Consider the following 57,671-nt stretch of genomic DNA (forward strand, 5'->3'; position numbering starts at 1 on the left):
CCACCACCACCGAAACCCGATCGGTGGTGGGATCTCCGGCAGTGGCCCGGACAGGCGTCGGTGGCGGTCGCGCTCGGCGGGGCGGCCCACCCCGGTTTTCGCCTGGACCAGACGCAGCACCGCCCCCCCCGGCGGCGCGCCCCCCCCTACCCGACCCACACGAACCACACCCGGTAGAACCCTCCACCGCTTCCCAACCATTGAAATATCGAGGAAAGGTTAGAACCATGACGACCACGAGCTGGTACGACGTCACCGATGGCGGACTGGAAACCTTGCAGCGCAGCCTGATTTCCCTGGAATCCGACACCAAGAACCAGCGCAGCTACAACCCCATGATCATCCCGGGACTCTTGCAGACCCACGACTACGCCCAGGCGATCCTGACCAAGTGCTCGGCCGTCTTGGAGTTCCCCGACGACAGCGAAGCGACCGCGATCGCACGCATGGAACGCCAGAACGTGCTCGACCAGCCCGGCCACGAATTCCACATGCTCATCGGCGAATCCGCCCTGCGACTCACGGTCGGCAGTTCCGAGGTAATGGCCGCCCAGATCCGGCAACTGGCCGACGCATTGACCGCCCGCGAGCACGTCCGGATCGGCATCATCCCCCTCAACGCCGAATTCGTCGCCCCGGCAATCAACTTCGTACTCAACGACACGACCAGCGCCGACAGCGAGGGAATCACCGGCCCGATCGAGAACACCGAAGCCGCCGAAATCGAGCTAGTCGAAAGAACTTTCAACCTGCTCGCCACCACGGCCCTCTACGGCGAGGAAGCCCACGCCATCCTGGCCCGGGCGTTGGCCGGCCATACCGAGTCCGGCAGCTGATCCAGCCGACCGGCCGCGAGGCCCCGCATCAACTCGACGCCGCATCCCTCAGCACGGCGGACGGGAGCTTGGTCGGGGACTCGCGTCGCAAACACACCCAACGATCTTGCCCGGCTCACGGACCGGCGACTGCACGTGGCTCTCACCGTCAACCGTATCTCCACCACCACTCGATGCCGATCGACGAGCACCACAACAAGTTGAACACCAAGTACTTCGCCGCATGCGTCTGACACATCGCCATCGATCCGGTGGCACAGCGGTTCGTCAACGTCGAAACATACTGCCTGGCAGCGTAATTGAAAGTAGAGGCACCCGCATGACCACCGATTCGCCCGACCTGAGCCCAGTCGTCGTCACCGGCGCGGCCGGATTCATCGGTTCCCACCTGACCGATGTACTTCTCGCTCGAGGGACCGAGGTGATCGCGATCGACCGCCGGTCGGTGCACAACGATCCTTTCGCTGCCCGCAATCTCGCCGACGCTCTCACCGATCCCAACCTGGCTTTGCACCAAGCTGACCTGGCCACCGACGAGCTTGACGAATTGATCTCCGGTGCCCGCATCGTGTTCCACCTGGCTGCGGTGCCAGGCGTTCGTGATTCGTGGGAAGAGCGGTTCCCCGACTACGCAGCCTCCAATGTCGTCGCTACCCAGCGCCTACTCGCCGCTTGCGAACGCACTCAAATCCCACGGCTGGTACTGGCATCGTCGTCAAGCGTCTATGGGCAGACGTCGGGTCCGAGCAGGGAAAGCGACCCGACCTATCCGATGTCGCCTTACGGCGCGACGAAGCTCGCCGCCGAGCACCTATGCATGGCGCACGCGGCGCGACCCGATACCAGCACGAGCGTGGTCGCGTTGCGTTACTTCACCGTCTATGGCCCACGTCAACGATCCGATATGGCGATTTCGCGGGTGTTGGCGGCGGTGCTGTCGGGGGTTCCGGTGCCGCTGTACGGCGACGGGCAACAGTCGCGGGAATTTACCTACGTCGACGACATCGTGGCCGCGACCCTCGCCGCGGCAGCGATGCCGGAAGACGTCGACGCCGAGATCGTCAATGTCGGTGGTGGTTCCAGCGTGTCGATGCTCGAACTGATCGCCATGGTCGGGCAGATCACCGGCCGCAAAGTCCCTCTCGCCATGGAAGCGCCCCGGGCCGGTGACGTGGAAGCGACCCGCGCCGACCTCACGCTGGCGCACACCTTGCTCGACTACTCACCGCGCGTCGAGCTGCGTGAAGGGATTGCGCGCCAGCTGGACTGGATGGTCAGACAACCTTCTCCGCAACCGATCTCCGAGCCCGCCGTCGGTGAGGTGGTGACGCGATGATCGTGCTCACGGCCGACAACGCCAACACCCTGTTCACGTCTGCGTGCCGGGCGATCACTGATTTCGGTGAGCCGGTCAGCCCTCGTGGCATGGCCACCACCGAAATCCTCGGTGCGCACCTGCGATTGACCCAGCCGCGTCGCCGGTTCGTGGACGTGCCGCCGTTGCGGCTGCTGAATCCGGCCTTCGCGGTAGCCGAGGCGCTGTGGATTCTGTCCGGTTCTGACGACGACTGGATCTTCCAGTACAACCGGGCTTTGACCCGCTACGCCGACGACGGGATCCTGCGCGGCGCGTACGGGCCGCGAATGCGCCGGTGGAACGGCATCGACCAACTCGACCGGACCCGGCAGCTGCTCCAACGCGACCCCGACTCCCGCCAGGCGGTCATCCAGCTCTACGACCCGCAACGCGACACTCGCGGGCACCGCGATGTCCCCTGCACCCTGGGCTACCGGTTCTACCTGCGGCGAGGGCGCCTGCACATGCACACCACCATGCGCAGCCAAGATATGTGGCTCGGGTTTCCCTACGACATCTTCACCAACACGTTGATCCAGGAGCTACTGGCCGGGTGGCTCGGTGCCGAGTTGGGCGAATACCACCACCACATCGACTCACTACACCTCTACGCCGAACACGCCAGCGCCGCTGAACAACTCGCCCACGATCCCGACCCCTCCCCGGTCATGCCCGAGGTCGCGATCCCGTGGAACATCGCCGACCAAGTGCTGCGCCACACAATCACCGAGCCCCCCACTCACGGCCTGACCGGGGCATGGTCGGCATTCGCCGACATCCTGGCCAGCTACCGAGCCTGGACCACCGGCCACCGCGACCACGCCCGAACCCTGCTCACCCATACCGACAGTGACCTCGCGCGTGCCCTGGAGCGCTGGTACGACCACCTCGCATCCATCCAGGTGCAGCAAGGAGCCCACGCATCATGACCCCCGGCCCTCGCGCGGTCCTCGGATTCTGCTCCTGGACACACGATTCCGCCGCCGCGCTGATCCTCAACGGCCACCTCGTCGGGTTCGCCGAAGAAGAACGCCTCACCGGCAGCAAACACACCAAGGACTACCCCGCCCAGGTCGTGGACTGGCTGCTCGAGGAAAGCGATCTCGTCCCAGAGCTGATCGATACCGTCGCCTACAACTTCCGCGCCCCCGGCTACCTCGCCGCCACCAGGCAGCTGCGTCGCCAACTCACAGACCCGAAGACCCGGGGCAGAGCGCTGCCGCGCGCCGCGAGCTTCGCAAGGGTCGCGGCCCGAACACACACCCGCACAAGGCGATTGGATCGACTTTTTCCACACGCGTCGAGCTCATCGATCCTGCATCACCGAGCACACGGGTTGTATGCGTTCGCATCCTCGGGCTACGACGACGCCGCTGTCTTGGTAGTCGACAGCCTCGGCGAGATCCAAACCACCACCATCGCTCACGCCCACCGCACTCCCGGCGGCGGATGCACCTACGACATCATCGACGCCATCGACGATCCGGCCTCTCTCGGATACGCCTACGGTGCGGTCACCGAACACCTCGGCTGGCGTCGCGGTGACGAGGAAGGCACCGTCATGGCCTTGGCCGCCCTCGGTGACCCCGACCGATTCCAGGAGCTGATGAGCGACGCTATCCAGATCACCGACACCGGGTTCACCCTGAACCCCGAGTTTTTCCTGGTGCGGGTCCTTTCGCGCCGCTTCGCGCGGGTCAGCACTGAGTTCATCACCCGCAGCTGCCCGCCTCGTGGCGACGGTCCAATCGAACAGGTCCACCGCGACTTGGCCGCAGCCCTGCAAGAACGCATCGAACAGGTCATGGTGCACTTGGCCGTGCGAGCTCGCGCACTGACCGATGCACGGCTGCTGGTCGTCTCGGGCGGCGTGGCGGCCAACTGTGTGGCGATCGGCAAGATCGTCGAATCCGGGCTGTTCGACGAAGTCCACGTGCCACCAGCACCCGGCGACTCCGGCACCGCCATCGGTGCCGCCACCGCAGCGTATCTGGACCGCACCGGGAAACTGGCCACCGGAATCCAGGACCGCTGCTATCTCGGGCCTGCCTTCGGCGATGTCGTGCTGTCGAAGAATCCCCGGCCCGGGTTGACCGCGATCAAACCCACGCATCCGGCCCAGTATCTGGCCGGGGCGCTCGCCGCGGGTGCCGTCGTCGGAGTATTCCGCGGGCCGTTAGAGGCTGGACCTCGTGCTCTGGGCAACCGGTCGATCCTGGCCTCGCCGGCCAACCCCGAGGTCGTCAAGCAACTCAACGACACCGTGAAGTTCCGGGAGCCGTTCCGGCCGTTCGCGCCGGTCACGCTCACCGCTACCGCGTCGGACTACTTCACTCTGCCCCAACCTGCGCCGTACATGTCGATCGCCTCATCGGTCACCGAACTCGCGCGCGAACAGATCCCGGCGATCGTGCACGCCAACGGCACCGCCCGCGTACAAACCCTCACCGAGGGACAGAACCCCTTCCTGACAGAAGTCATCACCGAGTTCGCCAAGATCACCGGCATTCCGGTCCTGATCAACACCTCACTCAACATCAAAGGCAAACCGATCTGCGGCACCCCCGACATGGCCCTGGACTGCCTGCTCGCCAGCGGCCTCGACGCGGTCATGCTCGAAGACTGGTGGGTGAGCAAATGAGAATCGGCTACAGCTTCTGGGGCTTCCTCGGCCCCGGGGTCACCGATACCCCGGACGGAGGTCGCAGCCACCGCCGAACCCTCATCGACGGGTTGCGCGCTCTCGGTCACGACATCGTGTTCCTCCAACCCGACCGCGACAGGATCGAAGCCGGAACCGACCTCACCCACACCTACACCTGGGATGCCGGTCTTCCCGAGCTCGACGCGCTGTTTCTGGAGTGGCGGTGGCCGATCCCCCGGCGAAACACCACACCTTGCGGTACTCGTGGTCATACCTGCGATCTACACCGACAACACCAACTGCTCGACCACTACACCCTCCGGCGCGGCCTGCCCACGATCCTGTGGGACAAAGACCTGCAACTACCTGCCGGTCATCCGCTACGCCACACACCCCAGGTCACCGTATGCGAGGCGGCACTGCATCCCACCGATGGCGCGGTCAGCTTGCTGTTCCCCGTCGCTGATACCGCGCTCGACACCGCAGACCCGGACTCCCTGGCGCGGCGGGCTCGACCGTTGAGCCTGGCCTACGTCGGCAACCAATACGACCGCGACGACACCTTCGACACCTACTTCGCCACCCCGGCAAGTGAACGCCAGGACTGCCTCGTCGCGGGCAAATGGGCCGATACCCGCAGATGGCCGCACGTGCGGTTCGTCGGCCGGGTCCCGTTCCACCAGGTCGCCCAGATCCACGGCGAGGCCCTGGCCACGGTGCTGCTGTTGCCCGATCGCTACGCCGCAGCCGGGCAAATGACCCAGCGCCTGCCCGAAGCCGTCTTTGCCGGATGTCTGCCGCTGACCCCGGCCTACATTCGCAGCGCACCCCAGTTTTCTCCCACCCAGCTGCACGTCACCAGCGCGGGCCACATCACCACCGAGCTGGCGGCACTGCGGCGTATAGCCGGAACTCCGGCACACGCCGACCTCCTGGCACAGTGCCTGGCCAAGCTCGACATCTTCCGGCTTTCCCGCCAGCTCGACACCGTCGAAAGAGTCCTCTCTCGAATCGGGGTGCAGTCGTGACCGGGCAGCCTCCCGAACCGCCCATGTCGGGGCGGGTAAGGTCGCCGGGCGTGGACCAGCGAATCGTGATCATCGGATGCGGCGGCAGCGGCAAGACTCACCTCGCCAACCAGCTCGCCGCCCTACTCGGGCTCCCGCTGACCCACCTCGACGCCGTCTACTACGACGCCGACTGGAAACCCCTACCAGCCGAAGAATTCCAGGCCATCCAACAGCGACTCGTCGCCGGACCACGCTGGCTGATCGAAGGCAACTACGCGGGCACCTTGCCGATTCGACTCGCCGCGGCCGACACCGTCATATTCCTCGACCTGCCCGCGATCACCTGCATCACCGGCGTGCTGCAACGACGCTGGCGCTACCGGGGCGGTCAACACCGCGACGGCGTCTACGACCGCATCACCTGGGGATTCCTGCGCTACATCTGGGGCTACCGCGCCCAAATGCGCCCCCGCGTGCGCGACCTCATCGCAGAACACGGCAACCACGTCGAACTGGTCACGCTGACCAGCCGCCGCCAAGCCACGCGCTACCTCGCCCGCCTGCGCGCGCAATCTTCCACCACCCGCTGACACCGAAATAGTTCGGAGGCGAACCGTCCATGACCTCCATCCCCTTCACCGACCCCGACACCGTCGCGAGCCTCTACACCGACGCCGGGCGCACCCAACAACGCACCAACGCGCTGCTCACCGCCAAAACCGGCGGCGACAACGCCACCGCCACCATCGTCGACCTCGTCGCGCACCACGCACCGAAGAATCCGGCAGTGTGCGAAATCGGTTGCGGTAGAGGAACAGTTACCCTCGCGCTCGCCGAAGCGCTCTCACCTTCCCGTCACACCGTCGTCGATATCTCCCCGGCATTCCTGGCCACTGTGGCCAAGCGCGCCGCCGACACCGGATTCGCAGTGGAGACGGTGCGCGGCGACTTCCACCACTTACCACTGCCGGACACCAGTTTCGACGTCCTCGTCGCGGCGTTCTGCCTTTACCACTCCACACGGCCCGCTGATGTCGTCGCCGAGGTCGCGCGCTGCCTCGCATCGGACGGCCGGGCGATCCTGGCCACCAAATCAGTCGACAGCTACCACGAGATCGACCAGCTCATGGTCGACACCGGCCTCGACCCGCAGGCGAGCAGCCGGCCGAGTCTGTACGAAACCTTCCACAGCACCAACGCCTCGGACGTTGTCGCAACCGGACTCGAGGTCACCGAGGTCATCCACCGCGACCACACGTTCCGGTTCACCGACTTCGACCACCTCGCCTCCTACGCCGTCACCATCCCCAAATACCAACTACCCCAATGGCTGGGACCTAATCCGGACGACCTCGCAGCCGAGCTGAGACGGCGAACTTGCGATCGGCCACTTACGGCCACCTCGACCGTCACCTACATCGCCGCAAGCAGCCAACCATGAGCGCGACAACCTACGTCAAACACTACGCATCCCTACACCTCGCCAAAACTGCTCGCGCACACCATGATTGGCTGCTTCGACTCGACGCCCCGGTCCGCGTTCCACAGTTGTACGAAGTCACGGGCACACGAATGATTCTCGAACATCTGGAGGGACACCATCCGCGTCCCGATGACCTGCCCAGGGTGGCCGCCGCCCTCGGCGGTCTCCACGCTGTCGCCAACGTCCGATACCTGCACACGGGGCGGCTCGACCGACCATTCGAGGCGACACCGACGCTGACAATCGCCGACTTCGCGTCGCCGCGCGTAGCCGCCCTCCCACAGTGCTTCGAGTTCAAGGGACGACCGTGCGCCCTCTACAAAGACAGCAACATCCGCAACTTCATCCTCACCAACACTCACGTCGGCATCATCGATTTCGACGATTTGACCTTGGCGCCCTTCGGCTACGACCTCGCCAAACTCGTCGTCAGCACAGCCATGACGCACGGGCACATGACCCGCGACCTGATCGAGAACGCGCTAGACCGCTACAACAGCGAGACACGCAATATCGCCAATGCCTACTGCGACATGCGCCAACTTCAGGTCTACACCGAGATCCACCACCGTCTCACCAGCCGCTACCTCGGCCGCCACGGCTACGTCCACCGATGGCCAGAGTTCCGGCCTTGGCTCTGATGATCCCTATCCTCGGCGCCTACCCGGGTCTGCTCCAGACCGTCCTATTCGGGAACGAGGCGCTCCACTGCCCGCGACCGTCTGGGGCGCCGTCATAACTGATACCCGCCGCCTGGTCCGCATCTCGTCACGGATGTGAGCAGCCTCTCCCCTGAAACCCAGTTGCTGACAACCCAAGTGCGGGGTGTGCTGCGACGGCCTATCAGGGTCCGAGTAGCGTCAATACCGCAACTCGGAGCCGATTCCTCGCCAGGCAGTCTGCTCCGTAATTCTGTTGCGTCAGTGGCTGATTGACTCGGGATACGACAATATGATCGGTTGAGGTGGGGATGTACGTCTCGCAGATAACATTGAGCAACTTTCGCTCTTGCCGTGGGACTACGGTAACGCTGCAGCCGGACCTCACTGTGTTGGCCGGGGAGAACAACGCCGGAAAGTCAACGGTCGTCGACGCACTACGCACCCTCACCACCCCGCTGGACAACGGCGGAGCCCTCTGGCCCACCGACAATGACGTAGCGACCGGAGAACCCCAGTTGCGGATGAGTCTGACCCTCGCAGACATCGCCGCAGAGCAAGCCGGTACCTACCTCAACGGCCGTTTCGAAACCGAAGGTCCTGAACAGGTTCAGGCCCGATGGGGCTTCGAGTATCAGCGGGCCGTCGAAGGCGAACGCCGCGGTGTCGGCACCTGGCTCCAAGGTGCCGACATTCCGTGCACCGAGCCGATGTTCCGCAACGGGGTACGACACGTCTATCTCAAGCCGCTGCGCGACGCGGCTCGCGAGCTGGGAGGCGCATCCGCAGGAAGGATTCGCACTATCCTCGCGGGTCTGCTCGGCGGTCCTGAAGCGCTGAAGGACTTCCTCGACAACGCCCACGACGTCCTCAACAAGATCGTCGACGATAAGGTGATTCGCGGTCTCCAAACAGAGATCAATCAGCCTCTCGCCGACCTGACCATGGGTGCTCACCGGCAACAGAGCGAGTTCCGCATCACCGACGCCACCCTCGCCTCGATCGCCCGTGTACTTCAGATGATGATGGGCGACGCTGGGCATCCGCTCAGTTCCCTCGACTCCTCAGGGCTCGGCTACGCCAACGCCCTCTACATCGCGACCGTGCTCGCCGAACTGCGCGCGGTCAAGACGACGGATTTGACCCTGCTCCTGGTGGAGGAACCCGAGGCTCACCTGCACCCCCAACTGCAGATTCTGCTGCTGCGTCATTTGCGCGAACGCGCGCTCGCCTCCCGTGCGGTCGAACCGGCCGCCGAGGGCGCGCGGCCAGACCCAACCGCACCAGCAGGGCACCTCCAGGTCATAGTTACCACTCACTCCCCCGTTCTGTCAGCATCGGTGAGCGTCCGTGACGTCGTCGTCATGAGCCGCACCCAGCACAAGCCGACCGGCGGCTGGCAGGCCAATGCGGTCCCCGTCGCCCAACTCGGCCTACAAGACAAGCAAATCCGAAAAATCGATCGACTGCTCGATGTCACCCGCAACGCGATATTCTATTCACCGCGCGCGCTTCTCGTCGAAGGCCTGTCCGAGGCGCTTCTCCTGCCTGCCTTGGCAACTCGGCTGTACACACTTCCCCCGGGTAGTGACAAAACGAAAATTGCCGAGGCCAAGCAGAAACTGGAACGATTCCACGGCACCACGACCCTACTGGTCGACAGCGTCGGCTTCGAGACCTACCTCCAACTGTTGGTTACGTCGGTAAACGGGGCGTGCATAGCCCAGCGTCTGGCACTGATCACCGATACCGACAAAAACGAGGATGAAGGGGAATCCAAGCGGATCGCGCGATATCGAGACCTGGCCGAAGCCAACCCACCTGGGCTACTCGGAATCTTCGCTGGAGCTCAGTCGCTCGAACCACAACTTTGGTCCGACGATAACGAGTCGGTGCTGCGCGAGGCATTCCTCGACCTGCACGACAACTCCGAGCACCGCTGGCAGGCAGTTCTGGACTCGCCCAACCGATCTCGCGCCTTCTGGGGGCTGTTCGATCCCGCCAAGAACGTTGACGACGAGGGAGGAACACCGACCGGCAAGACCGCGGTCTCAAAACCGGCATTCGCCCAAGCCCTCGCCGACATCCTCACAACACAACCCAAGCGGACCTTCCAGTGCCCCGACTACCTGGCGCAGGCACTCGAATTCATCACCCGCACCACTGAATCGGAAACCGCCAATGAGTGACGATCTCGCGGTGGCAGTCGCTCAACAGCAGCAGGCGATCTACACCCGGGCTCCGTTGTTCGTCCAGGCGTGCCCTGGGGCGGGGAAGACCCACGTGATCGTGTCCCGCCACATCGAGCACCCCGCCTCCACCCTGCGTGGCGGCCGAGCGTTGATCTCCTTCACACGCAATGCACGGGACCAGATGAACGCGCGCTGTGTCGCGGCCGGACATCCCGAACTCACCCGATTTCCCCACTTCATCGGCACACTGGACGCTTTCATCTGGCAGTTCATGGTCTTCCCCTATCTGCCCGAACCTCAAATCGCTCGACGCATCGAGTCCTGGCGTCATCTGCCGAATGCGGAAGCCAAAATTGGCAACCGTGCGGTACCGCTCGCGGCCTTCAACTTCAGGTTGAACTCCTCCACACTGACCGAATTCGTCGCCGTCCCCGGCACCCAAACCGCCGCCGGACGAACCATCGCCGACTCTCCGTACGCTCCGTCACAATGGATCACCGCCGCGATCCGGTGCCGAGACCACTGGCTCGAACGCGGCTACTTCACCGGCCACGAGGTTCGACGGCAAGCACACCGCAACCTTCGGCGCTCTTCACTGCACGTGCTCGAAACACTGCACTCGCGATTCTCCGAAATCGTCATCGACGAAGCCCAAGACTGCTCGGTGGCCGACTTAGAGCTCTTCGAAGAGATGCGCCGCCATGGGATCCCTCTGGTGGTTGTCGCCGACCCCGACCAGTCCATCTACGGCTGGAACGGCGCCGACGTCGCGCGGCTGCTGCGGCTCCGCGACGATCTCGACACCACGATAATGCTCAGCGGAAACCGCCGCAGCACACCACCGATCTGCGCCCTCGCGGCCACAATCCGAACCGGCGCCCGCCCACCCGATGTATCCGTCATCCGCACCGCAGGCGCACCAATCCACCTGGTGCCCACCAAGTTCGGGAACGTCGGCAAGATCAGCCACACCCACACCGGCGAACCCATGCTCGACTTGACCGTCCGTCTGGCCACCGTTTTCAGCGACACCACCGATCCCGACCCCACCGTCATGCTGTTGGCCCGCAAACACACGCAACTCCCACCTGCGGTACGGCGCGGTGAAAACGACTCCAACCCCATTACCCGGCTCGCCCGGGCACACCAGACCCTTCATTTCGGAGTCGCAGAACCCTTCGAACTCGACGCCGCGTGCCGACAAGCCGAACACGTCCTACTCCATCACTGGTACCCCAAGCATTCCGGAAGCATCCCTGAGATCTGTCGGGAAAACGACCTTTCGCCCGCCACCCTGCGGCGGCACGCATACGCACTACTTGCCCACCTCCCAGCACCGACCAAGAACTGGGCCGCACAGGTCAATGCCTGCCTAAAAACCTGGTGGCGACCACTGACCGCTCACCCAACCGGCCCCGCCCGCACACTTGGCGGGAACGTCACTGCGGCAACCAGTTCCAAAAGTCCCGACGCGCGCGCCACCCTCACCACCGTGCACCAGGCCAAAGGCACCGAAGCCGACGCGGTCTGCGTCCTTATGGAGGACACCTCGGTGCTGCGAGCCTGGATCTCCGGCACTGCAACCACCACCAGCGAGCTCGAGGAACTACGCACCTTCTACGTCGCCGTCACCCGTGCACGCAGCCTCCTGGTCCTCTCACTCCCCGAAGACACGATCGACACCATCCACGACTTCCTCGCCCAACGGCACGTACACGCCAAAGTGGTCGAATCCTGAAACATCCGGACCAACCCGGAACCACGCCAGGACGCCACCCGTGCTGCTGGGCGGCCACGAAACCCTTCCCCTGCACCACGCGAGCGCCGAGCCTACGCCGCATCGGTGGTCTATTGCTTGACGCGCCACTCCTGCGTCCCGGCTCGCAAGCGGTCTGCCTCAGCGAGTTGGGCCGTAGCTCGCGGCGTTTGCCCGCCAGGGTGCGCGGACAGCGCGCGGCCCCCGGTTGGGTGTGCTGCGCTGGAGCGTTGCGATAGCGCTGTTCCGCCCCGCGCTGGGCCGGCCTACAGTTCTTTCGATCGAATACTCACGGGGGAAGCATGAATATCGACGGCCAGGCGGAGTTCGAACACACCGGAAACACCTACCTGCGTATCCGCGACTGCCTTCAGGTGATGAGCAAGCAGTCCTACGTCGAAAAGGACTGGTACGAACGGGTATTGGGCAAGGACCTCGAGAACTCGAGCACTGTATTCGACATCTTGATCGCGCAGGGCTATCTGGAGCCGCAAGGCCCAGTCCCCGTTGATGTCTGGAATCGCGAAACTCGCCGTCACGACAGGATCATCCTGCCCAGCTACCATCCGACGAGCAAGGCATACGCGTTGGCCAATGCCAGCGCGGCGAAACCCGTGCACCGTGCCACCGCAGACAAGGCACTGGCGGGCTTCCTGGAAAGAGTGGAGCAGGCCGCAACAGATCCGATGAACTTGTATGTAGTTGACCGTGCGGTGCTGTTCGGTTCGATGTTGGATCCGCAACGGCAACGTGTGAGCGATGTCGACTTGGCGGTGAAGCTCGTGCCGAATGAACCGGTCTACGAGTCCGCGGGCGGTCATCAGCTGGCGGGTTCGGTCCTCCTTGCCGAGCTGAACGGTAGTCGACACTCCTCCGGATACCGAGGAGAGATCGGGGTAACGAAGTTCCTCAAGAGCCGGTCTCCGGTGTTGAGTCTGGCCGCCATGTCCGAAGATGGCGCGCTGGCCGGGCTGCCGCCGGAGACCACCGCGCATCGAGTCGTCTACGAACGCTCACGAGAGCAATAGCGACCCGACCACGCAACGACGAAATACTGTCTGCGGGGCGCGCCCCGCAGACAGCCGCGTGGGCACCGGCCGCCGACGCCGCTGAGAGGCCCCGACCGGGGTCGGGTCGCATATGGTGCTGCCATGTGTTGATCGCTTGCAGCCACCCGAAACCGGTTCCGGTCCATGGCTTTACGCGATCGTCGGAGGTCCATAGCTTTTCGATCTGGCCTCGCTCGGTCTCGGCCCGGGTGCGCGCAGACTTGCTGGCGTCCTCGTCGGGCATAGGCGCGAAATCGTCCAGCAGTTGCCACAGCTGGTCCCGGCTCACCGACAGATCACATAGTTTCGCGATGTCGGCGGCGGCTCAGCTTCCAGATCCGGCCCGATCGCTCGAGTGCGACAGGCCGATGCGTTGACATCGAGTGGCGACAACGGAAACATTGCCGATCATCGGGGCGGGCGCTCGGTTCGCCGGGACCGTCGAGGGGGAACAAGCGTGTTCATGTCACAACGGGAGGGCGAGCACCGGAGGGTGACATCGCTCGCCGCAGGAATCGCCATCGTGGCGTCTGCGGTGATGACCAGCTGCGGCAGCCCCGGCGCCGAATCGTCTGTGGCTGGCGGCTCATCGGCTGCGACCACCACTGCGCCGCGCGCGAGTTTCGATCCGCCCAAGGCATTCGGCCCGCAGGCTGTCGCGAAAGTCGCCATCCCAGATCCGCAGTACTGGTCGAGGGAATGCACGCTCGCCGACAGCGACCTACGGTGCACGTCGCGGCGCGGCTGGATGAGCGCTTTGGATCCAGTATCAGGTCAATCTGTCTGGAAGATCACGACGACGCTCACACCGGTCGAAGTCAAACCCTCGCCCAATTACGGAGTTGTTTCCGCGCCGGTTACGCAGGGAACCACGGCTGTCGGTGCGTTCGCTGGCGTCGTCGCGGCGGTCGGGACAGCTCCCGCCCAGGACGCGATCGAAGTCGTCGCCGTCGATACCACTACCGGCAAACTGTCGTGGAACGCGGTGCTCAACATCGGTGCCGCACCACGCGATGGGCGTCGGACGATGTCTGAGATCCCCGCGGTCAAGGTCATCGGGGTCACTGACACCTCGGTCGTGGTCAGCGCCTCCCACGGGTGGAGACAGCGATCGACTTGGGTGCTCGATCGAGCCTCACATCAGGTGAAGTGGCAGAACAACGACTTCCTCGCGAAATTCGTCGGTGGCGACACTGTCGTCGGTGAAGCCCCGGGTACCCCGGACAGGCTGGGATCTGTCGGCGTCGCGAGGAAAGGACTCGCACTCGCCGACGGACGCGATCGCTGGACAACCGAGATGGGCGGCGACGATACCGCCTACCTCGCGCCAAATGCCCCCAATGCGGTCTTCGTGGAGAGTTATAAGAAATTCGCGATCCTTGATCCCATGACCGGAACAGCGATGTACTCGATCGACGATCCCGACGCCAACGGCACAGGTACCGGTCTGGGTATGACCACCACATGGAACTGCTACTACGACAGCCGCCAGACGGTAGCGTGCCAGAACAAGTCTCAGGTCGCAGGGTTCGACCTGAGTAACCCCACCACCCCAACATGGGGGTTTCGGGCCGACAGCAATCGCGTCCCACCTACGATCACCGCCGCCTACCACGGCGTGCTTTACGGGCTCAATACGAGCAACCAGCCCGTCATGCTCGACGCCACGACCGGAAAAGACCTCCCCGACAACCCTGGAATCGCACCAGCGATGGTGAACCGGTTCACCGGCATCGTCTCGACTCCGGTGCCGCGCGGTATCAACGAGACCAACGGGATCGTGTACCGGGCTACGTCGTAGTCCGAAGATCCTCGAAGGTTGGCACTTTTCGGCTGACGCGAGCCCGAAGAAGGCAGATAGCTCATGTGGACACGCATGTCGATCCTCTTTAGCAACTCGCTGCCCAACTCGGCTGGGCACCCGCTCCGACCATCCCGCGCGCTGGGCTGTCGTGCAACCTGGCCATCGCCTTGATGCCGTGGCTTCGGCGCCAAGGACTCCAACGCCGCAGCGTTCGAGTTGTTCACAATGCGCCCTGGCGAGACGGCGTAGTACTTGACGTTCCGGGTCGTCGTGTCGGTCACTGTCGCGCTGCGGGTGCGTTGGGCCGAGGTCCAGGTCATGGATCTGGTCGAGTGGTTCTGCTTGTGAGGCGGGTAGATCGGCCACCAGGCGCGGGCGTGCCGACGGGCTACTCACGGATCGATCCCGGGGTAGTTGGCTTGCGGGTCGCTGAACACCGGCGCGGTGATGTCGGCGTCGTAGTCGGTGTCAGCGGACTGTGATCGGGTGGCGTCGACTGCGGCGCCGATATGTGCGCCGGGTGCGTCGGAGAACAGACCGGACACACCGACATGGCGGTCGCTGAGGGTGTCGAGTATCGACATAGGGTCGGGTACGGCGAATGTCGGGTCCGGTTTGATACCGGCCGCGGTCAAGGCGATCGATTGCGCGGTGTAGCTGGTCATATCCGTATTCGCAATCGCGCGCCAGTGTTGGGAGAGTTCCGCTTCGGTCAGTCCGGCCGCCGACGTCGAGGCCTGCCTCGCCCATTGCTGGTGCGGCCAGCGCTGTCGGGCTTCGTCGGTGTCGACGCCGAGCAGGACACCGATCTGGGCGGACCGGCGCCACAGCGTGGTCAGGGTTGCGTCCACGGTCGCGGCGGTGTCGCCGTCTCGCCCGGTGACGCGGGTGTAGGCGGCGTGGATTCCAGTGAACCGAGCAAGCCGGTCGATATCGGCGCCCAGCCCGACCACCAATGCCTCGCGGTCGATCGGGGCGGCGCGGCGGAGGAACAGGTTGGTGTTCCAGCGGATTCCTTTGGTGCCGCGTTCGCGGGCCTGATCGACCCACTCGGCCGGGACCCCGCCCGCGACGGCCGCCGCGGCGAGTTCGCCGTGCAGCACCGTGCGCTCTTGGATGTCCTGTGTCCAGGCCGGTGTTGGTTCGATACCGCTGGCACGCTGGGTGTTCAGCAATTTTTGGGAGTCTGCGGCCTGATTCTGTAAGGCCCGGAGTACGCGCTTTTGGACTGTGGTCGCGTTCGCCATACTCATCTCGACCCACCTCCAGCACCGAACGTCCGAAAGTCAGGACCGAAGCCGAGGTAGTGGACCGGGATGGTCGAACCAGGAGCGCTGAACCAGTTCGCCGGAACCCGCTCACCCTCCAGTCCAGGGGCGTCGATGTGGGTGTCGGGTGTGCACCGATGCAGCGGGCCATTGGCGGCGTCGAGGATGTAGCGGAATTGCGGGTCGATGTGGCGGACGAACAGCGCGCTCATCGCCATCTTGTCCTCGGCTTTGACCGCGGCTTCGAAACACGCGTGCAGTCCTGCGAATCGGATCGCGACCCCTTGGTGGCGCCACCATTGCCGACACCAGGTGTATTGGCCTTCGCGGTTGTTGGCGGCGACCTTCACCGACGTCACCGGCAACAACCATCTTTCGACGAATTCGCTGTAGTGGTCGAACTTCTTGACCGGTTTCCCGTCGCCGTCGATGGGAGTGGTTGGGGTACCGAACCAGCCGTACGGGACGCGGTCGAAGGGCAACGAGGGTGTGGTCTGGTGGTGGGTGCGGGTGCAGCGGTGCAAGGGCCCGTTCGCGGCGTCGAGGATGAAGTTGACGTGCTGGTCCAGGTGCGAGAGCAGGAAGGTGTTCAGGCTCGACCCGGCTTTGGCGCGGCGCATGGCCTCGAACGCGGTGTGTACGTGTGCGATTCGGACCGCGACCGGGCGGTGGTCCCACCACCGTGGGCACCAGGTGAAGGTGTTCTCCCGGTTCGCTTGTGCCAACCGGACACTGATCGTGGGCAGCATCCAGGCGTGGGCGAAGTCGGTGAAATGACCGAACTGCGGCGGCATCGACCCCGCGGTGTTCGCCGGTGTTGTGGTCAGGCTGTTCACGACTGCTCCTCCCCCACAACCGAACCGGCTGGCTTGATCAGCGAGACTCGGCCCCCACCGAACCGTTGCATCGACGCCTGGATCAGTGGTGCGTGCTCGGTGTCCCACCAGCAGACCTTGCGGACAACGACAGGGCCGTGGCCGGGCAGTCGGACCAGGGCGCGGTCTTTCGGCAAGGCCGCGAGCATCGCGATGTCGAGGATCGGTTCCGCCCGCCACGAAAGACTGCGCTGGATACCGGCGGCGGTAGAGGTGCGCGAGCGATCAGAGACGTCGTGCTGTCCGGCCATCGACGACCAATGTTCGAGGTAGTCCCTGGACGCGATCGACCCGCCGAAGACTTCGATCGACTGGGCCATCATCGTCTTCAAACCATTGACACCCCACAGGTTTTCGCCCTGTTCGAGGACTTGCAGGATGGTCATCAGGATGATCCCGCACCCGGCCGCGTAGGTGTAATACGACGGCAGTTCGGAGATCCGCGCACAGTTGGCCGCTTCGTCGAGAACACACAACAGCGGGGTCTCCAGCCGCCCGTCCGCACGCGCTCGGGCCGCGGTGAGTGCGGCTTCGAGCACTTGCCCGACCAGCGCCGCGGTCAGCGGGGTAGCGCCGTCAGGCCCGGTCATCGACAACGGGTACAACGTGTCGTTGGAGACGACGAACGCGGTGGGGTCGAATTCCGGCAGCAGGTGCGTTCGGCCTTGGTCGGTCGCTTCGAGGAGGATCCCGTTGCGGACCGACAACCGATGCCCGGCCCGCTTCGATGTCGCCGGTGGGGTGTGGGCGGTGGTTTCGCTGACGTGGAACTGTTTTCGGATCGGGGGTGTGACCATCGTCGCGTAGCCCGAGTCCGACAACACGTTCAAATACCGTCTCGCCATGTCGTAGAGGCCGTCGCGTTGTCTGGCGTAGAGGCCTTGGCATTCGAGGATCCGTGCCGCGGGTCGGTCGTGGCCGTAGTGACGCAGGATCAGCGCCGGGGTCGGATCCTGGTCTCTGCCCAGCCATTCCGCCACATGATGCAGGTCCCCGCCGGCGCAAGCCGCGGCGAAGATGCACAGCGCGAACAACTCCTGCGCGCCACCGTCGAAATAGGCGTCGGTTTTCGCGTTCGCCATCTCGGTGGCCGAGCCCGAGGACCCGGACACGAAGAACCCTGCCAACTTCCGTGCCGCCGGCAACCCGATCACCTGGCTGAACAGGTTCACGTAGAACCCGCACACCACCTCCCCGGTCACCGCTTGCAAGTCACACACCCACACCCGGCCGACTCGTTCACGCCCATACACGGTGTGCCGGTAGAGGTCTGGCTTGTTGCTGGTCGCCAGGACCGGCCCCCAGGCCGACATGACCGCGGGGATCGCCCACGCCACGGTCTTGCCGGTGCGCTGCCCGGCCGTCACGGTGACACCGAGTTCGGCGGGGACGTGCAGGGCGATGTCGCCGATGACCGTGCGCCCCAACAGCGGTCCCGGATTCGCTCGAACTTCTGGCGGTGCATCGGCGAGTAGTCGTTGGTTGTCGGCGAGGTTGTCGGCGGCGCGGGCGATGCGGATCTTGCGGGGGCGCTGCATGGTTCGCGCGGCGACATCGACTTCCCGGTCGGTGCCGAGAATCTGAACACCCCGCACAGTCAGCGCGGCGCCCGCACACAGCGCGACCACCGCGATCGGGGTCGATTGCCACGGCCATCGTGTATCGCCGGCGATGACCGCGAGCAGGGCGACGAACGGGTTCCACGATATCGGCTGCCCGGCCCACCAGCTGCCGAGTTTCAACGCGCCCCACAGCGCGAGCACCACCGCGAGCAGCGCCAACAGGATGAGGAGCATGCTGGCTTCCTCGCCCATGCCGGACTTGGTGCGACGGCGGGTTTCTCTGGGAGAAAACATGATTCACCGAGTCCTTTCAGAGTTGGGGGTCGATGGCGGCTTCGTGCCGCGGAGAGTCGATGACGCCGGTGAGTTCGGGACTGGCCCACTCGGCGGCGAAATCGGTTTCGGGGAGCGCGGCCTCGACCGCGCCCGCGATCACCGCCCCGCCCGGATCCGGCGGAGCCGTGTTGGCCGCGGAGCTCCGGTGGGCGATGGTCTCCCCACCCACGGCCAGCGCCAACGCAGGCGCCTGGTCCGGTACGACGCCGCGGCCGGTACGCAGCGCATCGAGTTCGGCCATCGCGCTATCGCGCTCGGACAGAACGTGATCGAGCTGCGCCAACCGGGGCGCCCCAGGCTGTTGGGACCAGAACTGCCCCGCCAGCCCTGCTTGGTAGGCGCCGGTGATCTCGTCGGGGTCAGCGCCCGCGGAGAGGGCGGCGCGGTTGGCCTCGCGCGCCCCGTCCATCAGCCGCTCCATCTGGTCGATCAGGACTTGCCCGCCCTCGGAGGTTCCGTCGAATTCGGTAGCCAGCCGGATGTGTTGAGCGGTCAGGTCTTGGAGTCGGCGCACGGCCGCGATCTGGGTCGGGAGCTGGTCAAGCGTGGCGGTGAAGGCGTGGTCGAAAGGTGCGTTGCGCTGCTCGGCGGGCAACAGCGCGGTGATCGCGTCGTCGCCGGTGTCGAGATCACTCACTGCTTCCTCGACGGAGAGCAACTCATCGGAGCTGTTGATGATCGCGTCGATCTCGGCCAGGCCCAGCTCTTCACTGGATCGTCCACCCAGTGCGCGATCAGCCGCGTTACCCGAGCGTGTCCCCTCGGGACCGGGGTCAGGGACCACGCTCAGGTGGCGGGGCCGCCAGCGGGCACCGTCCTGGAATGATTGGTCGTTGACCGGCTCGAGATGCCCGGTCAGTTCCGCGGCTTGGCGTTGGGTGCGGACGGCGTTCGGGTCGATGCCGGAGCCGCCTTCGATGAACGATTGCTGGAGGCGACCGAATTCGGCGCGGGCGGCTTCGGGGTTGGCAGTCCAGGACTGCACCGCGGTGTCGAGTTGTTGCCACAGCTGCTGATGTTGTGGCGTGCCGCCCTGTTGCCATTGGCGGGCGATGGTGTGGGCGCGAGCATTGAGTTCAACGATCTGAGTAGGGGTTTCGCCGTAGGCGGCGATCTCGCGTGTTTGGTGGTAGGTAGCGAAGTCGGCGCGCAGTTGTGCTTCGACGCGGTCAACGGCTTCGCGGTAGTAGTCGGGGTTGGTAAAGCTCGTGCCTCGGGTCTCCCAGCTCATCGCGGGCCCCCGGAGAAGCGATCACGGTGCAGCGGTGTGGGTTTCGAGGCAGAAGGTGGTCTTGTCCGGATGTGGATGGGCATCGTGCTTCCTCGGATCGAGAAAACGTCACACCCTGTTCGGGTGTGGTGAGGTCCCAGCGGTTCAGGTTCGGTAGCTTCGGTCCAGTTCCCCCTAGCCGCAGCGCCGACAGGCACAGATTGGTGGTTGCGGCCCTATGGCTCTGGTCCGCGGTCGGTGCTGATCTCTCTGACTTGTCCGGGTGCCGGGTCGTGGTCGGGCTCCCAGGTCCACGCCTGGTCATCGCCCAGGGCCGCGTCGACCACGGCAGTGATCGCGGCGCTCTCGGCAGCAAGATCGGTTGATGCGGAGTTACGGATGGCGGTGTCGACGACCTGGACCCGCAACGCACTGGTCGCGTCGGCGAGCATCTTGCGCGGTGTCGGCGGCGCCACCATGGCGGTGTCGGTGGGGTTGCCGGTCTCGGGATCTCGCGGAACATACGGTGGCACCGCCAGCGCCGGGTCAGCACGGGCGTAGCCGTTCCACTGCTGGGCGAGGGTTTGATCGTCGTGGGCGGCGAAGGTGACCGCGTGTACGCGGCGGATCCCTTCCACGCTCGACCCCCACAGACTGTCGCCTTCGGGCGCTGTCAGTTGCGCCGCGGCCGCCAGCACGGTGATGCGCGTGTGCAGCGCGGTCATGTTGTCAGCGAACTGCGCCGCCGCGATCGGGTCTCGGTCGAGCGTCCATCGTCCGGTGGTGATCCGGTGCACCCGTGAGGCTTCCAGGCTGGCCATGCGTTCCAGATTCCACAGATCGACCTCGAGCATGTCGAGGTAGAACTCCTGCGCTTCGTTGGCGCGGGCGGGATGCTGGCGCACCACGTGACGCGAGGGTGAGCTCGCGCCACGGTGGCCAAGTTCGCGGGCATCGACCACCCAACCCGGGTCGACACCTTCCAGCATTGCCTCGAACTCAGCATGATCTCCTTCGACGCCCAGCGTTTCGATTCGCTCCTGCCACACCAGCTGGCTGTCTCCGGAGACGCCGTCGTCGAACATTGCCGGTCCGGCGTCGGTCACCTCGCGGAGCTGGGCAGCCACGTTCTGGACCCGACGCAGGAGCTGGCCGTGGCGCTGGCTGATCGACTCGGCTCGATCATCGGGGCTGGCCATCACCACTGCCCCGGCTCGTGGCCAGGTTGGCGGCCGGGGATCGGCGGATCAGGGTCGGGTCGGGGATCCGGCGCCCAGTCGCCTTGGGTGTCGGTGCTGGTCGCTTCCACAGCGGAGCCGATCGCATCCGCGGCGGGAGGCTGATGACCAGCAGCGGCAGTGGGAGGGGGCTGTACCGTGCCGGGGTATTCGGTGCCCTCGGCTGCGCGGGCATCGAATATCACGCCGACTCGGGCGATCATCCCGTGTGGCGTCGGCAAGCCAGTGAGTCCGTCCTCCAGGAACTTTCCGGTGTCAGGGTCCTGACGTAGATAGAGGGTTGTCCGTAGTCTCGCGTCGGCGTCGGCATACTCCTGCCACTGTCCGAGCAGTTGCGTGTCGCTCATCAGGTCGGTCGCGGTGGCGTGCATGCGCCGCATCGCGTCAGCGCCCGTGCCCCACATCCGTTCACCCTCGTCCGGGGTGATCTGCACGGCGGCCACCAAGGAAGAGGCCCGCGAAAACCGCACGAGCATGTGCTCAAGCAAAGCTGATTCGCGCGCGGAGTCGACCGCGATGGCGCCGTGGCCGGTCGCGGCTCGGTCGTGGAGTGCCACGTCGAGGGCCGCCATTCGCTCGACCTGCCACAGATCCAGGTCGAGCAGGTCCAGGAAGAACCGCTCGATACCCAGCTCGCGCACGGGAACCCGCCGCACCTGACCGGGTTGGGAGCTCGCGCCTTGATGCGAACCCACCGTGCGCGCGTCGTGGATCCATGTGAGATCCACGCCGGCGGCCCGAGCATCGTGCTCGGTGTTGGCCAGATCGGCTGTGAGCCCGTCCACCTGCCGCTGCCATACCTGCCGTACGGGGTCAGCGACGTCGGTGTCGGCGAACACCGACATTCCGGTTTCGCGAACTCGACGCTCGCCACCGGCCAGATACTGAATTTTGTGCATCCAGTCGCTCCACCGTGTGGGCTCGTGATGCAGATCGCGCCCGCTGGTCATGACTCCACCCCCTGATTTGCGCCTACTCCAGGTCCGCGGTTGGGTGGGTGCGGTTGTGGGTCGAGGTCGGGCTCCCACTCGGTCCCAACCTCGGTCCCGGTGGCCTCGACGGCGCCGCCGATGCTGTGGTCGAAACGAGCGCCCTGGCCGTCGGCGAAACTGACCGCGGCGAGCGCGGCTTCGGCACGGTCGGCCATCTCGTTGGGTGTCGGCGGACCGATGGTCGTGGCGGTGCTGGCGAGGTTGTCGAAGTTGCGGGAGACCTCGGCTTCGATTCCTGTCCATGCCAGCGAACCGAAGCGCTCCCGTAGCTCGAGGTCGGTATAGGAGGCTGCGGTCAGTTCAGCTAGGTTGTGCCAGGATTCAGGGCTACGACCCCATATCTGTTCGCCGGCAACAGGATCGATCTCGATCAGCGCCGCGGTGCCGGTAGCACGTCGCCAGAGCGCGGCCATGTTGTCGTGGAGTTGGCGTTCGCCGCGCTCGTCGTCGGGCAGCGCCCCGGTATGAACCCGGTGCAGATGCTCGGCGCGCACCAGCGCCGACAGCTCCAACCGCCACACATCACCGGCGATCTGTTCGAGCATGGCCTGACTCACCGGATCCACCCCGGGCGGCGCCGGCGACAGCCGTGCTGTCTCCGCGCTCTCGCCCCATCGCACACCACGCCCGCCTGTCTCGGCGGCATAGCGGATCATCCGCTGCGGGACATGTACGCCGTAGGCGTGGAGTTCGAGTTCGCTGCGTTCGCCTTCCAACGCGCGTAGATGGGTGTGCCAGGTTTCGAGCTGGACCGACCCCGCGCCGTTGCCGGCCGAGTACTGCGGGCGGCCGTGGAATACCGTCCGATGGTGGAGCTCGCTGATGCTCTGAATGCGTTCGAGTAGCCGAAGTTGCCACGGGGGCAGTCTGTCGGCGCCGTCTAGTGGGTGACTCATCGTGTTCTCCGATCATGTTGAACAACTGCGACTTTCGACCAGTTGGTGCGGTGTGGGAGCTGATGTGGTGACCGCCCGTTCATGGGTCGGGCCCGACGTCACGGCCGTCGCGGCCACCGCCCTCCGGTGCCGTGGTGTGGTCGCCGGTCTCGGGTTCGGTCTGCAGCTCGGTGCCGGTGACCTCGATCGCAGCACCGATGTCGCCGCCTGCCGCCTCGCCGAACGAGGAGGTTTGTTGAAGGGCGGCGGCTGTGAGTTCGACCATCCGGTCTGGTGGGACCGGAAGCTGTCGGCTGATGTCGTCGAGGCTGATCCCGGCGTCGCGGAGTACCCGCACGGGGATCGACAGGTAGGACTCGGTGTCGACGATCGCGCGCCAGCGCGCCACCAGGTCTGAGCGGTGTAGTCCGCCGACGGTTCGTGCCACCGTGGTGGTCCAGGCGGTGTCGGTGGGTTCCCACGCGCGTTGTCGTTCCGGTGTGGTCAGAGCCAGCGCGTGCCCGACGGCGCCGACCTGCTGCCACCGGTATCCCATCACCCGCCGAAATGCCGCGAACCCCGCGCGTGACAGCGGTTCCTGGTGGGCGAGGGCCGCACCGATGCCTGCCATTTCCTGCAGTTGGCCGACCGCGGCGCGGTGCCCGGCGAGCAGAGTGTCGCGGGCGATTTCTTCGGTGCTCAGGAGCGGTTGTCCGGGTTGCCAGCGGTGGCCTCGTTGACCGGAAGCGGCGGTGTAGGCGAGCACTGATTGCGGTACTCCGACCGCGGTAGCGACCGCTTCGAAGCTTTCCTGGGTCCGGCGGCCCAGATGCAGGTGTGCTTGGGCGGTCGGTGTCAGCTCGTGGTCACCGGCGGCGCGGGAGCGATCGATCAGGTGCTGGTTTTCGGCGGCGAGATTCTGCACGGCCATGAGCAGCCGGGCCTGGATCGGGTTCGGTTCGAACATCGCGCCGACCTCGTCACGAATCCGGGCCGACGCCGCGCCAGACTTCGATTTCCTTGCCCGGTCCCCTCGCCGAGGGCACTGCGTCGGCGATCAGACCGGGATCGGGTGCGCCGCTGTCGATGTCGTGCACGGCGGTCGCTGCGACGGCGGTCCCGATCCCCTCACCGGTATCAAGGACCTCGGCGTCGACAATGACGTTGTCGGGATCGGCACGGTGTTCGAGAGCGCCTATACCGGCACCGAACTCGTGGGCAAGGTGCGCGGCCGTGGTCAGGTCCTCGGCCAATCCCGCAGCATCGTCGAGCCCCGGCGGCCGGCCGTCGGCAACGTGTGCGTGCTGGTCGGCATCGAGGAGGTCTTCCGGGTTCAGACCGGTGTCAGCAGCGAACCGTTCGCGATACGCGTCTGCGTCGGTCTGGTGCTCTGGCGAGAGGTCCGCGGTGGCGTCGGCAGCGGCGAATTGTGCTGCGGCGGCCATGCCACGGCCGGTGTCGCTCTCGGTGTGGTGCAGGGTTTCGGTGAATCCCGCGGCGCGGCGGCGGATCTCGATGAGCAGTGTCTTGTACTCGACATCGAGTTCGTGCAGCTGCGTTGCGCGAGCCTCGCGGTTGCGGTAGCCCGCGATCCGATGCTGGTGGGTTTCGGTGTTGTGGTGGTTTTCGAGGTCGCCTGCCTTTTCGCGTCGCGCCAGATCGGTTTCGGCCCGGGTGATCTGGCCTTCTTTCAGGCGGACCTCGGCGTCGGTGACCTTCTGGTTGTTGGCGATGCGTTCGCGAACTTCGTCGATCTTGGCGGCCGTCAGCTGACGCTCCCACCCCAGTCCGCCGAGTCGGGCTTGGTGCTCGATGTGGGAACGCTGGTTTCTCGCCGCGGCGAATTCGATGCGCTGGTCGGATTCGGCGCGCGAGCGTCCTTCACCGCCGCTACCCCTGATCAATGCTGAAGTGGTGTGTGCGGTTTGCAGCATCTGCACAAACCCTTGGCGGACGGCTTGGCCGCTCTCCTCGACCGGATCCCCGCTCATCAGACAACCTGAATCTCGGCGAGGAGCCACGCGCGTTCTGCGGCGTGGCGCGTCGATCGCGCGTACACCGAAAACACGATCGGTGTGCGCTCGGCCGGGGTGAGGGTGACCGTCAGGATCCGGCTCGATGAGGTCGCGGTATCAGGCGGATGGTCGTCACCGGTGAGACGAACCTCGGTCCGCAGCGGGATGTGGTGCTCGACCCAGTCCTGCCACAAGGCGACGGTGATCGGTGACCACAGCGATGCCCCGATGCGAGTGTCGGTGGAGTACGCGGCTCGGATCAGCGGTCGTGCGGCCTCGAACATCGACCGCGCATCCATCCCGACCACCGGGTCCAGTTGATACAACGTGGTCACCGCGGCCCGCAGAACATCCGATGCCGAGCAGGGCCAGACCTCGGTGTGTGGTGGCGGGAAAGCCTGCGCGCTGCAGACCGGTTCGACCACCGGCACGTCCGCGGTCGAGCACCCGCTCGCCGCCGTTGCCGCCACGACCACTGCGGCGGTGGTCGCGAACAGAGCGAGTTTCATGACGCGCTCTCCCATAGCTCTTGCAGGTCGACCGCGCGCCAGAAAACTTGGTCGGGGTAGGTGCATTGTTCGGCGACGGGGTTGCGGACCGCGACGGTGGCGATGTCGAGGACCAGGCCCGCGGTGGCGGCGATGCGGCGCAGCCGTTCGTAGTCCAGGCCGCGACTGCGGGCCAGGTTCAACCGCAAGACACCGGCTTCGGCGCCCCACTCACGCAGAGCGTGAGCGGCCAGCTCGATCGCCTTTTCCGCCGACGCTGTCGCCGCGTCGACACCATCGACCATGTCGGCACCGAAGCGTTCGTGCCAGATCATGCGACCGGCGGCGGCGCAGACGGTGAACGCGTCCAGGGTCGCCGCCGACCACACCGTCAGCGCCGGGCCCGTCGCGGCCTTGCGCACGAGGTTGGCACCTGATGTTGCCCCGAGGATTTCGTCCTGTCGCAGACCGTCGTAGTCGATGCCGGCGACATCCAACAGCGCCTGGACGTAGCGCTGGGACAAATCGTCGGTGGTGAACCCGTATTCGGTTGCCAGGCTGTCGAATTCGTCCGTGGATGTGTAGGTCCACAGGTCACTCGCCCGGTCGCGGACCATGTCTTCGGGTGTGATCGGCGTGAACAGGCCAGAGGTGGTGGGGTCGGTTGTCATGGAGCTCTCCTCGAAGCAATCGGGGTCAGAAATCTGGTTCGACATGGGGTTGCACCGACAGGGGTGGAGGTGGCAGGTCGTGGGTGTCGCCGTCGGCGATGGCGTGGGTGTCGTCGATACCGGTCGCGGTGATCGCGGCACCGATGTGCGCGCCGCCTTCGAACTCCAGAGGCTCGGTACACCAGGCAATCTCGGCCGCCGCCTCGAGCAGATGCGGGGCAGGTGGCAGCTGATGTGGGGCACTGTCTGTGAGGTCGATGCCGACCATGCGCATCGCCGCGACCCGGACCCGCGCTTCGCGCACACTGCCGCGGTGGGTCAGCTCACGCCATTGGCGGCCCTGATCGGGTGCCGACTGTTGCTCGATCTCAGCGATGCGCGAATGCCAGCGGGTCGGGTCCGTGGGCCACCAGCCGCGCGTCTCGTCCTCGGTGACGTTGATCGCGGTGGCGACCATCGCCACCCGCAACCACTGCAACCGCAGATGCTCACTCAGCTTCTCCGCGGCCGGCGCGGTCACCGGACCGCGACCGCGGCGAACCGGTCCCACCGCGGCCAGGGTCGACAGCGTGTCGGCCTGGTGGTGTAACTGCGCGATCAGCATCGCCCGCGTGACCGGCCGCGGGTCAGGAAGCCGACGGGCATCGTCGGCCTTGCGGCCCTCGTATCCGGCTTGGTAGGCGAGATTGATCCAGTCGTGCGGGACACCGATCGCGGTGGCCTGTTCGGTGAGAACCCTCCCGATGACCGTCAGATCACGCAAGGTCTGCATACGCATATACGGCTCTCGAGCCAACTGCGTGATATCGACGGTGACGTTCTGGATCGCGGCCGCCATCCGCCGATGCACAAGCCTCGAACCCGTCCTGGCGGGGTCATTTTGGGTTGACGCGGCCAGCACCGGGCCGGCGGGCTCGCATGGTTGTGTGGTGTCAGCCATGGCCGGTCACCGAGTTGATGCGGTAGCTCGACATCCGCCAGCCCTGCGCCGTGTGCGTCACTGTGACGGTCACGTGCATTCGCCGGTATAGGGTGGTGGAGCCGTCCTGATGGAGTACCTGCTGGGTCACCATCGCCGCGACAGTGGTCTCGGCCTCGTCGAATGTGGCCTGCTCAGCGTCCACCAGGGCACAGATGACGTCGTTGCTCTCGCGCCAACGCGCCCATTCCGGCAGCGGTGCCACACCATTCGCGACACCACCGTTCGCAGCGGCGGCCAGCTCGCCGGTCAGCCACGACGCGGCGCGAGTCAACCCGGTGCCGGGGCTGGGATCGGTGCGGGGTTGCCAGGAGAACAGCGCCGCCAAACCCATCCCAGTGACGGTCATGGCGTCAGCGCCTACGGGATCCGGTCCCTCCTTGTGGACGGTGCCAGGTGTGTGCGATCCGGGCTCGGGAGCAGTGTCATCTCGTCCGACCACCAGCACCGTCGCGGCGACGATCAGGACCACCGTGACCACGGTGATCACAGCCCAGACAGGAAGACGGTTCACCATCGTGGCCTCAGCTCATCGTCGTCGACATCTGGGTGGCCATCGCGAGGATGCTGGCCACATACGGGCGGGTCTGAATTTCGTAATCTGTTGAGCCGCTGGGGAATCCGCCCGACCGTAGGACCGCGTATTCGCCGGCGTTGTAGCCGGCGAGGTAGAGCTCGACGGCACCGTTGGGGGCGACGACTCTGCCCTGTTCGATCCAGGTGTCGACGTGGTCGGCGATGTCGCACAGGTAGCGGGCTTGGCCGATGATCGCGTCGCCGTCATCCCACACGCTGGCGACGCCGTTGCTGTCGGCGTCGATCACATACGGGCGCCCGTCGGAGGCGAGAGCGGTTGCGGTGCCGGGCAGAAACTGCGCCAGGCCTTGCGCACCAGCCGACGAGGTCAGCCCGCGCCGGTACCCGGATTCTTGTTTGCCCTGGGCAGCGAGCAGCGGCGCGCCGATCTGCGGGCACACCGTGCCGCCCCGGCGATACCACAGCTCCAAGTCGTCAGGGACGGTGTCTGGCGCGAGATCGGCTTCCCCGGCACTGGATCCACACGTCGATACGGCGCTGGTGCCGGGCGGGTTCGTCGCGGCGGAGCCGATGGATGCCCCGTCGGGGAATCCCCCGCCCAGAGTGGTGACGTGGACGTGGTCCATGTGGTTGGCGGTGACCCCACCCCGGTCTTCCATGAGGTTGGACTCGCCGCTGGCCGAGCGATAGGTCTGGCGCCAGATCAGGTAATCGATCCGCAGCGCGACCGAGTTGGTGAGAACGAAATCGGCGATCTGGTCACCGAGGGCTTTGCCGTCACCGGAAGTCGGGTCAGGGATCATGATGTCGATCGCACGGCCACTGGGATGATCGGGCAGAGCATCCTCACGCTGCCCACCGATCTGCTGCACCTGAGGAAAGCGTTGAACGATGGTGCGCGCCAAGCGGATCGAGTCGACCTGCAACCCACGCTCCGAACCGATCGACGCACGCATTTCGGGCAGCTCGGTGCCCGCCGCCGTACCGGCGCCAGCTACTGGAGCATCGCTGGAAACTGATGTCGTCGGCGACAGCACCGTGCTCGATGTCGCGACGGCGGTCGACTGGTCGCCGCTTCCTTGCAGCAGCCACGGCATCGGGTCGATGGCCGTGCCGCCGCCGAATCGTCCTCCATCGGTCCAGATTTCGAGATGTAGGTGCGCCCCTTCGGGGCCAGCGGGGACGGTTTCGCCGTTGTAGCCAACGGCCGCGATCGGCTGACCGATGCGTACGGTCTGACCTTGCTCGACGCGGATGTCGTCGGCGAACATGTGGCCGTAGACCGAGGACACTGTTTCGCCGCCGACGTTGTGGTCGATGACCACCCAGGTCCCGAACCCGCTCGCGGCGCCGACCCGAGTCACGACGCCGTCACCGACCGCGTAGATCGGCGTCTTGGGCGCAGCGGCGAAGTCCTGGCCCTCATGCTGGGTGCCCCATCGCATTCCGAACCCCGAGGTCAGGGTGTAGGTGCCGGGCGCCATCGGCATCGCCCACGCGCCCTTGATCTTCGGGGTCGTGCCGACCGGTCCGGTGGTCGGTGTGCAGCCGCTGTCTTCGATGCCGCCCGCGAACAGCAGCAGGATAAGCAGCATGACCGCGCCCACGGCCGCCACGCTTGCGCGCTCGAGTCCGTTCATCGCGCTGCCCGCCGACGATTGAAGGTCTCAGTAGCGGGCGAAGCCGGGTAGAGAGCTTGCTGACCGCGAGGTTCGCAGAGGTCCATTGCGCAGTCACCTACCCGCCGGGGTTTGGTCAAGGTTGTCGAAGCGGCGGTTGGTGTTGTGGATGTCGGAGTCGCGTTCGGTGGGGGTGAACACCATCCGGAACGGGATGCCGGGTTCTTCGGCTTCACCGGTCTTGAGCAGGTAGCAGCCTGTGCCCGGTGGGATCTCACGCCGGGTGGTGTCGAGGTCGTCGTCGCTGGGCGGGCGTGGTGCCGCCCACGAGGTGACCAACAGCTTCTCGGTGTTCGTCATCCCAGCGACCGCGGCGATCCGGTTTGCTTCCTCGGGGCCGACGGGGCCGATGATCTTCGCCCGTGCTCGTTCGAAGAACCCGAGCGCTTTCGCCTGTGCGGCAGGAGAATCGAACGCGGCGAGGTCTTTGATGGTGTGCGAGCACATGATCAGCCCTGTGGCCAGGCCGCGTTGTAGTCGGGTGAGGGCGTCGACGCGGTCGACCATGAACTCCCCCACACCCAGCACCCTCCAGATCTCGTCCATGACGACCTCGAACGTCCTCGCCGGGGCGAGTCCGGCGTCGGAAAGCGCGTGTGCGGCGGCGACTGCACCGAAGCCGTCGGACCAGCACGTCATCAGGACCGCCGCCAGGAGTTTTGTGTCGCCCTCAGGAATGCGGGAGATGTCGATACAGATCGCCGGACTCGACAGATCCAACCGAGTCGAGGTGGGGCCGTTGAAGATCGCCCCGAACGGTCCTTCGACCAGCGCGCGCATGGAGCGACGCAGTGGTTTGGTCGCGTCCCGGTAGGAGGTTTCGTCGTCTTCCTCGGCGAACTCCCGTAACCGAGCGCCGCCTTCGGAAATCACGTCGAGGAGGTTCTCGAGAATCGGTGGGTGCTCGTGGGTGAAACCGCCTGCGGGGCTGTAGAGCTCACGCAGCCCTGCAGCGAGCAAGACTTCTTCGTAGTCGGCGACTCGGGCTCCGCGGACGAGTTCGATCAGTCCGGCGATGATGTTGATCTGGCCCGCTTCGACGCGCGCGGCGACCTGGCGGCGTTGATCGGCGTCGGGCAATGCGGCGATGACCGATCCCAGGGCGCCGACGTCGAGGGGGTTGATGCAGCCGTGGCCGTAACCGATATCGACGACCTGTCCGCCCAGTCGCGTCACCAGGTCGCGGTATTCGCCCTTGGTGTCGCCCATGCACAGCACGGTTTCGCCCGCGGCGACGGCCCCGGTCATGATCCGCCGGATCAGCGACGACTTGCCGAACCCATTGAGCGCCAACACGAACGCGATGGGTGCGGTGATGAACCCGCGCAGGAACCACGACATGGGATCGAAATGCACAGGGGAGCCGCTGATGTAGTGGCTGCCGACCGGCACACCCACCGTCGGTGCGGTAGCTCCGACGCAATACGGCCACAGTCCAGCAACTTGAACGGTCGTGGCACGCCACTCCGGTGTCCGTGGCACCACCGCCGCCCTGCCACCACCTGGTCCCGCATAGCCGCGGTCGGTGAACGCCGGAGCAATGAGGTCGAACCCGTCGCCGAGGGTGTTGTCGCGGCGACGCGTGGCCGTTGCACGACGATGGTCATCGCTCGACAGCACCATCCGCGCCCGCCAACCCTGCACTCCGCTACGAGTCGCCGTTGCTTCAACCTGGGCGCGCTGGTCCGCGCTGAGGACGCTGATTCCTTCCACGACTTCGGTTTTCGGGTGCCGTGGCCGGTGCCTTCTCCCTACGAACCCGTTCACATCGATACCCCCTTGGAGATGGAGGCGTGTTCGGGCAGGATCAGCCCGATGCCCAGCGATGCCGCGAACCCGGCGGCTTGGTAGCCGTAGCAGCGGCGCACGCTCAGCCGTGACGCTGCTGCCATTCCTTTGACCGAGGCTTCGATCCCGGGCAGGTCGCCGTCGAGGTGGTCGGTGACTGTCACCAACAGCCCGAATCTGGTCAGCCCGGCACCGCGTGCTTGTTCTTCGCGGGCGGCTTGGGTGTTGCCGACCCGGATGCGGGCCGAGGCCGAGGAGATTCCGCGTTCGGTCTGTTCGGCGGCGACCGCGTCGCGGAAGTCCGAGTCCACCAACGATGTCGCTTCGGCAGCCGAGTGCAGCCGGTAGACGATCGCGACGCGTTTGCGGGGGACGTCTGGGCGCGGACGCAGAAGCTCTTCGAGGACGGTTTCCATCACCGCCCCGCGTGGTGCGCCGTCCATTTCCCAGGTGATCGATCGGGCACCGTCGTGGAGGTAGTGATCCCACCGGTCTTGATGGGCGAGCGGACCGACCGAGTCCCACGATTGGGACTCCACGATCGTGGCCCCCGCAGTCTCGACGTCGCGTTGGGAGGCGAGGTCGTAGCGGCTGCGCACCAAACCCAGCACCTCCCACGCCTGCAACGGGGTGGCAGGCAGGCCGGCGCGGGCGAGCTGGGACAGCACCGATTGCAGGCGTTGTCCGATCTCGCGAGCCTGCTCGGCCTGGTCGCGACGAATGCGGCCTTTGCCGATCGCTCGGTAGGTGATCGCGATGCGTGCTTCGATCCGGACGCCGACCCCACCGGTGTCGGCAGCTGCCTCTCGCATCACCGCTTTCGCGAAGTCGGGGGCTTTGTCACGGATCAGGCGGGTGACTTCCCGAGTTTGCTTCAACCGGGTTTCGACCGTGTTGTCCAGGACTGCGGTGACCGCAACTACTTCTCCCCCGCGGCTCTGGGAGGCGAGAAAATGGCCGAATCCGTCTACCCAGGAATCGATTTGGGCTTGGTCGACGAGTTCCTTGCCGCGCGGGATCACCCGCACGATCGCGGTGTAGTGGTCGCTGCGCCGGATATGCAGCATCGCGAACCGTTTACCGCCCGGCGTCTCGTACTCGGTCAGTCGCGAATCAGCCAGTAATCCAGGTAGTTTCGCCAGGCCGGGCAGTCGAGAGAATCGTCCGGATCGGTAGGTGAGCTCGCCTCGGGACCGGGCACGCGCGAACTGCACGCGCAGCAGCAAAAATTCCCAGCCGGTGCGCCCGTTGCGGGTGACAGCCAACGGCACGAACACCACCGCCGCGCCCAGTAGAGTGACCCCGGCGAGTTCGAGGGAGCGGGTGAGCATGAACGAGACCATCACCGCGATGATCAAGCCAAGCCCCAGCAGCGATACTCCCCAGGTCAGGCCGAAGAAGCCTGCCGAGCGGGGTTGTTCCCACCTGCCGTACATGCGGGTGCTCATCGCCGAACCTCCCCAGGCCCTACCGCATCCGGGTCGCCCGCCGCCGAGGAATCGGCGATCGAGCTCTGCGCTGCAGACGAGATGCTCTGCAATGTGGCCATGGTCAGCTGAGCACCCAACATCGCCGCGCCCGCAGGCCCCGCGCCCGCGGCTGCCGCTCCACCGGAAGCGCTCCCCGCCGACGCAGCACCGGTCCCAGAACCTGCTGCCGCGGACGAGCTCGACGGTGTAGGCCCTCCGCCGCCCGATGAAGGTGGCGATCCTCCAGGTGGTGATCCAGAGCTCGCGGACATCGACCGAGCGCCGCTGCCGTCTCCCGACGGCGGCGGCGAATCTCCTCCCCCAGAAGGAGATGCTGAATTCTCGCCTTCGCTCATTCTTCTGGCATCCGGTCGACTCCCGGCGGCCGACATCGCGATACCAGCAGCGCCGCCGGCGAGAGCTGCACCGGCCCCGCCACCGCCGCCGAGGGTGGCCACCGCGGGAGCGATCAACCGGATCAGCGCGGGAAGCACGATCAAACTCATCAAGATCAAAATCACCCCGAGCAGCATCATGTGCGGGTCGTCCTCGCCCCCGGCTGCGGTAACGGTGAACGCAATCGCATAGACCAGCGCACCAACGGGTTTCCACAGCACGAACGCCAGCGACCACGAGATCAGCCGTTTGTAGGCTTGCGAACCTGGACCGGTTCCGGATGCAGCCGCGGCTATCGGGATCACTGCGACCACAACAACGAGCAGGGCCTGCCTGATCACGAGCATCACCAACTGCACGAGCATCCCGATGACACCGAGCAGACCCAGGACCAGCAGTAATCCGGACCCGAGAATGGGATTCGGTAGAACAATGCCCGTCACGAGCTTGTTGACAGCGGTATCGAAATCACCTCGTGTGGCGTCGAAGATGACCCATGACGCGAACTCGTCACCGGCGGTGGTCGCGACCGTGATGAGGGCGCCGAACGTCGCCGCCGCGAAAATCGCGCGTGCCAACATCAGGAAGCTTTCCTGTGCCTCGCCCGCTACACCGCCACGTTTGGCCAGCGCCAACCGTGCTGCGGCGAACATGATGCCGACGGTCAGCATGATGACCTGCAACCCGCTGGTGTATTCCCGGATCTGTGACATGACCGGAGCTGGTTGGCCTTGAGCTGTCGCTAACTCGGGTGATGGAAATGCTGTCCACCACGTCATTACGAGCCGCATGGCAGAGCCGAGGCTTTCCATCAATCTGTTCGCGAGGTCATCGAGCCATGAGTTTCCGACCGCGCTTGCTGCACTCTCGACGACGGTGCCGAGTTGGCAGGCTTCCTTCACCCCTGGGACGGCGACGCACGCCATGTCGGTGAGTTGGGTGTGGATGCCGGTGCCTGGTGTCGGTGCGGCGTAGATGCTGGTCATGGTTGGCCCCATGTACCGAATCCGGTGGTGGATGGGGTAGGTGTCGCTGGGCGCCAGAGCGTTTCGATGTCGTCGGGCACGCGGATGCGCCAGTCACCGGCGACCCAGACCATCGGCCAGGTCGCGATCGCGTGCCCGCTGGTGGAGCGAACCGCGAGCTGAACGACGGCCAAGTCGTCGCGGTAGCCGGGTTGGACGCGCACCCCTTCGGGAACGGTGACGTAGCGCGCTACGCCTGGAGTACCGGACCGAGACCGGGCGAATCCGTTGACGAGCGCGTCACCACCGCCGTAGAACCGGTCGCGCACAACCAGCCGCCACGTCGGATCCGGTGCGGCATATACCCTTCCGATCGCATCGAGTGCCGCCAATGCCGCGCCCTGCGGCGTTCGCGCGAACCCACCAGCGACACCGCCTTCGATCCGGGTAGGCCCGTCACTTCCCGAGACGGCGACTGCCGCGCCGCCCCAGATCCGCTGCCACTGCAACCGGGCCGGCTCAGCGGTGAGGTAGTCCGGTCGAGCGGGGTCGATCCGGCCCTCGTCGGACTGCGCAAGCGTCGCGCCGGCGTCGTCGGCGGGTACTTCCAGGCGGTGGCCGAACATGTCGACCGTCGGCGGGCGTGCCTGGGTGTCGGTAGTCGACGGCATTGTGGTCGTTGAGGGTGCGGTGCTTGCGCCAGGTCGAGGTGGAGCGTCCGTGTGGTCGTTGGTGACGGTTAGGACGAACACGATGATGACGACCGAGCCGAGGATGCCGAGCAAGGTGATCAGGAGTCGCAGCGAGCGCATCACTATCTGTCCTCACGCCCGATTCAGACGAACTATGGATGCGGGGACGGAATCCACTGCGGTGACCGGGCTTTCGATGACCGGGTCGGGCAGCAGTAGTCGCCATCCGTCGGCAGTCCAAACGACGGTGGCGGTGTTGCGGGTGATCGAGTGGTCTGGGTAGGTGGCGTAGATGTCGATCCGGGCTTCGGTGTCGGTGTAGGTCGCGATGAGATAGCCGAGGATGGTGGGCACGGTCTCGGCGGCTGGGCTGGTGATCGAGATCTGGGCGCGGGCGGTTGCCCATTTGTCCCGGCCGGGGCCGGAGGCGAGCATGCGTTGCCCGACCAGTGCCCACTGGCCGTCGGGAGCGACTGACATCCGCACGGTTGTATGGATCGCGGCGAGCGCGGCTCCTGCCGGGGATCGGTCCCAGTCCGACGCAACAGCGCCTTCTATCAAGCGCGGTCCTTGTTGCGCGACGGGGAGTTCGATGCCTTGCCAGGACCGCCAGCTCAGCCCGCTCGGGACGAGCGAGGCCGGTGATGTGGTGCTGGTTGTCGTCTGGTCGGGGTCGGTGGTGCCACATCCAGTGGTGGCAAGCAATCCTGCGAGCATCACCAGGGCGATGGCGCCGCGAGGATCGGGAAGCGAGTGTTCCTTGGTCATGAGGTTCCTGTTTCAGGTAGGGAGGATGGCGATCGCCAAGGCGCCGGCTGAGCCGAGCAATGCGGCGGCGACGAGGGATCCGATGAACCCTTCGATGGCTTCTTCGCGGTAGATCCGGATAGCCAGCTGCCCGCCGACCCAGATCACGCGGGCGATACAGATGAGCAGCACGAACCAGGCCAGCCAATTCACGAGCTGGGCTATCGGTGACAACACCTGAGGAGGGAGGGATTTAGCGATCACGTGTCATCGCCGTACAGGCTGGGGTCGTCGACGACGAAGAGCGCATCGAGTACGACCTCGGTGGCCGCTGAGGGGTGCGTGTGAACGAGGTCGTGTGCGGCGTCCTCGATGTCGATCAGTTCGGCCCACACGGTGGCCGCGAACTCTTCGACTCTGGAAAACCCAGCGATGCGGTCTGCTCGTCCTACCACGACCCATGTCGGCGTGGCCCTTAAGAGGTCCTCGACCACCGCTACATCGGCGCCGCACCGGCGATATGGCAACAGTGTCTGACGGGCCAACTCCAGCACTGCCTCGCCCTGAATGTGGTCGTTGACCCCGAGCGCTGTGACGAGGTCGACGATCAACTGGTTGGTGGCCTGGTCGGCTGCGGCGGTTGGGTTCGCGGTCAGTGCGCGGGTGTGGTCGGGTAGTTCGGTGACCGGCGCGATGGCCACGATCGCGTGGACGAGGGGCTCGTCGTGACGACCGTGGTAGAGCCATTCCTGGAGCAGGATCGCCGCCAGCGAATGGACCACCAACACCACCCGCCCGTTGATGTGGGCGAGCACAGCCGTCACGTCATCGACGAGTTGTGCCATTTCAGCCCTGCTGGTCCGTGTCGTCGCGGTGGTGCCTGGGCTTCGCTGGTCATAGGTCAGTTGTGCGATGTGGGGGCCGCCGTAGGATTGGTCGAGTTCGCTGATCAGCGAAGAGAAGTAGGTACCGCGGCTGAGCGGTGCGTGGAGGTAGACGACGGTCAACACGGCATTCGGATTTCCGAAGCGGGTCGCCCTCAGTGGTGCGCCGTCGGACGCGGTGATCGTGAACGCTTGCCCGGCGTCGTTGCGGGTGTGGGATTCGGGGTCGGTGTGTGGCGTGGTCATGTCAGGACGTCCCGCTCACGGCGGCGTTCATGATCGCGCCGGCAGAGGTCGCGATGATGCCGCCGACCAGGGCCGCGAACACGATCTTGGGTGATTCGACGGCGCCGCCGTGCCAGCGTTCCCATCCGAATTTGCCGCCGGCATAGATCAGGGCCGCGATTCCGGCCAGCATCACCAGCCAAGACAAGTAGCCGACAAGGTTGGTCAGTTTGTCCCCACCGGGCGGCCGGGTTGGGTTGACCGTGATTTGTTGAGCCAGCACCGACAGGCTGTCTCCGATTGCGGATAGTGCGGTCATGGATTGATCTCCGAATCCTGTTTTCTGCCAGGGCCTTTCAGTGCCCGAGTGAGCGCGCCGATGAGCTCACTTCCTGCCCGATACACATCAGCGGGTACGGCGTCGGGTGGTCGCGACCGGCGCGGGGGCTCGGGGTCTGATGGGGTGAAGACAGCGAGTTCACTGAGTTCGCGTTCGACGAGCTCGTCGTGCCAGCCGATCTCCCACACCACCTCGGTGAGGTCTTCGACGACCGCGCGGTAGCGGCGCACCGGTGCAGGGATGCGGCCTGGCCGGGCCGCGGTCAAGACCACGCCGACGATGTCGACGCCGTCAGGCGCTGCTCCGGCGTGCCATTCCCGTAGCCGTTCAGCGCAGGCGATCAACCCGGGCAGGCACAGTCGTGCCGCCACGACGACCAACTGTGTCGTTACCGTTGAACCGGGCCAACATTGGCCACAGTCCGCCGCCGGCGCCCACCAGCGGGCCACCGTCGAGGTACCGGCGCCGCCATGGGCGCCGACGATCGCGACCAGCGGCGGATGCGCACCGGTGGTCGGCAGCGGATCGGATCGATGTCCAGCCCGGCTGCCCGAGTTGTTCACCGTGGCAGGGTCCAGTCGGTGGTGTTCGTTGGCCAGAGAACGTGGCTCGTGGGCGGTCAGCGCATACATGTCAGCTGCCTCGCTTCTGGATGTTGGTGATGACCAACCCGGGGGCGGAAGCGGCGACATTGATCAGCTGGAGGTAGTCCAGGCGACGGCCATCGACATGCAGTTCGACCAGGTGCACTTCGGCGGTGTTGGCGGCGATCACGTCGATGCCCACACAATGGGTCGCACCAGCGGGCAGCGCCGCGATAGCAGCGGTGAGTCCTTCGCCGGTGACCCCGGCTTGTGGATCCACCAGCGCGAGTGCGGCTTCGACGTTGCGTTGGGTGTAGTAAGCGTGTTCGAACTTCGCGATCACGCCGGCAACGGTCGTGGTGTCGCCCGGACCGTCGGTGACGGTCCGCGAGCGCACCCCGACACAGGCCATCACCGGCGGTGCGGCGGTCGTGCTGGGCGCAGTCGGCGCCAGGCTTGCGATCGTCGTTGTCGGTGCGGCAGTGTCGAGCATCAAGGGGACTGCTGTTCCAACGACCACGCCTGTCAGCGTCCCCACGACACCAGTGCCGAACAGTACTGTGCGGGAGTGCTTTCTGGTTCGGTTGCCGGGCGCGATGGTCCGACTGGCGGCGGGGTTGAGTTGCGTCGGCGGGCCTTGTTCAGAATGTCCGTCGTCGCTGTCGACAGGGTCCAGCCATCCGGCGCCGTGGCCGGGAAGCAGGTCGCCGTTGGGCATGTGGTTCACCTCCTCGCGTGGGATCGGGGTTGGGAGTGGGCCCTTCGGAGCACGCCGCTGGAAGGGCCACTGACCAGGGGGATAGGCGTGGGTCCGCCCCGTGCTCCGAAGGGGTCTAGGGGTGCGGCACCGAACTCTCAGTGCCTGTGGGCGCCATTGTTGAAGGCGAAACCGGCTGTGTGGAACCGGGATTCGCCGTCACCAATGGCGGGGTCGTTGTGGTCGCCGTCGCGCTACCGGGAGTCGTCGGTGCGATCGCTGGTTCGCTGGCGGCGATATCGCGGCCGAGGGCGACGAACCATGCTGCCGTCACGGTCAGCGGTGTTTGACCGTTGGTGGTCGCGGGGATGGTGCTGTAGGTGCTGCGTCGGCCGGTGGAGTCGCTGTATTGGGCGGTGGCTGAGGTTTCGTAGAGGTCTTGGGTGTCGGTGATCGTGGTGGTGATCGCGTCGAAGGCGTCGTTGACCCAGGTGCTCAGCGACTGGGGCGGGACCAGATCGACCACGGCCTCGGCCACTTTGGTGCCGAGCACGGCGACCGCGGCCGCGGGGTTGGACAGTCCGACTGCGGCGAGCTCGGCAATTGTGGTGGCGGTGAAGACCTTTTGCGCCACCGAGATCACGGCGTTGAGGCCGATGGTGCCGACCTTGAACAATGCCGAGAGCGCATCGGACTCGGTCACCGTGGCGGCGGTCGGCGACGATGCCGCGGCCAGGCGTTGGCCAAGGGTTTGGCTCGGCGAATACGAGACCTGGTCCAGGCTCGTGCCGGAGATGTCGTCGTTGACGACGCCGACGGCGGTGCTGAACGCGGTGGAGGCCAGCGCTTGGGCGACGGTGGCGATGGCGGCGACCGGGTCTTTGCCCTCGGTCTGGTCGGCGATATTGGAGACCGCGGTCAGTAGCGGGCTTCCTGATTGGACATCGCAGGTCGCATCACCGGCCACGCACAAGTCAGCGACTCGGCCCACGAGCGTTCCGAAACTGATCGGTGTGGCGGTGGCGGCGATCCCGGCACCGGACAGCCCGGTGTTGGTCAGGCTGATCGTGGCGACGTTCGCGCCGTTGGTGCCGGGTGCCGCCGACGGCACGCTGGCGTTGTCGGTGCCGGGGAGGGCGCTGGTGGCTGCTCGGCGGGAGGGGTTGGCCAGCAATGCGACTGCGGCCACCTTGTCGGCGGGCACTCGGGACCGTCCCGTCCCGATGTTTTCGGCGAAAGTCGAGGCCGCAGAGGCACCTTGGGCGTATCCGGCGACCGCGATCCGCGTCGATGCACACCGGTCGATCACCTCGGTTGTCCGCTGTTCGATCTGATCCGCCGCCGCGGTGACCGCTGCGGAGTAGGTCGCTGAGCCGACCTCGGATCCGAAGACGATGTAGGACCGCTCGATCGCCCCGCCAGCGGTGTTCGCCATCCGTCCGAAGGCCTGGCCCAGAATTCCGGAGTCGCCGGTGTCCACGCTCGTGGCCGCGCCCTCCTCGCTGCTCTGCACGCCGAGGACGTAGAGAACAGGGCAGGTCGACTTCACCGGTGCGCTGGTGGTGACCGGGTGGGGCGATCCTGTGGACGAGGGGTCGGCGTTAGCGATGGACGACCCGGTGACCGTCAGGGCTACGGCTAAGGACACAGCTGCGACGGCGCGGGCTGTGGAATCAATGGTGTGACGGTTCATCGGATTCGACGTCCTTTCGGGTCGTGGGCGATCGGCCTGCCCGCGTCGAGGAGGGGAATCGGCGCGGGCCGGCGCGTCAGGTAGCTCGGGTTGGGTCGGGTCGCCCGGAAGGGCGGGCAAATCCCTCGCGCAGGGCGGTGAAGACGTCGGGGACACCGACATCGGCGGCGCCGAGGTGGGTGACGTCGTATTCCGACCACGACACCGCCACATCACGGGAGATAAGTTCAGCGAACAGTTCCCGCGCGGAGTCGATCGGCACGAGCCCGTCGAGGGCCGCGTGATAAAGATGCACCGGCACCAACGGTGTTTCGGTGCCGAGTACTTCGTGGTCCAGCACGTACCGCCAGACCGGGTCGTTCCACGGGTCAGGGCGTTCGCACCACACCGACAATGGGTGCGGGTACTCCACCAACAAGCTCGCGAGATCGAGACCCGACGCTTCGGCGACGGCGCGAACACCGTCGTCGGTCAACAGGTGATCGACGGGCAGGTGCGCGTAGGCGCGCATCAACCCGACCATTCCCGCGAACGCCATCCCCGCCCATGGGCCACCCTCGAGATCGGTGATCAGCGCTCCCGGGTCACGGATCACCGCACCTGCGGCGACCGCACGTAGGTCCAGTTCAGGGGCGTAGGTGGGCTGCCATTCGGCTGCCGCGACGGCAGTTCGGCCGCCGTCGGCGTACCCCCACACCGCCACCGGCGATGGCCCGCCCTTTCCGGCCGCGGGTCGTGACACCGCGCGGGCGATATCGAGCACAGCGTGCGCGCCTGCTTGTGCGGCGAGGAAGTGGTGCGGTTGTGTGTCGGTGATGCCCAGACCGATCCCGTCGGGCACGGCGACGATCCATTCCTGGGCCAAGGCCGCGGCGATACTGCTGGCATCGGGTTCGGTGCCAGCAGTGAGCAGTTGCGAGGGGGCGCACCGACCGCCGAGGCCGTGGAAGGTCGGGCAGTACACCACCAGGGGTGGTCGCGTGGCGCCGTTGCCGGTCCGGGTCTTCGGTTCCAAGACGATGCCGGACGCGGGGACCGTGGCACCGAAACTGGCGCGGGTCGTGTAGATCAACTGCCACGCGCTGCCGACTCCTGGCAAATGAGGCACGTCGACCTTGCGCACGCGCAGGATCTGCCCGGGCGCTCCGCTCGATCCCAGTGGTGTGTTCGCGTAGAAGGCGTCGGATTGCTGGGTGCCGGTCATGACGGGGCCCCGGCGAGGTCGTGAGCGAGGGCGATCATCCAGGCGGTGCCCGAATTCATTTGCCCGGTCAGGGCATAACCGTTGTGTCGCCCAACGGTGTCGGCGAACCGGACCCAGGTGCCCGGGTTGATCAACTCGACGTTCTCTGCTGCCAATTGACTCCATGCAGCACCGAGTTGGGCGATCAGTTTCGGCACCACCACCACCGGATTCACCAGTGCGGCGGCAACGATCTCGCTCCACCGCGCACCCGCCGCAGCAGGGTCCGCAGCAGGCACGCGCAGGTCGCCGGCATCGACCAACCGATCACCGAGACGGGCTTGGGGTACATAGTCGACGTCGCCGCTCCGCACCTGGAAATCATTGAGGATCAACGTGTTCCACGCGTCGCCGAGCGCTTCTGACAGTCCACTGCTCAGCGTCGAGATCGCCCCGACTGGATTGGTCAGGTCGGCTTGAGCGAAGATCTCGGCACCGAGGCGAAGCACAGATGCCTGTCCGGGAGCCGAGCAGGCGAGGTCACCGTCGCTGCAGATGTCGGCGACTCTGCCGGTCAAGGCCCCGTACCCGTCAGAGGTGGTCGCGATGCCCGCTCCCCCTGCCGGTGCTGCGAGCACTTGCACCATCGACACCGCCGCACCCGAGGTGCCGGGCGCGGGGTCGGGCACCGTCTGGCCCGGTCGCCCGGGGAAAACAGGTTCGAGCTCGCCACGATCAGGGTTGGCGTACAACGCGATCCCCGCGACGTGCTCCGCCGAGACCGGACCGATCCCTGCACCGACGTCACGCGCGAAGCTCGCCACTGCTTGAGCGCCCTGGCTGTAGCCGATCCCGGCGAGCATCGTGGTCGGGCACGCCTCGACGACGTGGCGTGCAGCGGCATCGAGATTGGCTCGGGCGCCCGAGACCGAGGACACGTAGGGATCCGAGCCCCCGCCGGGGACGATGCCTCCGAATCCCGCGTCGTAGCCGACATAGGCGCGCTGAACGAGACCGGGAACCGTCGAGATCACCGGCCCGATCAGCGATCCGACGACACCGGTGTCCGCGAGTGGGTCCGCGGTTGGTGACGACTGGCCGGTGCCCTGGACACCGAGGACGAACAAGGCCGGGCACCCATCGATCGGAACCGCGTCTGCGGCGCCGGTAGGCGAGACGGCGGTGAATACCGCCGCACCCACCATCGCGACGGCCACCGCGACGGCCCGACCTCCCGCGCTCGTGGTCACTGGCCGACTCCCACGCCAGCGCCGAAGCCGGCGCCGATCGTTCCACCGACCGCCGCCCCGACAACACCGGCAGGCACTCCGAGGATCGCGGCACCCGCCGCAGCTCCGGCAGCGGCACCGAGTGCGGTGCCCGCGACTCCGCTAGTGGCTTGTCCGATGATCGGGACCGGGATCACGATTCCCAGTGCGGCACCAGCGATCCCGCCGACCGTGCCGCCGACAAGCGCACCGACCGTCGCACCGACAGCAGCCGCGGGTGCACCGAGTACGGTCGTACCCGCCGCGCCGCCCAGTCCGGCACCGCCCAGGACCGCGCCGCTGACGCGATCAGAGCGCCCCGCTGGGATACCGACCGAGTCCAGCGCGGTCGCGACCTGCGCTTCGGCGCCTGCTGCGGTGTTGTTGATGGTGTCGCGAACCTCTACCGGCAACCATTCCGGGCTCGGAGTCTGCCACTCCCCTATCCGGATCGTGTTCTCCGGCGGCGCGATCGGGGCGACCTGTTCGACAGGCTCTGGCAGATGGAGCTCTTCTATCCGTACGGGCTCGACTGGTTCGACCACGCTCGGCGCGGGTCGCGATGGCCCGTTGCGAACTTCGGCGGGTTGTTCGTAGTACACCGGCGGCGCCGGTTCGTGCTCAGGTTCAGATTCGGGAGCTGTTGGTGGCGTGGATGTTTCGGTGCCAGGCTGGGACGGGCTGGTGACGCCACCCTGGTCGGCAACGGTGGCTACCGGCCCGTTGGCGCTGGCCGGAGCGGCGGTCCCTACCGCAACTGCTACCGGAACCGCAGCCACCAACAGCAGGGTGCTGGCTCGACGAGCACCGGGGACTCTGTGTCGCCCGCGAGCGACTACTGTGCGTGTGGTCGGAGTGTTTCTGGGCATGAACGGTCGACCCTTTCTAGCCGAAGGGTGAAGCAGAGTTTTTGTGCCGCAGCGGGATTGGATCGGGGCGCGGCGTGAGTTCAGATCGTTGTCTGCCTGACACCGCCGGCCGGTGTTCGACCTGGCTCGGCGGTGTCGCTCGGCGAGAACGTCAGAGGAAGGTCAGTGCCAGGTAGAGGACCTGGTTGGCCAGGGCAGCCCCGTTGGCAAGTAGCGACAGTCCGGCGTTGATGTAGCTCACGATCACGATCGGATCCACAAGATTTCCTTTCTTGGATGGAATAACTTTCGATTTCCATCCAAGCCACAAAACCCAGCGTGACGCTAGTGCGTTAGCTAACCGCAAATTGGCCGTTCAAAAAATGAATACCTAAGAAATAGGGATCGAGCTGGGCTTTCGGTAATTAACCGTTCAAAAACTGATTCCTTTAAAACAACACAGAAGCTGCGACCGCTCGGACATGAACTTTCCTTCAAATGAAGTCGCATGCCGACGAGAGAGATGAACAGCGGCGTCCGCTAATGCCCCGTGATGAAAACTTGCCGGTTGGAACCCTCTCTGGTAAAACCGAACTCGTCATCCGGGGGGGAACCCGGTAGGCAAACCTACTCATTCTGTGATTTGCACCACACAAACTCCCTTGGGGGGAGCTATGCCAGAAGGAATTTCGCGACCACACCCACCTCTACAACGGCGACGCAGACGCGATCGAACTCGACCTCATGTGTCGATTCCGTCGCTGGGCACCACCTGCCGTTGGATCCGAGACGCCAATGATCTGACCCGCCACCAGGCAGCAAATATGCTCAGAATCAGCGTCTCTCATATCCAGCGCATCGAACGTGGAATCTCGATACCGCACAAAAACAGCCTGGAAGCGATCTCTCGCGGGTACCGCTTGGACCCAGCGATGATCGCGCACCTCAACGACCTCGCCGCCCCGCCGTGCCCCCTCGTTCCCGCCGCGCATCTGCGCGCCTACGTACTCGCTGACATCGCCCTAGCGCTGAACCTCGCACGGTTCCAGGCCCGCGGAATTCTTGCCGCATACACCGACCCGCTGTGGAACATACTGGCACGCAACGACCTATTCGCCGACCTCGTGACGGGCATCGACACCAGCGGATCGATTCCGTTGTGGTTGTTCAGCGAGCACAGCAAGACCGTGCTCATCGATCCTCAGAGCGAACGGACCTGGACGGTTGCCATGCTGAAAGGCGCCATGGGCCGCTACCGGGACACAGAACAGGCACAAGATCTCGTCCGTGCTCTGGCCCCGATCAGTGAGGTTCAGCGACTATGGGCAGCCAGCCTGAACGTGTCCCACGGCCGTGACTCGCGACGCCTTCTACACGCACGCGACACCAACCAGAACCCGCGCTCCTACCAGTTGGCCCTGACCGACAGCCTTCCCGCGCAACACATCCAACTCATTACTGCCATCCCGAACCCGTACTCCGAACCCAGATAGACCCAGGACTCGACCGATGTAACGACCACCAACTAACGCCCGCGCAGCCGTCATTCTGTGATCACTCACAAGGTGACGGCTGTGCTGGTTGTGCATGCATTAGCCACCGGAATTGCTGTCTAGGAGGAAAAGTGTTGGCGGACTCCGCCGATTTCGGGTTTCCTGGAAACGCGCGGCGCAGAACCGAGGGCATGCTCACCCGCTACGCTGAGGTCGCCGAAACGTTCGACACCGCATTCGACAGGCCGCGACTCCTCGAAGTCTCCACTTCGGTCGTGGAGGCCTTACTCACCAATGTTGGCCACGTCAGAGGCCCCTCGACCATGAGAACGGGGCGGATCGTGCTCTCGTGAATATTCGGGTTCGCCGGACACCGATGCAGACCAAACTGGCCCGAAACATCGGGCCAAAAGGCCGGACCGGCCGCGCAAGTGGCCCGACCCCTAACGGTGGTTTTCGTCGACCACCTGTCGACCACCGCTTCCGGAAGAATCATGCGCCACAGACGTCCATCTGCCATCCACGATACGCACGACCCGGCCGCGTACACACGTGGTTCTACGATTTCGTCTACGAATTGCACCCAGGAAAGGACGGGAACTGTTGGTTTGCCCTGGGTCAGGTGCGTGAAGGCGGTCGCCCATGAGAGGAAGACGCCTGCAAGATGGTGCCTCGTTGGTCGCGCAGGCTGCGGATGCTCTCCACTGACGAGTGGCCCGTGACACCGCCAAGACCTGGACATCACGATCAAAGGGCGAGCTCGCGCACCGATGTTCGACTTGCCCTGTCCGCGACTTCGAGAAACCTACTGGCCGAACGTTGTTGACACAGTCAGACGACGGAGAGCCGAAGCGCGGCATAGGATCTCACTATGACGGTGTCTCTACTGGCCGATTCAGCCACCGTTGCCGCATGGCCAGGCGGACTACTTGCGGCGCTCTGGGCGGTTGTCGGCGGAGTCATCCAGAGCGGCGTCGTCCTGCTCGAGTTCTTTCGTCGGAACAAGGCATGGCCCTGGGAGGGCCTTGTCGTCCGAGGCCCCGGCAGAATCGGGCCGTACGTGCTCGACATAGGACCCTACTTTCTCATGATGCTGCTTCAGATCGCGGCATCGGCCACGCTGATCGGTTTGACCGTCGCCGCACTTGGTCACGTTCCGTCGATCGCGGCACTGGTCGGCGGTGCTGCCTTGACGTTCGCACTCGGCAGGATCGCGCAGGCGGTGCCCACCTTTTCCGCGGAGGAAGACCGAGTCCGTCAGAATATTCTCAACGAGATAACTCCTCGCCGGGATATCGTCATCAATGTCTCGGAAGGTGGAACGGTCGACTCGATCTCGGGCCTGATACCGGACGCGGAAGCGGTCCGGGTCTCCGACTCGATGGAGAAGCAGGAGGCGATTCTGCGTGAGATGTACACTCAGGGCCTAGCCCAGGCCCGCAACAGTTTTCGCGTAAGTCTGACATTTGCGGTGATTGGCGCCCTGGTATTGCTGGCGGGGATCGCCCTCGCTATCTGGAACGCACCTGGCACCGGGGATCAATATGCCAGCATTGTGGCAACGACCGCTGGCATAGTCATCAACTTGACATCGTCGCTGTTCTTTATCCAGTCGAACCGCGCTCGCCGGAGCATGACAGAGCAAGCTGTACTGCTACGCGAAGAGAGCCGTGAGGACCGCCGATTGAGTGCCGCGCGTGAGCTTGTTGCGGCTGTCAGCGACGAGAGCCTGCGAGATGACGTGCGCGCGCGACTCGCCGTGATGCTTCTTTCCGCTCCTGTCCCACAAGAAGATAATTCCATAACCGCGGCCGCGACTGACCCAGCGAAAGAATAGCTTCGTTCGACCACCCGAGCCGCGGCAACTCCCAACCTGGCACAAGCCACCTCGCCTCCAGCCCGAAGAACCTCTCCGGGCGTGTGAAACGAATCCCGCTGAACCCGCCGAGGGCACCGTACTGGCTGGCCACTCCCGCGTCTTCGGCAGACCGTGGAGTTCACGAACGTGAGGTTCTGTGGGATTGGCCGATAACTGCCAGAATCTCCGAAAGCGAAACCCCTCCGACCCTGGGCGGATTCCAGGAGTCGTCGCAACACTCGTGGTGGTGTTTAGGCCGCGAGTAGCTTGGCCAAACGCTCGGCTGGGGTATCCCAGTCGAGCGTTTGGCGTGGGCGGCCGTTGAGTTCGGCGGCAATGGCGTCGAGATGTTCACGGGTATGCACCGACAAGTCGGTGCACTTGGGGAAGTACTGCCGCAGTAGGCCGTTCGTGTTCTCGTTCGAGCCGCGCTGCCAGGGACTGCCTGGATCGCAGAAGTAGACGGAATGTCGGTAGCGACGGTGAACAGGTGGTGCTCACCCAGCTCGCTGCCCTGGTCCCAGGTCAACGACCGCATCAAATGCGCAGGAAGTCGAGTGACCGTGTGTTGCAATGCATCTCGTACCAGCTCAGCGCTGCGGCCATGGGGTAGATGCATGAGCATCACATAGCGGGTGGAGCGTTCGACAAGGGTGCCGATCGCCGATCCGTTGTCCTTGCCCACGATCAAATCACCTTCCCAATGCCCGGACACGGCCCGGTCTTCGACCTCGGCGGGCCGGTCGCTGATCATGACCATCGGGTGGGTGAAACGAGGCCGCCGACAGGCGGCCCGCCGGCGCGGAACGCGCCGGGCGCGGCCGGTGCGTAGCGCTCGGGCCAGCTCGCGGCGCAGCTCGCCGCGGCCCTGCATATACAGGGCTTGATAGACGGTTTCGTGGACCACGTGCAGCTCCGGCCGGTCGGGAAAATGCGTGCGCACAGCCTGGCAGATCTGTTCTGGGCTCCACCGCTTATCGAGGTGGCGTTGGATGAATCGCCGCAGTTCGGGATACCGGCTGACCTTGCTCGGCTTGGGCCGGGGACGTCGTGCGTCGGCGCGAGACTGGGCCGCGTGTGGGCGGTAGGTGGCCTGTCCGGACGGGCTCACCGTGGCGTTGCGTGCGATCTCACGGCTGATCGTGGAGGGGCTACGGCTCAGCTCGGTCGCGATCTCGCGGACCCCGGCGTTCTCCCGCCGCCGATCGGCGATGTGGATGCGTTCGTCCTCGGTCAGATACCGCGACTTCGACCCGGCAGAGGCCGCCCGCTCGTTTCGAACGGGCAGCACTCTACGGTTGGGGTCGTCACGGCCGTTGCGCCACTCGCGCCCGGTGCGCTCGTGGACACCGACCATCTTCGATGCCGCTTTGTTTCCGTACCCTTGTTCCACAAGACGGAGATACTCCGCCCGTTCGGCCTGCAACTTCTTACGGCCCTGAGGTTTCCGATCCGCTCGGATCCGGAAGTCCATCGCAATCTCCCCTGAACTGGGGTGTTGCGACGATCCCTAGAACCCAAGCAGGTCAGAGTGGGTTTTCACTGTCGGGCTGACAAGATTTGAACCGGCGACCACTTGGCGCGCGTTCCAGTTTTCTAGACGCTACCCATAATGACCCAATAGGGCTCAGTACCAGGCTCTTTCACGAAACGACACTTCTCAACGATTCGCGTGAATTCGCATTGATTCCGGTCAAAAGTGTGGAGTTTCTGTGGGGGCAGCCGCTGAACGTCCGGTCGACGGGCTTATCCCCCGCTCGCGCGGGGAGCACAGGTGGGTCTCATCGGAGGTATCGGACCGGAAGGGCTCATCCCCGCTCGCGGGGGGAGCACTGCTGCCAGTGCCCGACCCACTGGATGCGGATGGGCTCATCCCCGCTCACGCGGGGAGCACGTCGTTCATCATGTAGGCGCGCAGGGCCGCTGGGGCTCATCCCCGCTCGCACGGGGAGCACCTGGGGGTCATCCGCATCTCGAAGGATTGCCAGGGCTCATCCCCGCTCGCGCGGGGAGCACCGTCGCACGATGACGACAATGCGGGGCCGCGACGGCCAGAGCGGCCGATCGAGGGTGGGAGTGTGTAGCTCGAGCGCGACGACGCCACCCACGCCAACGATGAAATGATCATCGAGCGGCTCGCATTCGCGGTCGGACTCCTCGGTGCGTGGAGCGACCGGGCCGCCGGGCTCGCCCTCATTATCGATCAGGCATGATCGGTCGACGAACGAGCACCCGGGCTCGCCCGCCTCAACATCGATCCGAACACTCGGATCAGGCTCATCGCCACCGACGTGGGTGTCGCGCCGTCGGGCATCTCGACAGCCGTTCCCACTCGATACGGAATCCTCCGAGCGAGTCTGGACATGAGAGGACGGGTCGATCCCCCCGGACCCGCCGACTTGGGGACGTGGGTACGTGCCGACCACGCTCCGGAATCGGGGGATGGAGCGGTCATCGCCTACAGACTCACCAACTCCTCGACGCCCGTCGTCGACGCCACCGATCTCGGGGCGATGATCGTCCTGGCCCATGCCCATAACCCAACTTCGCCACACGAAGACGCGACAGCGCTCGCACACCTCGATTCCCGCTCTGCCGAGGTACTGCGGGTGCTCTGCGACTTGCCCAGCCTCCGCAGTGCCGCAGTCGAACTCGGCATGCACCATTCGACGCTGCAGGCCAAGCATGAGAGTTTGACGCAACTCCTCGGCTACGACGTGCGCACGACCGCCGGGCGCATGCGCTACATCGCCGCGGAGTTCCTTCGCCGTCTGGGTGACTACTGAATTCGCTTCCGCTCGGGGTTTGCCGCGAGTCGCGGGCCGATCGGCCACCTTTTACCTTGACTCACCACAGAAGCTGGCTTCACTGGACCGTCGAATGCTATGAGGCCTCCGACCGTCCACGCCCCTTCACGCACAGGCCGAGCCGTTGGGCCCGAACACAACAGATACACACCGGACTTCGACCGGGAAACCTATCGGCGGCGCAATGTCATCGAACGTGCGGCACGAATACGTCGCGGAATGGGTGCATCTGATCAGCACGGTGCATCCGGACTGCGATACGGCCAGCGCTCGCATCCGGGTTCAAGCGGCACAGACGATGATGAACGACATCGCGTTCATGTCACCGTTGCGCGCACGCGCCGGTGCCGACACGACACTGCTCACCATCGGCGCGCGACTCCTGGCGATCGGCGACTCGTACTGAGCGCCGCGGGTGCCTCGGTGCGTCAGTCATCCGAATGCAGCGGCACCCTCGACAGTCCGTCCCAGCACAACCCGACCGTGATCTCGACCGCCGCTCGCTTCGTGATCGGCCGACCCGAGTCCAGCCATTCGCGCGCGGCCATCTGACTGGCACCGAGCAGACCGACCGCCAGTAGGCGCGCTCGGTGCGGATCGAGCCCGGAATCGTCGATGACGGCATCGGAAATGCATCCCACGCACTCGGCGATCGCGTTTCTGACCCGCCATTCGACCGATGGTTCGTTGCTGACGCCCGATTCGAAAATCAGCCGAAGGCCGGCCGGGTCCTCGTCGGCGAAGTCGAAGATGGCCTGCACCGCGGCGTGTACCCGCTGGTGATTGTCGCCCGAGGCCAACGCATGCCGCACGTCGCGTACCAGCGCATCGATATGCGATTGCAAGACCGTCAAGTAGAGCTCGAGTTTCCCCGAGAACAGTTCATAAAGCATGGGTTTGGTGAATCCGGCCCGCACCGAGACCTCTTCCATGCTGGTGCCGTGATAGCCGCGATTGCCGAAGACTTCGCTCGCGGCGAGGATGACATGTCGCCTGCGGGCTTCGCGACGGAGCATTGTCGGCGTGGCGTTCACGTTGTGGTCGTCAGACGTTCGCGGCAGAATTCGCGCAGCGCTGACAGTAAGGCCAACTGGAGCAGATCGAGATGACGAGTGCCGCACTCGACCCGCCACTCACCGCACTCACAGTCGCAGGGCGACGTGCCTTGCACTACTACGCGCGAGAGGGATTCGATATAGATCATCGCGCCATGAGATGTTCGATCAGGTGGATCAGGACCTGCTTGGCTGAATCCCGATCGCGGACGTCGCAGAGCACAACGGCGACCTCACTCGAAATGTCGAGTGCTTCACAGATTTCGAAATCGCTGTACACATCGGCGCCATCGAAACAGTTGACTGCGATGATGAACGGGATACCGCGTGACTCGAAGTAGTCGATCGCACCGAAGGAGTCTTCGAGACGTCGGGTATCGGCGAGCACGACCGCACCCAGCGCACCGACAGACAGTTCCTTCCACATGAACCAGAACCGGTCCTGCCCTGGTGTTCCGAACAGGTAGAGCACCAGGTGTTGACTCAGCGTGACCCGGCCGAAGTCCAAGGCGACCGTTGTCGTTGTCTTGGTTTCCACGCCGGTGAGATCGTCTACGACGGCGCCGAGGGCGGATAGCCGCTCCTCGGTGCGTAGTGGAGTGATCTCGCTGATCGTCGTGACGAATGTTGTTTTGCCGACACCGAATCCGCCCGCGATCAGGATCTTGACAGCATCGAGCGAGCTGAGTTCGGATCGGGCGACGACATCAGATTCTGCGAATACCATCGAGCACCGCCTGGAGAAGTTTCGGGTCCGGTCCACTCGATGGCGGAGCCGGTGATCGGAAGATGACATGCCCGGATTGGATCAGGTCGCTCACCAGCACCTTTACCGCCGCAAGCAGCAGGTCCAGGTGAGCCGCCAGCTCCGCGATGGACAGCGGTCTGCCGCGAGACAGTCGAACGATCTCGGCATACTCCCGGTCGAGACCGGTCAAGTCGCTCTCGGATCGCACCGCGACGACCAGCGTGAGAATGTCGAGCGTGTGCAGATCTCGACCAGCTCTGCCACGGGTAACGGCAAACGGCCGAACCAGTGCGCCCGGGTCGTCCGCGAACTCCCACTCTCGGCCACCGCGCTCGTTCACGATGTCGGGTGTACGCGCATGGTGTGTGACGGGATGCGCGGCGCGGCGCTCAATTGATCACGGACCTGCCCGACGATGACGTTCATTTCATAGGCGATCAGACCGAGATCGGCCTCGATCGCGGCGAGCAGAGCAAGACACGCACCGTGGCCGGCCTCGGTCACCAGGAGATAGCCCGCGGCGAGTTCGACGACGGTCTGCCGGGGCGCGCCCTTGTCGAAGCGACTGCCTACGCCACGAGCCAGGCTGTGCAGCGCGGAAGCCATCGCAGCCAGGTGCTCGCCGTCCTCACGACTGAGGGTGTGCGAGCGAGCGAGCGGCAGGCCGTCGGCGGAAAGGACCAAGGCGCGCTCGGAACCCGGCGTCCGGTCGACCAAGCCGTCGAGGATCCAATCCAGCGTGTTGTTGCCCTGGATTGTCACTTCGTTGTTCATTCTTCTGGACCATCCGTTACTGATCGGTTGGGGGTGGCGCGGAGTTGCGTGCTTGGAAAGTGCCGTGTTGGAAAGACGACATCGCGCGGCGAATCTCGTCTGCGGGGCGTCGACTTTCTACCGAAGGCACTTCGGCCGCACTGGGTGGCTCGTCCTCCAGCTGAAGTTGTGGTGCGAGGTGGGTTTGTTTCCGCCGCTTGGGCAGCGGGGCACGCAGATGCGCGCCATTGTTTGCCCTGTGCACGGTCGGTGCCGGCCATTCGATCGCCACCGAATCCGACTGCGCAGTGTCGGCACCGACGAGCTCCTCGTACGCCTCCCCCGGCCACGGAGGCAGCTGCGCAACATCGTGGCCGCGCGATACGGCCTCCGATGCGTGGCGCGCGCGAGTCCGCGGCATCAGAATCGGCTCTTCAGAGTGGTTTTCGGGCTCGACCGCCAGCAGATCGGTCGGAATCAAGATGATCGCTTTGACACCGCCATAGGCCGAGTCCTGCAGACTGACGGTAATGGCATGGCGCTTCGCCAGTCGGCTGACCACGAAGAGTCCGAGATGACGCTGTCCAGCCAGCGCCATCTGCTGGAAGTCCGGTGGCTCACTGAGCAGTTCGTTGAGCCGTTCGCGCTCGGCGAATCTGATTCCGAGGCCCTGATCCTCGACCTCGACGACCACACCGCGGCCCACTCGGTTCCCGTGCACAGAGACCAGAGACTGGGGCGGGGAAAAGAAGGTGGCGTTGTCGATCAGCTCTGCGAGCAGATGGATGAGGTCGGCGACCACGCCCCCGAGTACGTGCGCCTCCGGGAGGCGAATCGCGCTCACCCGGGTGAGATCGTTGGTCTCCGATACCGCACTGCGCACGACCTGTTCGAGCGCGACGGGTTGCCGCCATCGCCGCCCCGGCTGTTCGCCGCCGAGGATGAGCAGGTTTTCGGCGTTGCGCCGTGCCCGGGTCGCCAGATGGTCGAGCTGGAAGAGCAATTCGAGGTGCTCCGAATCCTGCTGTTTCGACTCGGCGACGTCGAGCACATCCAATTGACGGCGAACAAGAACCTGGCTTCGATGTGCGATGTCCAGGAAGACCTTGTTGAACCCGTCCCGCGTCCGCGCCTCTGCCGCGGCCGCGACCATCGCTGTCCGCTGCGCGGCTCCGAATGCCATGGCTACCTGACCTATTTCGTCATGCCCGGTGTCGAGCATCGTCGTCTCGGCCTCGACATCGACTTCCTCGCCATCGTGGAGCCGCTGCACAATCGATGGCAACGTCTCATTGGCCAACTCCAGACTTCGCGAACGCAGCGAACGCAACCGGCGGATCAGGCCATTGGCCATCCGCATCGCCAAGGCGAAGGCACCGATCGCGACCACTGCGATACCGATGCCCGCAGCAATCGGTCGGTTCATCGACCGATCGGCGGCTTCCGCGGCCTGCGCGTTGGCGAAATACACGTGATCCCTGAACAGGCCGATCAATTCGGTGTCCACCAACCGCTCGGCTGCTTGCCACTCGGCGTAAGGGACCTCGATTGTGCCGCGCTCGGCGAGCAGGTCCTCGGATCCCGTCGCAGTTCTCCATTCGGGGCTGTCGGCGAGCCGGGCCAGTCGCTGCCGGCCGTCGGCGGTGAGCCGTCCGGTGAGACCTTCGAGCTGGTGTCGATACCCGCCGACGAGCTGTGCGACGACACGGCGTTCCTCGGCAGAGAGCGATTCCCCACGTACTGTGCCTGCGGCAGCGAGGGCAACCGCGCGGGAATGCAGTTCCGCCATCTGGATCAGATCCGCCGCGGTGATCTCCTCCGCGGCGGTCAATGGATCCGGTACGGCCCTCGCCAGCCCTTCGAGGCCGGTGGCGAGGATGCCGGTGAGTCGCCGGTAGAAATCGTCGACTGAGCGAGAATCGGTGTGTCCGAGATCCACAGCCTGTCTGATACTCGATGTGCTCGCGGCTAGTTCGGCGATGTCCGGGGTGGAGCTGTCCACCCCGACCGGCGCCAGTCGCTGCAATTCCGGCGCCCGTCGGCCGATCTCCGCGAGCGCGGCATCTGTCCTGGTTCGCTGCGCCGTCAATCCGGCCGCCGACATCGAGTCGCCGTTCAGCGCAGCGAGGCTCAGTGATCGCTCGCCCTGGACCGCGACCGCGAACGCGACGAACGGATCGACCGCATCATTGAGCAGTTTCGACCACTGGGAAGCCGCTCGCGCGTCTTCGACGAGAACGGCAACCGTGATCGTCCCAGTGAAGAGTAGTGCCGCACAAGGAATGAGCGCGATCGCCAACACTCGTGTCCGTATTCCGGAACCGTGCCGCCGGACCCACGACCGCCGCACTCCCTGCCCTGTCGCGGTCGGAAATTCTACCGGGAAGCGCACGCCGTGGCCCTACCTTCAGAGGCGGTGTTCATGACGCGCGCCCACCCGCAACGACCGGTGGTTCCCCCTGAGGGCCGAACCATAGTGCGCTCCTGTCTCATTCGTAGTGGTCGTCCCTCGGTGGTCAGTCCGTGCGGATGAGGATCTTCGCGCCGATACCGTTGCGCAGCTTGTGGAGAGCGTCGACGATGCCGGTCAGCGGGATCTCCTCCACCCAGCCGGTGGTGTCGTAGAGGCCGTCGGCCATACCGGCGATAACCGCGTCGAATTCCTCCGGCTCATAGCCGACCGCTCCCACCATCTCGCCCTCCCCCATCGAGAGCAAGGTGGGATGGAATTGCATCGGGTGCTCGTGCAGCGCGGCGACGACAACGCGGCCACCGGCGACGAGGCTCATCAAGGCCGAGGTGATCGCAGCACCGGCTCCCGCCGCATCCACCGCGACATCCACGCCGGCACCATCGGTGAACTCGCTGATCACGGCAGCGAGGTCCTCGTTCACCGGATCCACGACCGTGGCACCCAGCGCGGCGACGATCGCCCGACGATCCGCGCTCGGCTCGGAAATGAGCACCTTCTCCACACCCAGCGCTTTGAACGCGAACCACGTACCGATACCGATCGGCCCCGCGCCCGCGATGAGTGCCGTACCGCCCGCCTCGACGCCACTGCGGGCGACCGCGTGCCAGCCGACCGCCATCGGCTCGACGAGCGCGCCCATCCGCAGGTCCACATTCTCGGGCAACAGGTGCAACGACGAGGCGTTCACTGTGGTGAACTCCGACAGACCACCGCCGGGCGCGTTGGCACCGAGCGCGCCCATCATCTTGCAGGAGAAACGCAAACCCTTACGGCACGCCACACACTCACCACAGGAAGCCACCAGCGGGAACACCGCGGCACGGTCGCCGACCTGCACATCCGTCACGCCCTCGCCGACCTCGACGACGGTCCCCGCGAACTCGTGGCCGAGGATCTGGGGCAACTTGGCACCGGTCAGCGGATGCGGCTCGTTCATATCCCACGGAATGGCTTCCGGGAAGAAATAGAAATGGAGGTCGGAGCCACAGATGCCGGCGAACGCGTTGCGCAACTTCACCTGACCGGGACCAGGGCTGGATTCCGGCACCTCCTCGACGCGGAGGTCTTCCTTGCCGTAGAACACAGCGGCCTTCATCGTTCTCCTTTGTTGTGGTCCAAGCGCTTTCAACGAGTATCTGCGCTTGCCCGCAGGTCCAGTACCCGCCAACCGTTGCCCTGTTGCCACTTCTTGCCCGCCAACTGGCGGATGTGGATCGCGACTCCCACGTCGAGAATTCAGAGACAGACCACAGTAGGTGGCGCACATATTCAAGGAGGAAGCGTGAGCCTAGCTATCGACCCGGAATTGGTGCCGTGGGTACCGGCCCTGCCGACGTTCGATTTCGCCGACCCGGTGGCAACGCGAGCCATGGTGAAGGAGATGACTCGCTCGATCGCGCGGGACCTTCCCGACACAATTCTGATTCGGAACTACACGGTGCCCGGCGACACTGACCGACCCGCGGTGAATATGCGCGTGTATTCCCCCACCGCACAGGTCAGCTCACTGCCCGCACTGGTCTACTTCCACGGCGGCGGATATGTCACGGGCGAGCCGGCGGACTACGACTCCGCGTTGACCGAACTGACCGCCGCGGTGGACGCGGTCGTGGTGTCGGTGGACTACCGACTCGCGCCCGAGAACCCGTTTCCCGCCGGCCTGCACGACTGCTACGCCGCGCTGCTCTGGACGGTGGACAACGCGGAAGAACTCCGCATCGACCCCGACTGGCTGGCCATCGGAGGGGAGAGCGCCGGAGGTGGACTGGCCGCCGCCGTCGCCTTGCTGAACCGGGATCGCGGTGGCCCTTCGCTGCGGCTGCAGTGGCTCGGAATCCCCGCCGTGGACCACCGCGGCGAGACGGAATCCATGACGACACTCACGGACACCCCGATGCTGGCCCGGGCCGCAGCCGTCAACGCCTGGAAGCACTACACAGCAGGCGGAACACTGGTCGACGGCGAGGACTGGACTCGATATGCCGCACCCGCCACCGCGACTGATCTGTCCGCGCTCCCGGCGGCGTATATCGAAGTAGGCCAATACGACCCGCTGCGGGACGAGGGCATCGAGTATGCCCGCCGCCTCGCACAAGCGGACGTGAGCACCGAGCTGCGCCTCTATCCCGGAGTATTCCACGGCGCGACCGCTGTTCGCGGTGTCAAGGTGGTCGAGCGAATCATCGCAGAGCAGCACGCCGCACTTCGCCGCGCACTGCACCCCGAGGGGTGAGTTGACCTGCGGGCCGCTGTCCAACGCACCGCCGCGAACTGGACACCGGCCCGCTCCCGGCACCGGCTGTGCCAGATGCCTCGGCGTCAGAACGCCGACTCGTCGAGAGTCATCACGCCGAGGTCGACGTCGGCGATGACGGTGCGCACCGTGCTGAGTCGAGGGAGCATGTTCCTGGCGAAGAAGGCTGCCGCCGCGACCTTTCCCTCGTAGAACGCGGTGCTACCCGCTGTGTCGATCGCGGCGAGCGCGACGGCGGCCTGGCGCATCAGCAGCCAGCCGATCAACAGGTCGCCGAAGGCGAGCAGAAACCGTACCGATACCAGCCCGATGCGATACAGCTCGGCAGGCTCTCGGTGCGCGGCCGACACGACGCCCATGAGGGTCGCGGTCATGGCCTCGATGTCCTCGAGCGCGGTAGCGAGGTAGGCGCGATCGGACGCCAGACGTACACCACCACAACTGCTTTCGACGAACTCTGCGATCTGACCGATCACATGGGCGAATGCTCCACTGCGGTCTCGCACGATCTTGCGGAAGAAGAAGTCCTGCGCCTGAACGGCGGTGGTGCCTTCATAGATCGAGTCGATCTTGATGTCACGCACATACTGCTCGATCGGATAGTCCTGCAGGTAGCCGGACCCGCCGAAGGTTTGCAGGGATTCGGTCAGGCACTGATAGGCGCGTTCGGATCCGACGCCTTTGACGACGGGCAGCAGCAGATGGTTGATGTGGAAGGCCAATTCGGCATCGGCACCCGACACCGCCCTCGCGATCCCGGCGTCCTGGTGCGCAGCCACATACAGATACAGCGCGCGCATGCCCTCGCTGTATGCCTTCTGCACCATCAGTCCCCGACGCACATCAGGATGGCGAATGATCGTCACCCGCGGCGCTTGCTTGTCCGCCGTTCTGGTCGCATCACTGCCCTGCACCCGGGTTTTCGCATACGCGAGC

53 protein-coding genes and 2 pseudogenes (1 of these 55 cut by a window edge) are annotated in these 57,671 nt (G+C 65.3%); 17 read left to right on the top strand and 38 right to left on the bottom strand.

What is annotated here, in order from left to right:
- The first annotated feature begins 227 nt into the window (after positions 1–227).
- The 11 genes from ACFWPX_RS03180 (at position 228) to ACFWPX_RS03230 (ending at position 12,965) form a co-directional block, all read left to right on the top strand.
- Positions 228–836 carry a DUF5753 domain-containing protein gene (locus ACFWPX_RS03180; RefSeq protein WP_378925504.1) on the top strand — a complete coding sequence of 203 codons (609 nt, stop codon included), beginning with the start codon at positions 228–230 and terminating at the stop codon, positions 834–836.
- A gap of 319 nt (positions 837–1,155) precedes the next feature.
- Positions 1,156–2,172: an NAD-dependent epimerase/dehydratase family protein gene (locus ACFWPX_RS03185; RefSeq protein WP_378925506.1), complete on the top strand. Its 1,017-nt coding sequence runs from the start codon at positions 1,156–1,158 to the stop codon at positions 2,170–2,172.
- Positions 2,169–3,122, top strand: a complete 954-nt coding sequence (locus ACFWPX_RS03190) for a thymidylate synthase (RefSeq protein WP_378925508.1) — start codon at positions 2,169–2,171, stop codon at positions 3,120–3,122. Before ACFWPX_RS03185 ends, ACFWPX_RS03190 begins: the two co-directional genes overlap by 4 nt.
- A complete protein-coding gene (locus tag ACFWPX_RS03195) occupies positions 3,119–4,834 on the top strand; it encodes a carbamoyltransferase (RefSeq protein WP_378925510.1) in 1,716 nt (571 codons plus the stop codon). Before ACFWPX_RS03190 ends, ACFWPX_RS03195 begins: the two co-directional genes overlap by 4 nt.
- The gene (locus ACFWPX_RS03200) at positions 4,831–5,865 is read left to right on the top strand and encodes a hypothetical protein (protein WP_378925512.1); all 1,035 of its coding nucleotides are present in this window, start codon (positions 4,831–4,833) and stop codon (positions 5,863–5,865) included. Before ACFWPX_RS03195 ends, ACFWPX_RS03200 begins: the two co-directional genes overlap by 4 nt.
- 50 nt (positions 5,866–5,915) lie before the next feature.
- On the top strand, positions 5,916–6,437 hold the full coding sequence (locus ACFWPX_RS03205) for a hypothetical protein (protein ID WP_378925514.1): 522 nt from the start codon (positions 5,916–5,918) through the stop codon (positions 6,435–6,437).
- A gap of 29 nt (positions 6,438–6,466) precedes the next feature.
- Complete coding sequence (locus ACFWPX_RS03210; RefSeq protein ID WP_378925516.1) at positions 6,467–7,288, top strand: class I SAM-dependent methyltransferase; 822 nt, start codon at positions 6,467–6,469, stop codon at positions 7,286–7,288.
- Entirely contained in the window at positions 7,285–7,971 is a 687-nt protein-coding gene (locus ACFWPX_RS03215; protein ID WP_378925518.1) for a phosphotransferase, read from the top strand. Before ACFWPX_RS03210 ends, ACFWPX_RS03215 begins: the two co-directional genes overlap by 4 nt.
- A 329-nt stretch (positions 7,972–8,300) precedes the next feature.
- Positions 8,301–10,178, top strand: a complete 1,878-nt coding sequence (locus ACFWPX_RS03220; protein WP_378926121.1) for an ATP-dependent endonuclease — start codon at positions 8,301–8,303, stop codon at positions 10,176–10,178.
- The gene (locus tag ACFWPX_RS03225; protein WP_378925520.1) at positions 10,171–11,919 is read left to right on the top strand and encodes a UvrD-helicase domain-containing protein; all 1,749 of its coding nucleotides are present in this window, start codon (positions 10,171–10,173) and stop codon (positions 11,917–11,919) included. Before ACFWPX_RS03220 ends, ACFWPX_RS03225 begins: the two co-directional genes overlap by 8 nt.
- 320 nt (positions 11,920–12,239) lie before the next feature.
- Entirely contained in the window at positions 12,240–12,965 is a 726-nt protein-coding gene (locus ACFWPX_RS03230) for a hypothetical protein (protein ID WP_378925522.1), read from the top strand.
- On the opposite strand, the gene ACFWPX_RS03235 is transcribed toward ACFWPX_RS03230, so the two are convergent.
- Positions 12,847–13,299: a DUF932 domain-containing protein gene (locus ACFWPX_RS03235; protein WP_378926123.1), complete on the bottom strand. Its 453-nt coding sequence runs from the start codon at positions 13,297–13,299 to the stop codon at positions 12,847–12,849. The genes ACFWPX_RS03230 and ACFWPX_RS03235 overlap by 119 nt on opposite strands.
- A 180-nt stretch (positions 13,300–13,479) precedes the next feature.
- Here ACFWPX_RS03235 and ACFWPX_RS03240 point away from each other — a divergent pair, with 180 nt between their 5' ends.
- The gene (locus tag ACFWPX_RS03240) at positions 13,480–14,787 is read left to right on the top strand and encodes a hypothetical protein (RefSeq protein ID WP_378925524.1); all 1,308 of its coding nucleotides are present in this window, start codon (positions 13,480–13,482) and stop codon (positions 14,785–14,787) included.
- Between the two features lie 395 nt (positions 14,788–15,182).
- Here ACFWPX_RS03240 and ACFWPX_RS03245 read toward each other — a convergent pair whose 3' ends face one another.
- The 28 genes from ACFWPX_RS03245 to ACFWPX_RS03380 form a co-directional block, all read right to left on the bottom strand.
- A complete protein-coding gene (locus ACFWPX_RS03245) occupies positions 15,183–16,043 on the bottom strand; it encodes a hypothetical protein (RefSeq protein ID WP_378925525.1) in 861 nt (286 codons plus the stop codon).
- Positions 16,040–16,894 (bottom strand): DUF4913 domain-containing protein, encoded by an 855-nt coding sequence (locus tag ACFWPX_RS03250; RefSeq protein WP_378925527.1) that lies wholly within the window; start codon positions 16,892–16,894, stop codon positions 16,040–16,042. Before ACFWPX_RS03250 ends, ACFWPX_RS03245 begins: the two co-directional genes overlap by 4 nt.
- The gene (locus ACFWPX_RS03255) at positions 16,891–18,789 is read right to left on the bottom strand and encodes a type IV secretory system conjugative DNA transfer family protein (protein WP_378925529.1); all 1,899 of its coding nucleotides are present in this window, start codon (positions 18,787–18,789) and stop codon (positions 16,891–16,893) included. The genes ACFWPX_RS03250 and ACFWPX_RS03255 overlap by 4 nt, the downstream gene beginning before the upstream one ends.
- A gap of 16 nt (positions 18,790–18,805) precedes the next feature.
- Complete coding sequence (locus ACFWPX_RS03260; RefSeq protein WP_378925531.1) at positions 18,806–20,062, bottom strand: hypothetical protein; 1,257 nt, start codon at positions 20,060–20,062, stop codon at positions 18,806–18,808.
- A 215-nt stretch (positions 20,063–20,277) separates the two neighbouring features.
- On the bottom strand, positions 20,278–21,240 hold the full coding sequence (locus ACFWPX_RS03265) for a hypothetical protein (protein ID WP_378925533.1): 963 nt from the start codon (positions 21,238–21,240) through the stop codon (positions 20,278–20,280).
- A complete protein-coding gene (locus ACFWPX_RS03270) occupies positions 21,240–22,178 on the bottom strand; it encodes a hypothetical protein (protein ID WP_378925534.1) in 939 nt (312 codons plus the stop codon). The genes ACFWPX_RS03265 and ACFWPX_RS03270 overlap by 1 nt, the downstream gene beginning before the upstream one ends.
- Before the next feature lie 47 nt (positions 22,179–22,225).
- Entirely contained in the window at positions 22,226–23,167 is a 942-nt protein-coding gene (locus ACFWPX_RS03275; RefSeq protein ID WP_378925536.1) for a hypothetical protein, read from the bottom strand.
- Between the two features lie 79 nt (positions 23,168–23,246).
- A complete protein-coding gene (locus ACFWPX_RS03280) occupies positions 23,247–24,113 on the bottom strand; it encodes a hypothetical protein (RefSeq protein ID WP_378925538.1) in 867 nt (288 codons plus the stop codon).
- 13 nt (positions 24,114–24,126) lie between these two features.
- On the bottom strand, positions 24,127–25,137 hold the full coding sequence (locus ACFWPX_RS03285; RefSeq protein ID WP_378925540.1) for a hypothetical protein: 1,011 nt from the start codon (positions 25,135–25,137) through the stop codon (positions 24,127–24,129).
- Positions 25,137–25,670 (bottom strand): hypothetical protein, encoded by a 534-nt coding sequence (locus tag ACFWPX_RS03290; RefSeq protein ID WP_378925542.1) that lies wholly within the window; start codon positions 25,668–25,670, stop codon positions 25,137–25,139. Before ACFWPX_RS03290 ends, ACFWPX_RS03285 begins: the two co-directional genes overlap by 1 nt.
- Positions 25,667–26,320, bottom strand: coding sequence for a hypothetical protein (locus ACFWPX_RS03295; protein WP_378925544.1), 654 nt, complete (start codon positions 26,318–26,320; stop codon positions 25,667–25,669). Before ACFWPX_RS03295 ends, ACFWPX_RS03290 begins: the two co-directional genes overlap by 4 nt.
- Positions 26,321–26,345: 25 nt before the next feature.
- Positions 26,346–27,158: a hypothetical protein gene (locus ACFWPX_RS03300; protein WP_378925546.1), complete on the bottom strand. Its 813-nt coding sequence runs from the start codon at positions 27,156–27,158 to the stop codon at positions 26,346–26,348.
- A gap of 94 nt (positions 27,159–27,252) precedes the next feature.
- On the bottom strand, positions 27,253–27,789 hold the full coding sequence (locus tag ACFWPX_RS03305; RefSeq protein WP_378925548.1) for a hypothetical protein: 537 nt from the start codon (positions 27,787–27,789) through the stop codon (positions 27,253–27,255).
- Positions 27,790–27,823: 34 nt separating this feature from the next.
- The gene (locus ACFWPX_RS03310; protein ID WP_378925550.1) at positions 27,824–29,431 is read right to left on the bottom strand and encodes a peptidoglycan DD-metalloendopeptidase family protein; all 1,608 of its coding nucleotides are present in this window, start codon (positions 29,429–29,431) and stop codon (positions 27,824–27,826) included.
- A gap of 138 nt (positions 29,432–29,569) precedes the next feature.
- A complete protein-coding gene (locus ACFWPX_RS03315; RefSeq protein ID WP_378925552.1) occupies positions 29,570–31,228 on the bottom strand; it encodes a hypothetical protein in 1,659 nt (552 codons plus the stop codon).
- Between the two features lie 50 nt (positions 31,229–31,278).
- Positions 31,279–32,751: an SCO6880 family protein gene (locus ACFWPX_RS03320; RefSeq protein ID WP_378925554.1), complete on the bottom strand. Its 1,473-nt coding sequence runs from the start codon at positions 32,749–32,751 to the stop codon at positions 31,279–31,281.
- Entirely contained in the window at positions 32,748–34,154 is a 1,407-nt protein-coding gene (locus ACFWPX_RS03325; protein ID WP_378925556.1) for a hypothetical protein, read from the bottom strand. The genes ACFWPX_RS03320 and ACFWPX_RS03325 overlap by 4 nt, the downstream gene beginning before the upstream one ends.
- Positions 34,151–34,945 (bottom strand): hypothetical protein, encoded by a 795-nt coding sequence (locus ACFWPX_RS03330; RefSeq protein ID WP_378925558.1) that lies wholly within the window; start codon positions 34,943–34,945, stop codon positions 34,151–34,153. Before ACFWPX_RS03330 ends, ACFWPX_RS03325 begins: the two co-directional genes overlap by 4 nt.
- 12 nt (positions 34,946–34,957) lie before the next feature.
- A complete protein-coding gene (locus tag ACFWPX_RS03335; protein ID WP_378925560.1) occupies positions 34,958–35,593 on the bottom strand; it encodes a hypothetical protein in 636 nt (211 codons plus the stop codon).
- 12 nt (positions 35,594–35,605) lie between these two features.
- A complete protein-coding gene (locus ACFWPX_RS03340) occupies positions 35,606–35,809 on the bottom strand; it encodes a hypothetical protein (RefSeq protein WP_378925562.1) in 204 nt (67 codons plus the stop codon).
- 23 nt (positions 35,810–35,832) lie between these two features.
- Positions 35,833–36,702 (bottom strand): alpha/beta fold hydrolase, encoded by an 870-nt coding sequence (locus ACFWPX_RS03345; protein WP_378925564.1) that lies wholly within the window; start codon positions 36,700–36,702, stop codon positions 35,833–35,835.
- A 1-nt stretch (position 36,703) separates the two neighbouring features.
- Positions 36,704–37,000 carry a hypothetical protein gene (locus tag ACFWPX_RS03350; protein ID WP_378925566.1) on the bottom strand — a complete coding sequence of 99 codons (297 nt, stop codon included), beginning with the start codon at positions 36,998–37,000 and terminating at the stop codon, positions 36,704–36,706.
- Positions 36,997–37,653 carry a hypothetical protein gene (locus tag ACFWPX_RS03355; RefSeq protein ID WP_378925567.1) on the bottom strand — a complete coding sequence of 219 codons (657 nt, stop codon included), beginning with the start codon at positions 37,651–37,653 and terminating at the stop codon, positions 36,997–36,999. The genes ACFWPX_RS03350 and ACFWPX_RS03355 overlap by 4 nt, the downstream gene beginning before the upstream one ends.
- Before the next feature lies 1 nt (position 37,654).
- Entirely contained in the window at positions 37,655–38,323 is a 669-nt protein-coding gene (locus tag ACFWPX_RS03360) for a hypothetical protein (protein WP_378925569.1), read from the bottom strand.
- 115 nt (positions 38,324–38,438) lie between these two features.
- Entirely contained in the window at positions 38,439–39,851 is a 1,413-nt protein-coding gene (locus ACFWPX_RS03365) for a cutinase family protein (RefSeq protein WP_378925572.1), read from the bottom strand.
- 220 nt (positions 39,852–40,071) lie between these two features.
- The gene (locus tag ACFWPX_RS03370; protein ID WP_378925574.1) at positions 40,072–41,199 is read right to left on the bottom strand and encodes a lipase family protein; all 1,128 of its coding nucleotides are present in this window, start codon (positions 41,197–41,199) and stop codon (positions 40,072–40,074) included.
- Complete coding sequence (locus tag ACFWPX_RS03375; RefSeq protein ID WP_378925576.1) at positions 41,196–42,428, bottom strand: cutinase family protein; 1,233 nt, start codon at positions 42,426–42,428, stop codon at positions 41,196–41,198. Before ACFWPX_RS03375 ends, ACFWPX_RS03370 begins: the two co-directional genes overlap by 4 nt.
- Entirely contained in the window at positions 42,425–43,225 is an 801-nt protein-coding gene (locus ACFWPX_RS03380; RefSeq protein WP_378925578.1) for a hypothetical protein, read from the bottom strand. The genes ACFWPX_RS03375 and ACFWPX_RS03380 overlap by 4 nt, the downstream gene beginning before the upstream one ends.
- An 815-nt stretch (positions 43,226–44,040) precedes the next feature.
- Here ACFWPX_RS03380 and ACFWPX_RS03385 point away from each other — a divergent pair.
- Together ACFWPX_RS03385 and ACFWPX_RS03390 are read left to right on the top strand one after the other, a co-directional pair.
- Entirely contained in the window at positions 44,041–44,787 is a 747-nt protein-coding gene (locus ACFWPX_RS03385) for a helix-turn-helix domain-containing protein (RefSeq protein ID WP_378925579.1), read from the top strand.
- An 871-nt stretch (positions 44,788–45,658) separates the two neighbouring features.
- Positions 45,659–46,624, top strand: coding sequence for a hypothetical protein (locus ACFWPX_RS03390; RefSeq protein WP_378925580.1), 966 nt, complete (start codon positions 45,659–45,661; stop codon positions 46,622–46,624).
- 272 nt (positions 46,625–46,896) lie between these two features.
- Here ACFWPX_RS03390 and ACFWPX_RS03395 read toward each other — a convergent pair.
- A pseudogene (locus ACFWPX_RS03395) lies at positions 46,897–48,002 on the bottom strand (IS30 family transposase).
- A gap of 1,006 nt (positions 48,003–49,008) precedes the next feature.
- On the opposite strand from ACFWPX_RS03395, the gene ACFWPX_RS03400 reads away from it, so the two are divergent.
- Positions 49,009–49,431 carry a hypothetical protein gene (locus tag ACFWPX_RS03400; protein WP_378925582.1) on the top strand — a complete coding sequence of 141 codons (423 nt, stop codon included), beginning with the start codon at positions 49,009–49,011 and terminating at the stop codon, positions 49,429–49,431.
- Positions 49,432–49,636: 205 nt separating this feature from the next.
- Positions 49,637–49,858 (top strand): hypothetical protein, encoded by a 222-nt coding sequence (locus tag ACFWPX_RS03405; protein ID WP_378925584.1) that lies wholly within the window; start codon positions 49,637–49,639, stop codon positions 49,856–49,858.
- Between the two features lie 22 nt (positions 49,859–49,880).
- Here ACFWPX_RS03405 and ACFWPX_RS03410 read toward each other — a convergent pair whose 3' ends face one another.
- The 7 genes and pseudogenes from ACFWPX_RS03410 to ACFWPX_RS03440 form a co-directional block, all read right to left on the bottom strand.
- Positions 49,881–50,486: a TetR/AcrR family transcriptional regulator gene (locus tag ACFWPX_RS03410; protein ID WP_378925586.1), complete on the bottom strand. Its 606-nt coding sequence runs from the start codon at positions 50,484–50,486 to the stop codon at positions 49,881–49,883.
- 166 nt (positions 50,487–50,652) lie between these two features.
- On the bottom strand, positions 50,653–51,234 hold the full coding sequence (locus tag ACFWPX_RS03415; protein ID WP_378925588.1) for an ATP/GTP-binding protein: 582 nt from the start codon (positions 51,232–51,234) through the stop codon (positions 50,653–50,655).
- Complete coding sequence (locus ACFWPX_RS03420; protein WP_378925590.1) at positions 51,215–51,595, bottom strand: DUF742 domain-containing protein; 381 nt, start codon at positions 51,593–51,595, stop codon at positions 51,215–51,217. The genes ACFWPX_RS03415 and ACFWPX_RS03420 overlap by 20 nt, the downstream gene beginning before the upstream one ends.
- Positions 51,592–52,029 (bottom strand): roadblock/LC7 domain-containing protein, encoded by a 438-nt coding sequence (locus ACFWPX_RS03425; protein WP_378925592.1) that lies wholly within the window; start codon positions 52,027–52,029, stop codon positions 51,592–51,594. Before ACFWPX_RS03425 ends, ACFWPX_RS03420 begins: the two co-directional genes overlap by 4 nt.
- Positions 52,030–52,045: 16 nt before the next feature.
- Positions 52,046–53,515, bottom strand: coding sequence for a sensor histidine kinase (locus ACFWPX_RS03430; RefSeq protein WP_378926124.1), 1,470 nt, complete (start codon positions 53,513–53,515; stop codon positions 52,046–52,048).
- A 69-nt stretch (positions 53,516–53,584) separates the two neighbouring features.
- A pseudogene (locus tag ACFWPX_RS03435) lies at positions 53,585–54,112 on the bottom strand (nitrate- and nitrite sensing domain-containing protein); the annotation flags it as partial.
- Between the two features lie 412 nt (positions 54,113–54,524).
- On the bottom strand, positions 54,525–55,577 hold the full coding sequence (locus ACFWPX_RS03440; protein ID WP_378925594.1) for an alcohol dehydrogenase catalytic domain-containing protein: 1,053 nt from the start codon (positions 55,575–55,577) through the stop codon (positions 54,525–54,527).
- A gap of 186 nt (positions 55,578–55,763) precedes the next feature.
- Here ACFWPX_RS03440 and ACFWPX_RS03445 point away from each other — a divergent pair, with 186 nt between their 5' ends.
- Positions 55,764–56,714: an alpha/beta hydrolase gene (locus ACFWPX_RS03445; RefSeq protein ID WP_378925598.1), complete on the top strand. Its 951-nt coding sequence runs from the start codon at positions 55,764–55,766 to the stop codon at positions 56,712–56,714.
- Positions 56,715–56,800: 86 nt separating this feature from the next.
- On the opposite strand, the gene ACFWPX_RS03450 is transcribed toward ACFWPX_RS03445, so the two are convergent.
- Positions 56,801–57,671: the 3' portion of an acyl-CoA dehydrogenase gene (locus tag ACFWPX_RS03450; RefSeq protein WP_378925600.1), read on the bottom strand. The gene runs 953 nt beyond the window's last position; the window shows 871 of its 1,824 coding nt (coding positions 954–1,824); its start codon lies beyond the right edge, outside the window; it ends in the stop codon at positions 56,801–56,803.

The organism is Nocardia sp. NPDC058518 (assembly GCF_042719655.1).
GTDB lineage: Bacteria > Actinomycetota > Actinomycetes > Mycobacteriales > Mycobacteriaceae > Nocardia.

Coding starts and splice junctions, on each gene's coding strand:
- ACFWPX_RS03335 (WP_378925560.1), bottom strand. CDS start 35,593: ATGACCAAGGAACACTCGCTTCCCGATCCTCGCGGCGCCATCGCCCTG.
- ACFWPX_RS03310 (WP_378925550.1), bottom strand. CDS start 29,431: ATGCTGCTTATCCTGCTGCTGTTCGCGGGCGGCATCGAAGACAGCGGC.
- ACFWPX_RS03355 (WP_378925567.1), bottom strand. CDS start 37,653: ATGTATGCGCTGACCGCCCACGAGCCACGTTCTCTGGCCAACGAACAC.
- ACFWPX_RS03265 (WP_378925533.1), bottom strand. CDS start 21,240: ATGGCCAGCCCCGATGATCGAGCCGAGTCGATCAGCCAGCGCCACGGC.
- ACFWPX_RS03195 (WP_378925510.1), top strand. CDS start 3,119: ATGACCCCCGGCCCTCGCGCGGTCCTCGGATTCTGCTCCTGGACACAC.
- ACFWPX_RS03285 (WP_378925540.1), bottom strand. CDS start 25,137: ATGAGCGGGGATCCGGTCGAGGAGAGCGGCCAAGCCGTCCGCCAAGGG.
- ACFWPX_RS03275 (WP_378925536.1), bottom strand. CDS start 23,167: ATGAGTCACCCACTAGACGGCGCCGACAGACTGCCCCCGTGGCAACTT.
- ACFWPX_RS03185 (WP_378925506.1), top strand. CDS start 1,156: ATGACCACCGATTCGCCCGACCTGAGCCCAGTCGTCGTCACCGGCGCG.
- ACFWPX_RS03220 (WP_378926121.1), top strand. CDS start 8,301: ATGTACGTCTCGCAGATAACATTGAGCAACTTTCGCTCTTGCCGTGGG.
- ACFWPX_RS03290 (WP_378925542.1), bottom strand. CDS start 25,670: ATGAAACTCGCTCTGTTCGCGACCACCGCCGCAGTGGTCGTGGCGGCA.
- ACFWPX_RS03325 (WP_378925556.1), bottom strand. CDS start 34,154: ATGACCAGCATCTACGCCGCACCGACACCAGGCACCGGCATCCACACC.
- ACFWPX_RS03230 (WP_378925522.1), top strand. CDS start 12,240: ATGAATATCGACGGCCAGGCGGAGTTCGAACACACCGGAAACACCTAC.
- ACFWPX_RS03280 (WP_378925538.1), bottom strand. CDS start 24,113: ATGTTCGAACCGAACCCGATCCAGGCCCGGCTGCTCATGGCCGTGCAG.
- ACFWPX_RS03300 (WP_378925546.1), bottom strand. CDS start 27,158: ATGGCGGCCGCGATCCAGAACGTCACCGTCGATATCACGCAGTTGGCT.
- ACFWPX_RS03200 (WP_378925512.1), top strand. CDS start 4,831: ATGAGAATCGGCTACAGCTTCTGGGGCTTCCTCGGCCCCGGGGTCACC.
- ACFWPX_RS03350 (WP_378925566.1), bottom strand. CDS start 37,000: ATGACCGCACTATCCGCAATCGGAGACAGCCTGTCGGTGCTGGCTCAA.
- ACFWPX_RS03345 (WP_378925564.1), bottom strand. CDS start 36,702: ATGACCACGCCACACACCGACCCCGAATCCCACACCCGCAACGACGCC.
- ACFWPX_RS03215 (WP_378925518.1), top strand. CDS start 7,285: ATGAGCGCGACAACCTACGTCAAACACTACGCATCCCTACACCTCGCC.
- ACFWPX_RS03255 (WP_378925529.1), bottom strand. CDS start 18,789: ATGTTTTCTCCCAGAGAAACCCGCCGTCGCACCAAGTCCGGCATGGGC.
- ACFWPX_RS03405 (WP_378925584.1), top strand. CDS start 49,637: ATGTCATCGAACGTGCGGCACGAATACGTCGCGGAATGGGTGCATCTG.
- ACFWPX_RS03190 (WP_378925508.1), top strand. CDS start 2,169: ATGATCGTGCTCACGGCCGACAACGCCAACACCCTGTTCACGTCTGCG.
- ACFWPX_RS03320 (WP_378925554.1), bottom strand. CDS start 32,751: ATGAGCACCCGCATGTACGGCAGGTGGGAACAACCCCGCTCGGCAGGC.
- ACFWPX_RS03270 (WP_378925534.1), bottom strand. CDS start 22,178: ATGCACAAAATTCAGTATCTGGCCGGTGGCGAGCGTCGAGTTCGCGAA.
- ACFWPX_RS03425 (WP_378925592.1), bottom strand. CDS start 52,029: ATGAACAACGAAGTGACAATCCAGGGCAACAACACGCTGGATTGGATC.
- ACFWPX_RS03245 (WP_378925525.1), bottom strand. CDS start 16,043: ATGAGTATGGCGAACGCGACCACAGTCCAAAAGCGCGTACTCCGGGCC.
- ACFWPX_RS03370 (WP_378925574.1), bottom strand. CDS start 41,199: ATGACCGGCACCCAGCAATCCGACGCCTTCTACGCGAACACACCACTG.
- ACFWPX_RS03260 (WP_378925531.1), bottom strand. CDS start 20,062: ATGAGCTGGGAGACCCGAGGCACGAGCTTTACCAACCCCGACTACTAC.
- ACFWPX_RS03415 (WP_378925588.1), bottom strand. CDS start 51,234: ATGGTATTCGCAGAATCTGATGTCGTCGCCCGATCCGAACTCAGCTCG.
- ACFWPX_RS03400 (WP_378925582.1), top strand. CDS start 49,009: ATGAGAGGACGGGTCGATCCCCCCGGACCCGCCGACTTGGGGACGTGG.
- ACFWPX_RS03225 (WP_378925520.1), top strand. CDS start 10,171: ATGAGTGACGATCTCGCGGTGGCAGTCGCTCAACAGCAGCAGGCGATC.
- ACFWPX_RS03390 (WP_378925580.1), top strand. CDS start 45,659: ATGACGGTGTCTCTACTGGCCGATTCAGCCACCGTTGCCGCATGGCCA.
- ACFWPX_RS03360 (WP_378925569.1), bottom strand. CDS start 38,323: ATGCCCAACGGCGACCTGCTTCCCGGCCACGGCGCCGGATGGCTGGAC.
- ACFWPX_RS03330 (WP_378925558.1), bottom strand. CDS start 34,945: ATGCGCTCGCTGCGACTCCTGATCACCTTGCTCGGCATCCTCGGCTCG.
- ACFWPX_RS03440 (WP_378925594.1), bottom strand. CDS start 55,577: ATGAAGGCCGCTGTGTTCTACGGCAAGGAAGACCTCCGCGTCGAGGAG.
- ACFWPX_RS03210 (WP_378925516.1), top strand. CDS start 6,467: ATGACCTCCATCCCCTTCACCGACCCCGACACCGTCGCGAGCCTCTAC.
- ACFWPX_RS03180 (WP_378925504.1), top strand. CDS start 228: ATGACGACCACGAGCTGGTACGACGTCACCGATGGCGGACTGGAAACC.
- ACFWPX_RS03295 (WP_378925544.1), bottom strand. CDS start 26,320: ATGACAACCGACCCCACCACCTCTGGCCTGTTCACGCCGATCACACCC.